This window comes from Gordonibacter massiliensis (ex Traore et al. 2017) (genome assembly GCF_019731765.1).
GTDB classification, from domain to species: Bacteria; Actinomycetota; Coriobacteriia; order Coriobacteriales; family Eggerthellaceae; genus Gordonibacter; species Gordonibacter massiliensis.
On record NZ_JAASIO010000004.1, the window covers coordinates 139743 to 197413 of the forward strand.

The 57671-nt window shown below is 53.6% G+C and carries 40 protein-coding genes; 31 read left to right on the forward strand and 9 right to left on the reverse strand.

The annotated features are described in order from the left end of the window. From HCH03_RS06635 to HCH03_RS06690, 12 genes are all read left to right on the forward strand, one after another. Positions 1-947 (forward strand): glucosaminidase domain-containing protein (locus HCH03_RS06635; protein ID WP_221688849.1); only part of this gene is annotated, 947 nt, incomplete at its 5' end. Positions 948-1240: 293 nt separating this feature from the next. Next, the gene (gene rfbF, locus HCH03_RS06640) at positions 1241-2014 is read left to right on the forward strand and encodes a glucose-1-phosphate cytidylyltransferase (RefSeq protein ID WP_221688850.1); all 774 of its coding nucleotides are present in this window, start codon (positions 1241-1243) and stop codon (positions 2012-2014) included. A gap of 6 nt (positions 2015-2020) precedes the next feature. Next, on the forward strand, positions 2021-3073 hold the full coding sequence (rfbG, locus tag HCH03_RS06645) for a CDP-glucose 4,6-dehydratase (protein WP_281421083.1): 1053 nt from the start codon (positions 2021-2023) through the stop codon (positions 3071-3073). Then, a complete protein-coding gene (gene rfbH, locus HCH03_RS06650) occupies positions 3073-4413 on the forward strand; it encodes a lipopolysaccharide biosynthesis protein RfbH (protein WP_221688852.1) in 1341 nt (446 codons plus the stop codon). The genes rfbG and rfbH overlap by 1 nt, the downstream gene beginning before the upstream one ends. A 20-nt stretch (positions 4414-4433) precedes the next feature. Further along, positions 4434-5048 carry an NAD-dependent epimerase/dehydratase family protein gene (locus HCH03_RS06655; protein WP_221688853.1) on the forward strand — a complete coding sequence of 205 codons (615 nt, stop codon included), beginning with the start codon at positions 4434-4436 and terminating at the stop codon, positions 5046-5048. A 320-nt stretch (positions 5049-5368) separates the two neighbouring features. Then, positions 5369-6304 carry a glycosyltransferase family 2 protein gene (locus HCH03_RS06660; RefSeq protein ID WP_221688854.1) on the forward strand — a complete coding sequence of 312 codons (936 nt, stop codon included), beginning with the start codon at positions 5369-5371 and terminating at the stop codon, positions 6302-6304. An 8-nt stretch (positions 6305-6312) separates the two neighbouring features. Then, positions 6313-6738, forward strand: coding sequence for a GtrA family protein (locus tag HCH03_RS06665; protein WP_221688855.1), 426 nt, complete (start codon positions 6313-6315; stop codon positions 6736-6738). 10 nt (positions 6739-6748) lie between these two features. Next, positions 6749-8449: a thiamine pyrophosphate-binding protein gene (locus tag HCH03_RS16785; protein WP_221688856.1), complete on the forward strand. Its 1701-nt coding sequence runs from the start codon at positions 6749-6751 to the stop codon at positions 8447-8449. A 408-nt stretch (positions 8450-8857) separates the two neighbouring features. Further along, positions 8858-11023, forward strand: a complete 2166-nt coding sequence (locus tag HCH03_RS06675; protein ID WP_221688857.1) for a DUF7657 domain-containing protein — start codon at positions 8858-8860, stop codon at positions 11021-11023. 240 nt (positions 11024-11263) lie between these two features. Beyond that, positions 11264-11632, forward strand: a complete 369-nt coding sequence (locus tag HCH03_RS06680) for a transporter (RefSeq protein ID WP_221688858.1) — start codon at positions 11264-11266, stop codon at positions 11630-11632. Next, complete coding sequence (locus HCH03_RS06685; protein WP_221688859.1) at positions 11629-11982, forward strand: SMR family transporter; 354 nt, start codon at positions 11629-11631, stop codon at positions 11980-11982. Before HCH03_RS06680 ends, HCH03_RS06685 begins: the two co-directional genes overlap by 4 nt. Before the next feature lie 13 nt (positions 11983-11995). Beyond that, on the forward strand, positions 11996-13459 hold the full coding sequence (locus HCH03_RS06690) for a lipopolysaccharide biosynthesis protein (protein WP_221688860.1): 1464 nt from the start codon (positions 11996-11998) through the stop codon (positions 13457-13459). Between the two features lie 29 nt (positions 13460-13488). Here the strand turns inward: HCH03_RS06690 and HCH03_RS06695 are convergent, their stop codons facing one another. Further along, complete coding sequence (locus HCH03_RS06695; RefSeq protein ID WP_246599802.1) at positions 13489-14787, reverse strand: glycosyltransferase family 2 protein; 1299 nt, start codon at positions 14785-14787, stop codon at positions 13489-13491. Between HCH03_RS06695 and HCH03_RS06700 the strand changes: the two genes are divergently transcribed. Further along, positions 14683-15555, forward strand: a complete 873-nt coding sequence (locus HCH03_RS06700) for a glycosyltransferase family 2 protein (RefSeq protein ID WP_246599804.1) — start codon at positions 14683-14685, stop codon at positions 15553-15555. The two genes, HCH03_RS06695 and HCH03_RS06700, sit on opposite strands and share 105 nt — an antisense overlap. A gap of 13 nt (positions 15556-15568) precedes the next feature. On the opposite strand, the gene HCH03_RS06705 is transcribed toward HCH03_RS06700, so the two are convergent. Then, on the reverse strand, positions 15569-17662 hold the full coding sequence (locus HCH03_RS06705) for a DUF6541 family protein (protein WP_221688863.1): 2094 nt from the start codon (positions 17660-17662) through the stop codon (positions 15569-15571). Positions 17663-17852: 190 nt separating this feature from the next. On the opposite strand from HCH03_RS06705, the gene HCH03_RS06710 reads away from it, so the two are divergent. Both HCH03_RS06710 and HCH03_RS06715 read left to right on the forward strand, forming a co-directional pair. After that, positions 17853-18773 (forward strand): glycosyltransferase family 2 protein, encoded by a 921-nt coding sequence (locus HCH03_RS06710; RefSeq protein WP_221688864.1) that lies wholly within the window; start codon positions 17853-17855, stop codon positions 18771-18773. Between the two features lie 9 nt (positions 18774-18782). Continuing rightward, complete coding sequence (locus HCH03_RS06715; protein ID WP_221688865.1) at positions 18783-19967, forward strand: ATP-grasp domain-containing protein; 1185 nt, start codon at positions 18783-18785, stop codon at positions 19965-19967. Between the two features lie 41 nt (positions 19968-20008). Here the strand turns inward: HCH03_RS06715 and HCH03_RS06720 are convergent, their stop codons facing one another. Together HCH03_RS06720 and HCH03_RS06725 are read right to left on the reverse strand one after the other, a co-directional pair. Continuing rightward, positions 20009-21154, reverse strand: a complete 1146-nt coding sequence (locus HCH03_RS06720; protein ID WP_221688866.1) for a sugar-transfer associated ATP-grasp domain-containing protein — start codon at positions 21152-21154, stop codon at positions 20009-20011. Positions 21155-21198: 44 nt separating this feature from the next. Beyond that, positions 21199-23658: a YfhO family protein gene (locus HCH03_RS06725; RefSeq protein WP_221688867.1), complete on the reverse strand. Its 2460-nt coding sequence runs from the start codon at positions 23656-23658 to the stop codon at positions 21199-21201. A 199-nt stretch (positions 23659-23857) separates the two neighbouring features. Between HCH03_RS06725 and HCH03_RS06730 the strand changes: the two genes are divergently transcribed. From HCH03_RS06730 to HCH03_RS06770, 9 genes are all read left to right on the forward strand, one after another. Continuing rightward, positions 23858-24931 carry a DegT/DnrJ/EryC1/StrS family aminotransferase gene (locus HCH03_RS06730; protein ID WP_281421090.1) on the forward strand — a complete coding sequence of 358 codons (1074 nt, stop codon included), beginning with the start codon at positions 23858-23860 and terminating at the stop codon, positions 24929-24931. Positions 24932-24963: 32 nt separating this feature from the next. After that, on the forward strand, positions 24964-25929 hold the full coding sequence (locus tag HCH03_RS06735; RefSeq protein WP_221688869.1) for a glycosyltransferase family 2 protein: 966 nt from the start codon (positions 24964-24966) through the stop codon (positions 25927-25929). A gap of 180 nt (positions 25930-26109) precedes the next feature. Further along, on the forward strand, positions 26110-28104 hold the full coding sequence (locus tag HCH03_RS06740) for an NlpC/P60 family protein (RefSeq protein WP_221688870.1): 1995 nt from the start codon (positions 26110-26112) through the stop codon (positions 28102-28104). 274 nt (positions 28105-28378) lie between these two features. Then, positions 28379-30676, forward strand: coding sequence for a L,D-transpeptidase family protein (locus HCH03_RS06745; protein WP_221688871.1), 2298 nt, complete (start codon positions 28379-28381; stop codon positions 30674-30676). Positions 30677-30717: 41 nt separating this feature from the next. Then, a complete protein-coding gene (locus HCH03_RS06750; protein ID WP_221688872.1) occupies positions 30718-33537 on the forward strand; it encodes a L,D-transpeptidase family protein in 2820 nt (939 codons plus the stop codon). Positions 33538-33637: 100 nt separating this feature from the next. Next, the gene (locus tag HCH03_RS06755) at positions 33638-34609 is read left to right on the forward strand and encodes an ATP-grasp domain-containing protein (RefSeq protein WP_221688873.1); all 972 of its coding nucleotides are present in this window, start codon (positions 33638-33640) and stop codon (positions 34607-34609) included. Positions 34610-34618: 9 nt separating this feature from the next. Continuing rightward, positions 34619-35980 (forward strand): sodium/glutamate symporter, encoded by a 1362-nt coding sequence (locus HCH03_RS06760; RefSeq protein WP_221688874.1) that lies wholly within the window; start codon positions 34619-34621, stop codon positions 35978-35980. Between the two features lie 33 nt (positions 35981-36013). Continuing rightward, complete coding sequence (gene rffA / locus HCH03_RS06765) at positions 36014-37144, forward strand: dTDP-4-amino-4,6-dideoxygalactose transaminase (RefSeq protein ID WP_221688875.1); 1131 nt, start codon at positions 36014-36016, stop codon at positions 37142-37144. Next, the gene (locus HCH03_RS06770; RefSeq protein WP_221688876.1) at positions 37141-40557 is read left to right on the forward strand and encodes a CotH kinase family protein; all 3417 of its coding nucleotides are present in this window, start codon (positions 37141-37143) and stop codon (positions 40555-40557) included. The genes rffA and HCH03_RS06770 overlap by 4 nt, the downstream gene beginning before the upstream one ends. A 141-nt stretch (positions 40558-40698) precedes the next feature. Here HCH03_RS06770 and HCH03_RS06775 read toward each other — a convergent pair whose 3' ends face one another. Next, positions 40699-41685 (reverse strand): glycosyltransferase family 2 protein, encoded by a 987-nt coding sequence (locus HCH03_RS06775; RefSeq protein WP_221688877.1) that lies wholly within the window; start codon positions 41683-41685, stop codon positions 40699-40701. Further along, complete coding sequence (locus tag HCH03_RS06780) at positions 41682-43403, reverse strand: glycosyltransferase family 39 protein (protein ID WP_221688878.1); 1722 nt, start codon at positions 43401-43403, stop codon at positions 41682-41684. The genes HCH03_RS06775 and HCH03_RS06780 overlap by 4 nt, the downstream gene beginning before the upstream one ends. Positions 43404-43616: 213 nt before the next feature. On the opposite strand from HCH03_RS06780, the gene HCH03_RS06785 reads away from it, so the two are divergent. Then, positions 43617-45884 carry a glycosyltransferase gene (locus tag HCH03_RS06785; RefSeq protein ID WP_221688879.1) on the forward strand — a complete coding sequence of 756 codons (2268 nt, stop codon included), beginning with the start codon at positions 43617-43619 and terminating at the stop codon, positions 45882-45884. 21 nt (positions 45885-45905) lie between these two features. Here the strand turns inward: HCH03_RS06785 and HCH03_RS06790 are convergent, their stop codons facing one another. Then, positions 45906-47399 (reverse strand): glycosyltransferase, encoded by a 1494-nt coding sequence (locus HCH03_RS06790; protein WP_221688880.1) that lies wholly within the window; start codon positions 47397-47399, stop codon positions 45906-45908. Between the two features lie 283 nt (positions 47400-47682). Here HCH03_RS06790 and HCH03_RS06795 point away from each other — a divergent pair, with 283 nt between their 5' ends. From HCH03_RS06795 to HCH03_RS06820, 6 genes are all read left to right on the forward strand, one after another. Continuing rightward, positions 47683-50115 carry a glycosyltransferase family 2 protein gene (locus HCH03_RS06795; RefSeq protein WP_221688881.1) on the forward strand — a complete coding sequence of 811 codons (2433 nt, stop codon included), beginning with the start codon at positions 47683-47685 and terminating at the stop codon, positions 50113-50115. A 75-nt stretch (positions 50116-50190) separates the two neighbouring features. Then, positions 50191-51099 carry a glucose-1-phosphate thymidylyltransferase RfbA gene (gene rfbA / locus HCH03_RS06800; protein ID WP_221688882.1) on the forward strand — a complete coding sequence of 303 codons (909 nt, stop codon included), beginning with the start codon at positions 50191-50193 and terminating at the stop codon, positions 51097-51099. Beyond that, positions 51096-52001, forward strand: coding sequence for a dTDP-4-dehydrorhamnose reductase (rfbD, locus tag HCH03_RS06805; RefSeq protein WP_221688883.1), 906 nt, complete (start codon positions 51096-51098; stop codon positions 51999-52001). The genes rfbA and rfbD overlap by 4 nt, the downstream gene beginning before the upstream one ends. 1 nt (position 52002) lies before the next feature. Next, positions 52003-53022 (forward strand): dTDP-glucose 4,6-dehydratase, encoded by a 1020-nt coding sequence (rfbB, locus tag HCH03_RS06810; protein ID WP_221688884.1) that lies wholly within the window; start codon positions 52003-52005, stop codon positions 53020-53022. A gap of 12 nt (positions 53023-53034) precedes the next feature. Beyond that, complete coding sequence (gene rfbC / locus HCH03_RS06815; protein ID WP_221688885.1) at positions 53035-53622, forward strand: dTDP-4-dehydrorhamnose 3,5-epimerase; 588 nt, start codon at positions 53035-53037, stop codon at positions 53620-53622. A 28-nt stretch (positions 53623-53650) separates the two neighbouring features. Further along, positions 53651-56053 carry a glycosyltransferase gene (locus HCH03_RS06820; protein WP_221688886.1) on the forward strand — a complete coding sequence of 801 codons (2403 nt, stop codon included), beginning with the start codon at positions 53651-53653 and terminating at the stop codon, positions 56051-56053. Here the strand turns inward: HCH03_RS06820 and HCH03_RS06825 are convergent. Both HCH03_RS06825 and HCH03_RS06830 read right to left on the reverse strand, forming a co-directional pair. Continuing rightward, positions 56050-56817 (reverse strand): ABC transporter ATP-binding protein, encoded by a 768-nt coding sequence (locus HCH03_RS06825; RefSeq protein ID WP_221688887.1) that lies wholly within the window; start codon positions 56815-56817, stop codon positions 56050-56052. The genes HCH03_RS06820 and HCH03_RS06825 overlap by 4 nt on opposite strands. Positions 56818-56827: 10 nt before the next feature. Continuing rightward, positions 56828-57655: an ABC transporter permease gene (locus HCH03_RS06830; protein ID WP_221688888.1), complete on the reverse strand. Its 828-nt coding sequence runs from the start codon at positions 57653-57655 to the stop codon at positions 56828-56830. Between the last annotated feature and the right edge of the window lie 16 nt (positions 57656-57671).

Sequence of the window (57671 nt, forward strand, 5' to 3'; positions counted from 1 at the left end):
CCTGGAGGCCGTACTACCTGCACTACCTCGAGCACGGCTCGAAGGAGGGCAGGCACGGCACGGGCTGCGGCGAGATGGCCGGGCTCGTCACTGCGCGGGGCGGCGTGGACTACTCGCCGGTCTACGACGGCGCGTACTACCGCGACCGCAACCCCGACGTGGCCGCCTGGGCCTCCGTGAAGGTGGGCGCAGTCACGGCCCTCGACGACGCGCGGCTGCTGGAGCACTTCGCCTCCTGCGGCATGGACGAGCCCCGCCAGGGCTCGGCGGCGTTCGACGCGATCTCCTACTACAACGAGTACCCCGACCTCCGGCGCGCCTTCGGCACCTCGTCCTGGAGGCCGTACTACCTGCACTACCTCGAGCACGGCTCGAAGGAGGGCAGGCACGGCACGGGCTGCGGCGAGATGGTTGTCGATGACCACTCCTCTATTATGGGACCAAGTCAAACCTCGGTCGCGCAGATGGTGAGCCGTTTCAACGCGGTTGAGCAACCGTATCCCGCTAACGTGTACGCGCAGTATGGAGCTAGCAGTATTGAGCAATTTTGCACGATACTGCTCGAAGAGGCGAACGTTGAAGGAGTGCGTGCCGAGGTTGTGTTTGCTCAGGCAATGCATGAGACCGGCTGGCTTCAGTTCGGCAACGATGTGGATGTTCATCAATGCAACTTTGCTGGGATCGGGGCGACTGGCGGCGGCGAACCCGGAAACAGCTTTAACGACTGGGGTTCGAACTCGGTAAGAAAAGGGCTGCGGGCTCAAGTGCAACATTTGAAAGCTTATGCTTCAACCGATGCATTGGTGCAGGCTTGCGTAGACCCTCGTTTTGGACTCGTGGTTCGCGGATGCGCTCCGACAGTAGAGGATCTTGGTGGGAAATGGGCGGTCGGCTCGGGATATGGCGAGGCTTTGCTCAAGGGAATGAGCGCGCTTCTTCGATCATAGAAGCTTTTGCCGTGTCCGCTTTCAGCGTATGGGCCAGGCGTTGATTCGATATTGCGTGCGGCTGGTAGAGTCTTGCTGATCGATTTCAAGTGTGCAGGTCGAACGCGTCGTGAGGCTTTAAGATTCAATAGGCGGAATGCAGCATTTCATCCGTGATTTTAGTAAAGTGTTTCGTATTGGATTCTCTTGGAAGTGAGGGCATCGTCTCATCGAGTGATTCACCAAGATGATGGTTTACGATCGACTTAGATAGGCGACTATCCGATTTTTTCGCTGGTAGATAAGAGGAGTAGATGAAAGTAGTTATACTTGCAGGTGGTTTCGGGACGCGTATTTCCGAAGAAAGCCACTTGAAGCCGAAGCCGATGATCGAGATAGGTGGCTATCCGATCCTATGGCATATAATGAAATATTACACGTCCTTTGGATTCAACGAGTTTGTGATATGTGCCGGCTACAAACAACAGGTCATCAAAGAATACTTTGCCAATTATTATTTGCATCATGCAGATATAACCTTTGACTTTTCTTCGGGCGGGGAAGTAATCGTGCATGACGAGACGTCTGAGCCGTGGAAGGTAACGGTTGTCGACACGGGTTTGAACACGATGACGGGCGGACGCATTAAGCGCATCCAGCCTTATGTCGATAACGAGGCGTTTATGCTTACTTACGGCGATGGCGTGTCGAATGTCAATTTGGATGCGCTTCTGGCCGCGCACAGATCGCACGGTACCATAGCGACGATAACTGCCGTTGGCGTGACGCAACGTTTCGGGGTTCTTGACATAGATAAGAATGGCCTCATCAGTTCTTTTAGGGAGAAGAAGGATACTGATGGGGCTCTGATAAACGGCGGCTATATGGTGCTTGATCCGGGAGTTTTCGACTACATTGAAGGCGATCAGACGGTTTTTGAGCAAGGTCCTCTGGAAAGCCTTGCGGCCGAAAACCAACTCTCCGCCTATGTGCATGATGGATTCTGGCAATGCATGGACACGCAGCGTGACAAGATGAATCTTGAGGCTCTCTGGCAGAACCGTAAAGCGCCTTGGAGAGTGTGGTAGTTTCATATGGATCTAACGTCTTACAGAGGGCGGCGCGTTCTCGTGACGGGTATAACGGGTTTTAAGGGTTCATGGTTGTGCTGCGTGCTGCAGAACCTTGGTGCTGAAGTGGCGGGATATGCGCTTGCTCCCGCCACGAAGCCTGCGCTGTACGACCTTCTTAGTTTGGCGGATTCGTCGAACACTACCATCGCGGACATTCGTGACTTGGATACCCTTCAATCAGCGTTCAAGCGGTTTCAGCCTGAGGTCGTGCTGCATCTTGCTGCGCAACCCATCGTTCGGGATAGTTATAAAGATCCTGTGTATACCTATGAAACGAATGTGATGGGCACGGTCAACGTATGCGAATGCGTGCGTCGAAGCGAATCGGTTGTCTCGTTTTTGAACGTAACGACCGATAAAGTGTATTTGAATCGAGAAAACGAGAACCTTGCCTATCAAGAGGACGATCCCTTGGACGGATACGACCCCTATTCGAATTCGAAGTCTTGTTCCGAGCTCGTGACGCACAGCTATGCTCAAAGCTTTTTAAGGAAAGCCGGTGTGGCTGTTTCGACGGCTCGTGCGGGCAACGTCATAGGTGGAGGAGATTTTTCAAACGACAGGATCATGAGCGACTGTGTTCGTTCTGTTGCCGCAGAGAAGCCGATCATCGTGCGCAATCCAACGTCCACGAGACCGTATCAGCATGTTTTGGAGCCTCTGCTCGCATATTTGATGATAGCTCAGAAGCAGACGGAGGATATCTCGTACGCGGGCTACTACAACGTCGGCCCTGACGAGTGTGACTGCGTCGATACAGGCTCGCTGGTTGATCTTTTCTGCTCGACTTGGGGAGGAGCCGACTGGCGTATCGAAGCGGACGGGGGGCCACACGAGGCGAGTTTTCTCAAGCTTGACAACGGCAAACTCAAGCGGACGTTTGGCTGGAGTCCCTGCTGGCACATTGACGATGCGGTTTACAAAACTGTGGAATGGACGAAGGCATGGTTGGCGGGAGAAGATGTGCGACGGGTTGTTGACCGGCAGATCGACGATTATTTGAAAGGGTTCTGATGTTTGAGGGCATGAGCGAGCGGGAAGCAAGATCAATTATTCTCAAGCAAGTTGAGGAGTACTGCGATCTTTACCACAATCAAGTTAAGCCATTCTTTCCCGGCGATAGAATTACCTACGCATCGCGCGTTTACGATAGCGATGAGATGGTCAAGCTTGTCGATTCCTCTTTGGATTTCTGGCTGACGGCTGGTCGCTATGCGGAGCAGTTCGAAGCGGATTTCGCGTCTTTTCTTGGTGTGAGCTACTGCTCTCTCACCAATTCCGGATCAAGTGCGAATTTGCTCGCCTTCATGGCACTTACCGCCTCTGAGCTCGGCGACCGTGCCATCAAGCGTGGGGACGAGGTTATCACGGTTGCGGCAGGGTTTCCGACCACCGTTGCGCCGCTCATTCAGTTCGGCGCCGTTCCTGTATTTGTCGATGTGACTATACCCCAGTACAATATCGACGTCTCCATGCTGGAAAATGCGCTCTCGGATAAGACCAAGGCCGTCATGGTTGCCCATACGCTCGGCAATCCCTTTAATCTGCATGCGGTGAAGAAATTTTGCGACGAGCATGAGCTCTGGCTTGTAGAGGACAATTGCGACGCGCTGGGCTCGCGTTATAAATACAAAGGCGTTTGGCGCTATACGGGAACCATAGGCGACATCGGTACTTCGAGCTTCTATCCTCCCCATCATATGACAATGGGCGAAGGCGGGGCAGTATATACGAACAGCGCAAAGCTTGACAAGTTGGTGAGGTCGTTCCGGGATTGGGGACGCGATTGCTCGTGCCCTTCAGGGAAAGATAATTGCTGTGGGCACCGTTTCGACGGCCAGTACGGACTGCTACCCAGAGGTTACGATCACAAATACACATATTCGCACTTTGGGTACAATTTGAAAGTCAGCGATATGCAGGCTGCGATTGGGTGCGCTCAGTTGAAAAAACTTGAATCGTTCGTCGAACAACGCAAGCGCAACTTCGCTCGTTTGCATGATCGGCTAAGCGGTCTGACCGAAAAGCTGGTTTTGCCGGAGGCCACTCCGTTTTCCGATCCGAGCTGGTTTGGCTTTCTTGTCACATGCAAAGACGGAGTTGAGCGTGTGGAAGTGGTCGAACGCATAGAGGAAGCAGGCGTGCAAACACGCGCCCTCTTCGCTGGAAACATCATAAAGCATCCTTGTTTCGACGAGATGCGCGAAAAAGGAGAGGGCTATCGCGTTGTGGGGGAGTTGCCGGTGACGGATAAGATCATGGAGAAGAGTTTCTGGGTTGGCGTTTATCCGGGCATGACCAATGAGAAAATCGATTACGTGGCCGACGTCATTTGCAAGGCAGTCGCGAAATAAGGCATTTCAGCTAGAGAGGCATGGTGGGCGCAATAAAGGCTGTGGTGACAGGTGCGACCGGTTTGCTGGGACAGGCTCTCGTTAAGACCCTCTTAGCAGAGGGGACGGAGGTTCATGCGATTGCTCGTCCGGGATCTTTTCGGAACAGACGACTCACGGGGGAGCCGTCTGTTCTTGTTCACGAAGTGGATTTGTCTGATCTGCGCTCTGCAGTCGATAAGCTGCCCAACGACGTCGACGTGTTCTTTCATCTTGCATGGGCGGGAACGGCACCGGCTTGGCGCAACGATGCTCGATTGCAGGAGTCCAATATCGCCTGTACGCTCGATGCGGTGGAGCTGGCTCGAGCGGTGGGATGTCGGGTGTTCGTGGGCGCGGGCTCCCAGGCGGAGTACGGCAGGGTCGAAGGATTGGTATCGCCCGATGCCCCTTGTAAGCCCGAGACGGCCTATGGCGTGGCGAAGCTTTGTGCCGGCCAGATGAGCAGGCTTCTTTGCAATGAATACGACATTCGGCATTCATGGGCTCGGATATTGAGCCTCTACGGACCTTACGACGCTTCCACTACCATGATGAGTTGTCTGATTGCGACGCTCCTTTCCGGAAGGGCTATGGAATTAACCCGCTGCGAATAGGTTTGGGACTATTTGTACGCAGACGATGCCGGCAGGGCTCTAAGCCTGATCGCAAAAAAGGGACGCAATGGATCGGTATACTGCATTGGGAGCGGAGAAGGCCGAGCGTTACGAGAGTATGTGAACATGGCCCGTGCGATAGTGAACCCGAGCGTGCCGTTGAATTTCGGTGCGCGTGGTTACGCAGCCAATCAGGTTATGAATCTGCGTGCTGACATTACGAGTCTGCGGAATGATACCGGATTCGAGCCTTCGATCTCGTTTGAGGATGGGGTTCGTCAGACGGCTGCTTGGATGATGAAGCAAGAAGGCGAGTGCGAGTGAAGACGATATCGGTTCTTATACCCTGCTACAATGAAATCGACAATGTCGGGCCCATGGCCTGTGCGGTCACGCATGAGTTCGAGGAACATTTATCGAACTACGAATATGAAATCATTTTTATTGACAATCATTCAACAGATGGGACGCGCGATAAACTTCGCGTGTTGTGCGCCGACGATAAACATATCAAAGCCATTCTCAATGCTAAGAATTTCGGTCAGTTCAACTCTCCTTACTACGGGCTCTGTCAGACGAAAGGCGACTGCACCATTTTGCTGTGCTGTGACTTCCAAGATCCGGTGAGCATGCTGCCACGTTTTGTCGAGGAGTGGGAGGCCGGATATCAGATCGTTTGTGGAATCAAAGCTACGAGCAAGGAGAACCGTATCGTCAGAGGATTTCGTACCCTTTATTACAGGCTTATTCGCAAAATGAGCGATGTTGAGCAGATCGAGCACTTCACGGGGTTCGGTTTGTACGACAGGGCTTTTGTGCAATTATTGCACGAGCTCGATGATCCGACTCCATTTTTGCGAGGCATCGTTGCGGAACTCGGATCTAAGAGGAAGGATATTATCTACGAACAGGAAAAGCGAAGGGCTGGCAAAACACATAATAATTTTTACACGCTCTACGACGCGGCAATGCTTAGCTTCACTTCTTACACCAAGATAGGGATGAGGCTGGCGACTATCATAGGATTCGCTTGCGCGGCGGTTAGTCTCCTTGCTGCGTTCGTGTACCTTGTTCTTAAACTCTGCTTTTGGGATATGTTTCCAGCGGGGTCGATTCCGGTGCTGCTTGCCGTCCTTGTGTTTGGTTCGCTGTTGTTGTTTTTTGTTGGCTTGCTGGGCGAATACGTTATGAACATCAATACCCGTGTCATGAACCGCCCTCTTGTCGTCGAAGATGAGCGGCTGAACTGGGAGTAGTTTTCATTATGCAAGAACAGCAAGAGGAGCAGCCTTCGGGAGGCCCGAGTGTATCTATGGCCCAATTTATTAAATTCGGACTAGTCGGTGTAAGCAATACCCTCGTATTCCTTGCAATCTATTACCTTGTGCTTTTCCTTCAGGAAGATTGGTATCTCTTTGGCAACGCGTTGGGTTGGGCTGTCAGCGTGCTCAATGCTTTCTTCTGGGGCGATAGAGTCGTGTTCAAGAACTCGAAAAGGGGCAGGGTAGAGCAACTGAAAAAGCTGGGAAAATCGTACATCACGTATGGGGCGACGTTTCTTTTGTCCACTGTCTTGCTCTATTTCGAAATAGGTTGGTGGGATATCTCGTCTGTCGTTGCGCCCCTTATCAATTTGCTGGTGACGATACCGCTTAATTTTTTTATCAACAAGTATTGGACTTTTAAATAGGAGCGACACTGTGAAGGCAACAAAGTTTATTGTCAAGTACCTAGAGTCGCGTGGGGTGACGGATGTGTTCGGATACCCTGGCGGTATGGTCACCCATCTGATCGATAGCCTTGACAGCGCCGATTCTGACATAGCGGTTCATACTAACTATCACGAGCAGGCATCCGCATTTGCCGCCTGCGCGTATGCGCAAGTGTCCGGCATGCCGGGCGTCGCGTTCGCAACCAGCGGTCCTGGGGCAACTAATCTGTTGACCGGTGTATGCAACGCCTTCTTCGATTCTATTCCTGTTTTGTTCATAACGGGGCAAGTGAACACATTCGAGCAGAAAGGTTCCTTCGATATAAGACAGCGGGGTTTCCAAGAAACCGACATTGTGTCCATGTGCACCGACGTGACGAAGATGGCTCTTCGGATCGAATCCCCCGAGGAGCTTCCTGAGGTTCTTGAGAGGGCTTTCGAAGTGATGCAGGAGGGAAGGCCCGGCCCTGTTCTACTCGATATCCCTATGGACGTTCAAAGAGGAGAGGTCGACGCTTCCGTCGCTGTGCCACAACCTAAGAGAATCGTGTCGCCCTGCGTCGACGTGTCGGTTTTCATAGAACGGCTGCGTTCGGCGCGCCGTCCTTGTGTCGTATGCGGCATGGGCGCACGCATTTCTAATGCAGAGGAGAAACTCCTTCGCTTTCTTGAGGCGACGGGGCTTCCTGTCGTGACCACGATGCCCGCTATTGATTGCGTGGCGAGCTATCGCCGCAAATACGGTTTTATTGGTGCCTATGGTTCGCGGTCGGCCAACTTCATCGTGGCAAAAGCCGATCTTGTTCTTTCGCTAGGCGCTCGTTTGGATATAAGGCAGGTTGGCGTGGCTCGAGGTGATTTCGCCCCGCAGGCGCACATTGTTAGAGTTGACGTGGATCGGGGGGAGATAGAATACAAAGTGCATTCCGACGAGACGCCGTACTGTCTCGACGTTGGAATTTTTCTCGACAGCTGCCTTGCCGAGAACGATGCTATTCCGCAGGTTGATTCGGATTGGATTAACGTGTGTGACACCATACAAGAGAAGCTTCTTGAGGTTGATGGTGATCTTCCGCGGAAAATCATGCGAGAAATAAGCCGAGTTGTGCCAGAGGGGGCTGTTGTTACAACAGACGTGGGTCAGAACCAGGTTTGGGTTGCCCAGTCTTTCGTGGTGAAAGGCGGCCAGCGCGTTATTTTCTCGAGCGGTCATGGTGCTATGGGGTACAGCATCCCTGCCGCCATTGGCGCGTATTACGCAACAGGTAGGCCGGTTCTGTGCATTACCGGTGACGGTGGCATGCAAATGAACATCCAAGAACTCGCTTACATTGCGCGTGAGAATCTACCGATAACCATATGCGTGCTGAACAATCACGCTTTGGGTATGATCAGGCATTTTCAAGAGATGTATTTCGATTCAAAATTCTACGAGACGGTTACGGGCAAAGGATGGGGAGATCCGGATTTTACTGCTATCGCCAAAGCGTACGGTCTCTCGGCGAAAACAATTGTCGCCGACCCTGATTTTTCGTTCGAGCCGTACTTTGAAAATCCTGGTCCGCAATTATTAAATATTCACATAAACGAGCCGACATATGTTGTTCCAAAACTGGAATTTGGAAAGCCCAATCAAGACCAAGAGCCTTTATTATGTCGAGAGCTTTATCGCTATCTAATGAATTTATGAATACGGGGATGTGGTTAGCTTGCTCCTTTATGGACAAGCTCTTTGAAGATATTTTCCTTACTTGCGAGCGCTACTTTTTAACTGAGTGAAGAAGTTCACGAGTGCTACCTGCGATGTGATGGTTGACCTGGGCCTAGCTACTAGGTGCCCATTTTCGAACCAGAGCCAGCCACTACGCCCGAAGTCTTATATATGCTTCAATCAGTATATGCCCGAAATGTGCTTGTTTCTTTGCGACAAACATCACGGAACATCTTGGAAGTTGCGCATATCCTCTGCCCCGCAAGAAAGGTGTGCAACGGGAGCAACCAAATGGTGTAAGATGCGGTAATGAGCCGCAGCGGAAGGCCCAGATATGCTCGTCTGGGTGATTCATGCTATCTGACGTATTTCTCGGGGAGTATCTTCATGCGCAACCGTCGTCCGGATGTTTTTTTGGAAAATGTATACCTATGTATTCAGGCAATTTTGGCTTCCTTATCTTGCGTCGGATTGTTGTTGCTGTATCGCGCATTAACGTTAAGCGAAAAGAACTCTGAAACCTTTGCGTCGAGCATTTTCACCTCCCTGGAATCATACCGCGCAATTTTCTTGATCGTTTTTTTTGTTGGAGCGATATCCTTTTATTTTTGCTTTCGCAACAAGGATCTGCTGTGCAAATGCTTATATAGATGGCGTTGGCCGGTGGCCTTGTTTTTGCTGATAGTGCTAGTTGTTTTGAACGTTTCAGGGTCTTCTATAGGATGCTGGGTGGATTATCTTCCAAATGGAGACAACCCGGGATTGCTCTTGGGAACTGCAAGACCGGTTCGTTCGGATGAATTTCTCATTGCTACTCCGCAAAATTTTTCTCAACTTGCTAACCCTGAAAGCTGGTTGCAATACTATTCCACGGTGGCTCGTGGATCAATGACTGATATGAATATTTTCTACGCGGCTCCCATGTGGGATTTCGCTCAACTGTTCAGGCCGTTTCAATGGGGTTACTTATTTCTTGGAGCAGAGCGGGGGTTGTCTTTTTGGTGGTGCAGCAGACTAATTCTCCTCTTCATGGTTTCGTTCGAGATCGGCATGCTTCTGTCGAAGAAGAACAAGCATCTAGCCGTTGCTTACGCGTTTCTCGTAACGTTTTCTCCTGCTGTGCAATGGTGGTATGGATCCGGCAGCATCACCGATTGCATCGTGTATGGGCAAATCATAGTATTATTGGCGTGGAGCTACTGCAAAAGTAGGTCTTACAAAACACGCTCTTTACTCATATTCCCTCTGATCATATGTGCTGGATCTTTTATTATGACCTTTTATCCCGCTTGGCTTGTAGGCTTTGGCTATCTTGTTTTAGTTGCCCTCGTTGTTGTCGTGGTCTATTGGCGTCGGTCGGCTCTATTTCGTCCAAAGCTCGATATTCCGATCTTGGGTGTCGGTTTGCTTCTCTTGGCGCTTTCGATAATGTTTGTTTTAGTGAAGTCTTCCGATACAGTTTTATCGTTGTTCACTTCGGCTCAAGGTACAAGGGAATTAGGAAAAGGCGAGCTTGAGAATTTGACGCGGCTGTTCTTTTACCCTTTTAGCATATTTTTTCCATTTACCCAAGATGGAATAGCCCCAAACGTGTGTGAGGTTAGCGGTTTTTACAATTTCTTTCCGCTAGGTTTAATTATGTCTATATATGTCATGGTTAAACAGAAGAAAGTAGATATTCCCGCAATTCTTTTTCTAGTGGTTATTTTGTTATTTACCTTGTACTACATCGTTCCATTGCCGGATTGGTTGCAGTCGATTTCTCTGCTCAGGTTTACAACGATTACGCGTACCACTTCTTTTTTGGGTTTTGCCAATTTATTGCTCTTAATTAGGGCGATCGTATTATGCGCGAATGGCAAGGCAAAAGTGCGTTTTGCGTATCTGTCCATCGTAGCGCTAGTGCTAACAATTTGGATTATTGCGATGGCGTCGTTGTCGCAGCCGGATTACACTAAACTCGGGTTTGCTTTGGTTTCGGCGATCTTCTTATTTGTTGGCATCGTATTTATTGCTGAAAAGAAAAGCAGGCAATTTGCAGTTTTTTGCATCGTTGTGTCAATGTTGGGCGGTTTTTTGGTAAATCCAATCCAAATTGGTACGGCAATCATCTACGAGAACGATTTAGAAAAAATGATAAATAAAGTTGCGAGCGAACATCCTGAATCCAAATGGGTCGTCGAAACTGAAGGCTCATTTGCCGTAGTCCCTCAGCTTGCCATCATGGCTGGTGCGCCTACTATAAACTCTGTCAATACTTATCCGAATGCTGACCTGTGGAGCAAAATAGATCCCGATCAAGAATATCGCGAGATTTGGAACAGATATGCCATTGTGGGAGTTGATTTAATAGACGGAGAGACTAATTTTGAACTGAAAGCAACAGATCTGTTTGATGCTAATATAAACATTAACGATTTGAGTCTTATAGACGTGTCGTACGTTCTATCGCGAGACGATCCAAATGAAATATCGGGAGTCGTTGATGTCTTTAAACCCATTGATACATATGAGGGATGGACGATATGGGAAAGAGAAAATAAATATGAGTAGTCAGGTCATGTGCTATCGTGCGTTAGGTAGTCGGATGGTCTGAAATATTATCTCGATGTTTGTGTTACGTGTTGGTCGTTTTTTCGTATTGCATGTTCGTCAAGGCAGTGGATATGCTAGGCGATGTTGCTGCTTTCTTGCGGATTAGGGTTTGTGCAAGTTGTAGAAGCGCACTGTGTGTGGGAGAAGGTGAAACTTCAAGTGACAGGCCCCAACCGGGACAAGCTCAAGGTGCTTCTCGTGCTTCATCTACTGTTGGTTCTCTTTTCGTTCAGCGGCATCATGAGTAAGCTGGCGGCCGGCTACGACTTCATGAGCCTGGGGTTCGTCCTGTGCTACGGGGGCATGCTGTGCCTGCTGGGCGTGTACGCCATCGGGTGGCAGCAGGTCATCAAGCGCCTGCCGCTCACCACGGCATACGCGAACCGTGCGATCACGGTGGTGTGGGGTCTCGTCTGGGGGGCTCTGCTCTTCAACGAAAGCATCACCGCGCCCAAGGTCGTCGGCGCGTTGGTGGTGCTTGCGGGCGTGGTGCTGTATGCGACGGCGGGCGACGACGAGCACGGCGATTCTGTTTACGTGCAAACTGACGGCGGCGAGGGCGTATGAGCGAATCCGTGGTACTGTACGCGCTCATCGCGTTGTTCGGGGTGTTCGTGAGCGCGATATCGCAGGTGATGTTGAAGAAATCGGCGCTTAAAACGCACGATTCGCATCTTCGCGAGTACCTCAACCCGCTCGTGGTGTTCGCCTACGCGCTGTTCGTGGCGTCGACGCTGCTCTCCACGCTGGCATTCAGGGTCATCCCGCTTTCCATGGGCCCCATCCTCGATGCGACGGGCTACGTTTACGTCACGGCGTTCGGCGTGCTGCTGTTCCGCGAGCGTTTGAACAGGCGGAAAGTGCTGGCGCTCGTTCTCATCCTTGCCGGCATCGCGATCTACTCGTTCGGTGTTTAGGCGGCGAGGGGCCATGACCGGGAGCGACCTGAAATCGTCGACCATCAAATCGTTGTTCTGGAAGCTGTTTGAGCAGGGTGGCGCCGCTGTCATCACGCTCGTCGTCCAGATCGTCTTGGCGCGTATTCTGGCTCCCGACGAGTTCGGCATGTTGGCCATCATGCTCGTGTTCGTGAACGTGGGCAATGTCATCGTGCAGTCCGGTTTGAACACGGCGGTCATCCAGGCTCCGGACGTCACCGAGCGCGACTATTCCACGGCCTTCTGGATGAGCCTTGCCATCTCGGTGGCGCTGTACGCCGTCGTTTTCCTCGTCGCGCCCCTGATCTCGGGGTTCTACAGCATGCCCGCCGCCGTGGAACCGCTGCGCGTGCTGGTGCTCGTGCTAATTGTGAACTCGTACAACTCCATCCAAGAGGCCATCGTTGCGAGGAATTTCGAATTCCAGAAAACGTTTCGCGCCACGGTGACGGCCGGCATGGTTTCCGGGGCTGCTGGCATCGTCATCGCGCTCGTCGGCGGCGGCATATGGGCTCTTGTGGTTCAACAGCTGTTGTACCAGCTTTGCAAATGCTTCGTGCTCGCGTTTCAAATACCTTGGAAGCCCCGGCTCGTGTTCGACCGCAGCCGCGCGGTTGTCCTGTTCCGGTTCGGGTGGAAGCTCCTTGTCTCCGGTTTGATGGACCAGGGATACCAAAGCCTTTCCGACCTCATCATCGGCAAGATGTTCAACAGCGCCGACCTGGGCTTCGTCTCCCAAGGCAAGAGGTATCCCCAGGCGCTCGGCGTAATGCTCGACGGTGCCATTCAGCCCGTCATGCTCTCTGCGGTGGCGCATGTCCAAGAGCAGAAGGACCAAGTGAAGCGCTTGGCCCGACGCGCGCTCAAAACGAGCACCTTCCTCATCGTGCCGTCCATGGCGCTGTTCGCGATTCTGGCCGAGCCGCTGGTCGTTTTGCTTCTGGGCGAGAAGTGGCTTCCCTGTGTGCCGTTTTTGCAGATGTACTGCTTCATCTACGCTCTGCAGCCCATCCACACCACGAACCTGCAGGTGTTGAACGGGGTCGGGCGCAGCGATCTGTTCCTGAAGTTGGAGGTTGTCAAGAAAGTCATAGGGCTCGGCGTCATGTGCTTCGCGGCGTTCGTGCTTCGCGACCTGTATGCGATAGTCGGCGGGTACATGCTGGTGGGCGTGGTGTGCACCTTCGTGAACGCCGCTCCGAACAAGAAGGTCATCGGTTATTCGTATTGGGAGCAGGTTCGCGACATCTGCCCGGCGTTCGCCCTGTCGCTGGCGGCGGGGGCCGTCGTCTTCCCCCTCGGTTTGCTCGCGCTGCCGGGAATCGCTATCATTGCGCTGCAGGCGTTCGCGATGCTGGCGGCATACGCGCTGCTTGCCAAGCTGTTCCATGTGGAGCAGCTGTCATACCTTCTCAACACTTTGCGAGAGGTCAAGGCGCGCCGCACTGGTAAATGATGGGAGCGGGTTCAACGAGCCGCAACCCCTCACCACTTAATGTCCACGTGGAGTTTCTCGATGGCAAAACGATAGGTCGCTAGAAACGGCTTCATGAGATGCATCTTGTAGACGCCTTGGGCGATGAGCAGTTTTGAGTAGGCAGAACCCTTTTTCGCGTAGGCGAGGTTGATATAGGGGGATGCCTTCCAAGAGGGGAAGTGCTCGTTCAGATATTCGGTGGTTTCCGCTACGGCTTGTCCGAGATCGGCGTCGGAATTGCACGACAGCCTGAAGCTCATCGAAACGCCGAGGTGCAGGAAGGCTATCGCATCGAGTTCCTGGAGCAACTCCTCGCTCGCGTCGCTGTTCTCGAAATGTCGGCGTACTTCCAGAAGGGCGCGTTTCACGCTGTCGATCTGCTCCGGCGTCACGGAGTTGATCATCGAGCCGTTGCGAATCATATAATGGTAAGGCGCGGTTCCCGTAAACGCCACGGCGTCGACCGCGGACAGGTACGCGAGCTGCGTCAACGTCACGTCTTCGAGGATCGTGGGCGGTTCTTCAAGACGGTGCATGCGCATGAGCAACGTGCGGCGAAACGCCTTGTTCCACGCGGCAGGGTTCACCTCCACCAGGCGGCCAGGGTCTTCCGAGGGTTTGAAGGGTGCCCTCTCCTCGTCCATCTCGCGGGAAGTGACCTTGCCGGTTCCCTCTTCCTCGCGCTCGAACCCGCATATTACGATATCGGCTTGATGCCGGACGGCAGTGGCGTAAAGCTCCTCGGCGAACGTGGGCGCAACGTAATCGTCGCTGTCGAGGTATGCAACGTACTCGCCGTTCGCGACGTCGGTTCCGCTCCAGCGTGCGTTCCACAGGCCGCCGTTTTGCTTGTCGACAATACGAAAAAGGCCGGGATGCCTTTTCGCGTAGTCGCCCATGATGGCGAGGCAGGTGTCGGGCGAGCCGTCGTTCACGCAGATCGCCTCGATGCCGTCGAGCGTTTGCGCGACGAGCGAGTCGAGGCAGCGGGGAAGGTATTGCGCGGTGTTGTAGCAGGGGACCACGATGCTGAGTTTGGGCTGAACGGCTGGGGGCTCGTCGAATAGCTTGGGAGACTCCATGGAGGTATGGCCTTTCGAGTTGCGACTGCGTGTACTATGGTTTCCATAGTACCGCGAGTGCCGAACGAAAAACACGGAGGTTGGCGTATGAATGCTGAAAACCCCAGCATCGCCGTAGCCATGTCTACCTACAACGGGGAGTCCCATCTTGAACAGCAGCTCGATAGCGTGTTGGGGCAAGATGTCGGAAACCTTTCCGTGTACGTTCGCGACGACGGCTCCCAAGATGGCACGCTTGCGCTACTGGAGTCTTACGAGCGTCAGGGAAGCATTCATCTCCTTCGCGGTGAGAATGTGGGCGTTGTCGCCTCTTTCCTCGCCGCCATCGCCGCCGTGCCATGCGATGTCGAATTCATCGCCCTGTGCGACCAGGACGACGAATGGCACGTGGACAAACTGAGCCGCGCCCTGAGCGTGCTGGGCCAGAAGGACAACTCCGTACCGCAACTCTACTGTAGCGAGTACCGGTTCTGCGATGCGGACATGAACCCTACGGGCAGATCGCACCTCAATCGCATAGGGGTCTCGTTCCCCACCATGCTGTACGAGAACATGGTTTCCGGGAACACCATGGTGATGAACCGGGCTCTTGCAAATCGTGTGAACGAAGCGGGGCGCGAGGGAGTGTATTGCCACGACTGGTGGATAGCCCTTGTCGCGACCGCGCTGGGTGAGCTGACGTTCGACGACTTCGTTTCGCTGGAGTACCGCCGAACGGGGTCGAACGCGAGTCCCACAGGGTCGGGAGGCCTGTCGCTTTTGCGCTATCGCCTTCGCACCTTCTTCGAGAAGGGCGAGTTGACGAACGTGGCGCGCCAACTGGAGCGTCTGTATCGACTCTATGCGGACGAGATGCCGTCAGAGCGTCGCGCGCTGCTCGAGCGCGCTTTGACGGGAGGCAGGCTTTCCAAGGCGTTCGTGCCGGTGCGCTTGCGCCAGAAGCCGATCGAAGAGGCTGCGCTCAGACTGCTGCTCGTCCTGGGAAGGCTCTAGCGGTGGCGCAGGATCAGGCTCTTTGCGCGTCGATTTCGTAGAGGCGCATGTCACCTTGCTGGCGGACGCAGGTGAAACCAGGGGTGTCGTTTGTAATGGAGGATATACCCGCAAACTCAGAAGGATCGTAATCATCTCTCAGATTGATGAAAGACGAGTCGGAACCGGCTTGGCTCAACACGAGCACGTACTGCGCCCCGATGACACGGACGGCGTCCCGCACAGTGGCATCCGTGGAATAATCGTCAAGGCGCGTGCGAATGAGCTCGCTCTGGGGCGTCTCGTTATCGCAGCCGAATCCCACGAAATTACGGTAATACACCCGAATCCCGTCCACGCCGTAGGCGAGGAAGCTGCCGTCCATGGGATCGTTTATAACAACGGCGTCTTTGGGAACGACGTTGTTAACTTCGTCGAGGAAGAGCCGTTCTTGTTCGCTGAGGGGAGCGTCGGCAGTGTACGTCGCTTGGAAAACGGCGCGATAATCTCCGAACGCCGTGTGTATGTTGGTCGGCGGCACCCAATCTTTGCTCTTGCTCTGTTCAAGTTGTTCGGAGGTCAGCTGCATATGCATTCCGGGTAGATTGAACGCCGGCGCGAAGTTGAAGGCGAGAAACAAGCAGACGACCACGGCGGCAACTTTGCGCACATGCGTTTGCTTCTGTCGCTTGGCGTTGTACGTGTTGACAAGGGAAAGCGCAACCTCGTGCAACCAGGCGAGCCCAAGGGCGGCAAGCGGCGTGGCGACGATAACCGCCATGGCGGCGAGGCGCATAGGATCGGTGTACCAAAATCCGGCGACAAGCTGCTTGAACTCGTCCGATCGCACAGCGCTTTCCAGGCAGATGAAGCAGGTGAGAAGATACGAGATGGCTAGCCAGCGCAGAGACGGGTCGTGCAATGCCCGCACGAACCCGATCACTACAAGCGCCCCCAATAGGAGTTGCGCAGCGATCTCGTAGAAGAATCCCATGGTGTAAGTCTGCGTGAGGATGTTAACGATCTCCTGCATTCTGCCGGCGTATGGAGGCCATATGTGGGTCACAGTGTCTTGCATGAAGGGAAGCTTGAAGCAGAGAAGCCAAACGGCCGCACAGAACACTATGAATACCAGGCACACAAGCAAAGAGCGCCCGTTGCCGAAGCGCTTGCCTTTGCATGTGTTCCAGATGCGATGAGTGCAATAGGGGACGAGTATTACAGCACAGGTGAACAAGGTGTTGGGATGCAGCAGCGCTTGCCCCATGAGCGCGATGAGCAGAAGAGCGGAGAGGCGAACGCGTTGCGCGGCGCTGCTCTTCTCTCTCGTCAGCATTATGAACAACGCCATAACGGCGGGAACGGTGGCGAAGCCTGCAAGGTTGGGATAAACGGGACCGAAGACGAAAAGGGCCCAAGGGAACGCGACGAAGGCAAGGGCAACGAAACATCCGAAGATTACCGTACGCTTTTGATGCGGGAAAACGGCATGCAAAAACACGAGTGTCGAAAGAGGGTACGCCATGCAACCGAAAACGAACATGGAGGCATTGATCGCCAAGGACCCGCTGAAGTTCGTGAGGGAAACCGCAAGCGCGCAAAGCACATGCCATGCAGCCGGGTAGAATCCTGCATTGCGAACCGGATCGATCATTTGGTCGGCTGGCGACAGATACGAGCTTACGCCCAGGGAGGAAAACCTGCCGGCATCGGCGAATGCCTGGATTAGGTTGAGATGCTGGGTAACATCGTAAGCCTGGAAGAGCGAATCGGGACGTGGAAGTTGGTGGATGAATAGATAGGCGCCTAGCGCGACTCCGACGGCGAGGAATGCCACAGGGAGCCACCAAGCCATGTCGGGAAGAGAGACGGTCCGGATCCTGTTTCGAGCAACGACGAAGGCGAAGATGGGGATGATAATGATCGGAGCAAGCACCAAAAGGGGCGAGGCGACGACGTTGGCGAAAGCGAGCAGCTGGCCCATAATGCAGATGAGCGAAATGCTGAGGATGGGTGCGAGGCAAGCGGACCAGACGCGAGGCATGCCGAAAGATCGCGCGGTGAAATACCCGGGAAGAAGAAGCATCGCGCACAAAATCAGCGCGATGGCGGCGAACTCAAACCACATGGTCAAAACAACCTTTCTTGCGACCGATAATGCTGCTCAGGCACCACCTATGATATACGATATTTTATACTGCATGGCGCAGACGTGATATGAATTGGCGCAAAGACATCGCCCTTGCCTTATACTGGTGATGCGGCGATCTTCTCTATGGGGAGTCGCACAACAAACACCTTTTTGAAAACGGGGAGCTATGCTTGTTTCTATTGTAATCCCCTGCTACAACTCTGAGCAGGGTATTCGAGATGTTGTCGAGCAGACGATGAAGGTATTCGAAAACCTTTCCAATTACGAGTACGAGTTCGTGCTCGTGGATGATTGCTCGCCGGACGGCACCTATCCGGAGATATGCCGCCTTGCCCAAGACTATCCATGCGTGCATGGCGTTTCGCTGATGCGCAACTTCGGCCAACACAACGGTATTATGTGCGGGCTTAACCATGCTTCGGGTGATTTGATCATGGGTATGGACGACGATCTTCAAACCCATCCATCGCAGATCCCGATCATCCTCGAGAAGATGGAGGAGGGCTACGATGTTGTGTACGGTGTGTACCAATCATCTGCGAATGGCGCTTTGAAGAACTTCACGAGTTGGCTTAACCGGGTGTCCGCCCAGAAGCTTCTCGGCAGGCCGAAAGATGTGCAGACCAGCAACTACTGGATTATAACCAAGCAGCTCAAAGATGAAGTCATCAAGTATCGTAACTACAATCCGTACGTCGAAGCTTTGTTCGGTCGTATGACGAATCGCATAGGCAATGTGATGGTGGAGCATCACGAACGCGAGCGGGGTTCGTCAAACTACACGCTTGCGAAACTCGTAAAGCTATGGTTGGCCTATTTCAACTACACGGTTCTCCCGCTTCGATTCGCTTCAGCCGTCGGCATCGTTGTCGCCGCCATTGGTTTTCTGTACGGCATTGGCATCATTGTCTACAAACTGATCGTGCCCGACGTGCTGGTCGGGTGGCCGTCGCTCATTTGCGTGCTGCTTTTCTTCTTCGGCCTTATTTTGCTCGTGTTGGGCATCATCGGCGAGTACTTGGGCGATTTGGTGCTTTCGGCGAACAGCACGCCTCAGTACGTCGAACGCGACAAAGTGAATCTGTAGGAGGATTCGATGGCAAAAGTGATGGTGCTCGGTGCCGGCGTATATCAAGTGCCCCTGATCCGTTCGGTGCAGAGTTTGGGACATCGGGCGATTGTGGTGAGTCGAGCGGGTGACTATCCAGGTTTCGCCATCGCCGATGCGGTCTATGAGATCGATACGACCGATACCGAAGGCATTCTCGCTGCCGCACGCATGGAGGGCGTCGACGGGATCACTACGACAGGCACCGACGTTGCCGTTCCCGCCCTTGGCGCAGTCTGCGATGCTTTGGGGCTGAGGGGTATTTCCGCTTCGGCAGCCGCTCGTGTCACGGATAAATCCGTCATGAAGCGCGCTTTTGTCGATGGAGGGATATCCACGTCAGCATTCGAGGTTGTTTATTCCGGGCGTCAGGCGCGCGATGCTGCGGAAAGGCTTGGATATCCAGTCATGATCAAGGCGTGCGACGTATCGGGGAGCAGGGGCATTACGAAGACGTCATCGGCGCATGAAGTCGCTGCTGCGTACCGTGAGGCTGAACGTGTGACGCGTGCCGATCGCGTTGTCGTCGAGAAGTACGTTGAAGGCGTCGACGTAGGGTTCGAGGCCTTCATTTCGAATGGCGATCTGCAGTTCTGCCTCACGCACGATAAATTTGTTTGCGAGGTGCAGGGCATTGCCGTGTCTGTCGGACATGCGTTTCCCTTCAGTGGCGACGCGGAGTTTCAAACTGCAGTTGAGAGCGAGGTTCGCAAGATCGTCGCCGCGACAGGTGTTGACAACAGCGCCATAGATGGGGATTTGCGTCTTTCCTCAGACGGCAGCATCTCGGTTATTGAGGTGGGCGGTCGTTGCGGAGCCACGTGCATACCCGAACTTATATCTATGAGCATCGGAATCGATTTTTACAGGCAGATCGTTCTGAACTCACTCGGCGAGAACGTAACGTTCTCTTTTTCTGAAGTGCGTCCGAGCATGGCCAAGTTGTTATTCGACGAACGAGGAGGGATTGTTAAGGCCGTCGACGGTGCAAGACTTCAGCATCTGCGGGAGGCACATGCAGCTCAAATCGAATTGGACGTGCAAATTGGTGACGTCGTACGACCGATGCACGACGGCACCGATCGCTATGGGCAGGTCATCATGGCAACGAACGATGTCGATGCATTCGACGCCGTTCTCTCCGAGGTTGCAGGTTGTGTCACGATCGAATAAGGCGATCCTGCAGACGCGTGTGCTGAGAAAGCGAGATCGCTCTAGCGAATAACGCCATTCCTGCGTCGCTTGCCGGCTTCGTCGAGAGCGTCGATTTCCGCCAGCTTCGCCCGGTAATAGGATGCTGCCGTCTTGTCTTCCATGATAGGCGAGTACAGCTGCAGGTACTTGATGCCAGAGTGCGAGTTTATCTCCATGATTTTGGGGCCTTTGTCGGTTAGACAGGCGTCGAATCCCAAGTATTCGCAAGCTCCCACTTTCAAAGATATGCGGCGGATCATCTCGAGCAATTTATCCCAATGAGGGATGGTTCCTTCGACGAGAACCCCGCTCGTGGGGTGACGGGGCGAGTCGACCACGCGGTTGATGAAGACCAGCTTCCCCTTATCGTATGCCCCGGTTTCGAGGTTTACGCGAACGTTGAAGTCGGAGATGTCCGCTTCCGATGGGATGCGGTAATTCGATCCATTGCCGCTTTCGCCGTCTTCGATCGCGAAACGCAAGTACGCTAAGACCGGAACGGGATCCGCGCCCGTCGGATTGAGCACGAGTATGCGGAGTGTGTGGATGAGCGGATTGATGGCGGCAAGGCTCGCTTCCGGCTTGATGAACTCGGTGAACACGTAATTCGGATGCTGCTCGACAAACGCTCTGATACCCGCTTCCTCGGTTCGCTCACCGTCAATGGAAAAGCCTTCGCGATACGCCAGTTTGTGAAAACCCGTCGCTTCGGTGCCGTTGCAGGGTTTGCAGGCGAACGTTCCTTCCCGGCGAAGCGTCTCGATCAATCCCTCGATCCCTGGTGCATACAAGCTATCGGCAAGGGGCAGCACGCCATGCGGTTTGCTGTAGTAGAAATAGGCGGGGAGGTACGAGGCAAGATCGGAGTCCTGCATGAGCGCGTGAAGCGTGAGCTTGTCGTTGATCCAGATGCGCTGCCAATCGTTCAACGGCCAGAGCTTCCAATAATCGTAATCCGAAAGATAGCTCTCGAGATTGTCGTCATCAAGGCCATACGCGCAGGCAGACTCGGCGAGAAAACCGTGCTCGTGCGCCCATGCCAGGTAGTCGGGGTCGAACAGATTGCTTGAGCGCTCTCGTTCAAGCAACATAAGATACTCGCGAGCGAATCGCTCGGTAAAACCGTCCGCTAGGAGGTCCTCTAAGTTTACTGCCTGTTTGTTCATGGTTGCTCCCGGGCTATTTCACGTGGCGTGATTTCAACGAATTATCAGTATACCTTACGGGTGCGTTTTCCGAAGTGCAAACAGATGAGCACCGTGGCAAGTGCGCCTACGACGCTCATCGCTAGGCCCGGTTTGACCCCGGATACGGAATAGCGAGCCTCGATCACATGTGATCCCGCGTCAAGCTGGAAACCGATGAAACCGAGGTTCGCTCGAAACGTCTGGGCATCTCGGCCGTCGATCGTTATCTCCCACCCGGCAGTATGGGGGATGGAAAGGCATGCGATCGTGTCGACGTCGGCGGTCACGCTACCGCGCACCTCCGAGCTCCCGGACAACGCAAGCTCAGAGGTCACCTGTGCATTCGGCACCAGATTCTTACCCGCGTCTGCGGCGATTTCGTCGGGCAGAATGATTGCTTGACTGAGCAGAGCCCGTCGATCTTCAACAGAGTCGAGGCTCATCGCCTCGCTTTCGGCTGCAACGCGCGTGGCTCCCGACAAAAGGGGAGCTGCTGAATCGTTGCGGTATACGTGCACTTCGCCGCAGGTGGTCAGAAGCTTGAGGGAGTCGTTCTCGATCGGGGTTTTCGACAGCAGGTATTTTGCTCCGAGACGGCTGACGAGCGAGAAACCGTCCTCGTCGTTCGCATAGCTCTGGTAGGCGCCTCCTCCCATGAGAGCGCTTGGCCAGAAAGCGCGGTAGAAGTCGATGACCTCTCCGTCGGTTGTGGAGTTGTACGAGTTGATTCCGTTGTACCCCTCAACCAGCGAGTCGTTGAAAGCGCACCAATCCGTATAGGTTTTCTCTACGCGGTACAACGATCCGTCGATCTGCTCAAGATAGGCGAGGGCCACTTCGGTGTCGGACGAGATCGAATTTGGAGAAGCGTCGGGAAAGTCGCTCTCCGTGCAAGTCTGACGGTTGTTGGTTACGAAGAAGCCGTCGGCGATGACGGGTGCGAGTACAAGCACCATGGCGACGAGCGTCAAGAACGTGCGCGCTCTCTTCGGCCATCGTACAAAAAGAAGGACAACGAAAGCGCACGAGCAGAGCAGGCAGAAGAGGCAGATGATACGGCCGTCGACGGTGTGCACGAGCGACCATGCAACGATGGTGACGGTGAGGACGCCGGATACCAGCAGGGGGAGGCGGGCTACCCGGCATACCTGAACGCGTTTCTCCCAGCCGACCGAGAAGGCGAGGCAGAGGGGGACTGCAAGCACGAAGGAGCTGCGGTATTTCGGTGCGACAAAAGCGTTGAGCAGGGCGGGGAGGAAGCTGTTCACGCAATACGCGACGACGATGACCGCGGCGATGGTTATGAGTATCTTATCGCGGCGGGACGTTTCGGTAGCCGCCCAGTGGAAGAACTGCCCAAGTAGAACGATCGAGCAGGTCCCGAGGCCGAGCGAGATGAATTCGTAGCAGTTCACATAGGGAAACGATTCTGTTGCGGGAATGAGATCGAGGGGAAGATCTCCTCCGCTTGTGATGAGGCTGTTTCCGAGCAAACGGCTGGCGATGCCGGGAAGCCAATTCGTAGGCACGAAGTCGACGAGGTAGGTCGCCGTTCGCGCGAGTAGGGACGGCTGGCTTGTCGACGAGACGCGCCCTGTTTCCGAGAAAAGATACAGGACGTAGGGAACAAGCGCAATTCCCGCAAGAAGAACGCCGCAAAGCACGGGTGCAAGCAACCTGCCCGTTCCAGCTGCCACTTGTCGTGCAGGATGGGGCCCGTCGGCCTGATGAATCAAGCGGAGCAACATGTAGAGAGCCGCTGACACCAGCATCATGAAGCCGCAGTAAGGGCTCCATCCCACGCAAATCGCCGTGACCAGAACGACGCTGACGAAGCGGGGCGCAGTGCGGCGCTCTGCCAAAAGCTCCAGAACCAAAATGAGTGCGACGAAGGCCACGCTCACGCTTCCGAGCCAGTAGTGCTGTCCCCAAAGCATTAGGTAACCGCCGAATGCGTAGACGACGGAGCCGAGAATGCGTGCGAGCGGTGTTTCGCAGAAACGCGTGGCCAGCCGATTGAAAAGAATGCCGGAAAGGACGACCTTCAAGGCTTGCACGATCACGAGCGCGAGGCCGAGCTTCGCGTTGCCAAACAACAACCCAAGCGGCACCAGCATCAGGTTGAACGGATCGAGCAGCCAAGATTGATAGCTCAGGGCGGAGGTGCCAAGCCCGTAATCGAAGTTCCATGCACCGAAAGAGCCGTCGCGAATGCTGTTCAAGAGATCGAGATAGAAGGGGACGTATTGGTCTATGGTGTCGAGCCCCGTGTCTAGATAGGCGAAATAAGCTCCTTGCGTGAAGAATCTTCCGTATATCGCCAATATTCCCACTGCTAGGGCGAGAACAAGGACCAAAAGCTCTCCGCGCGACGGGTTGGTGCGTTTTTCCGTGAGAGCCGGCATCATCTTGCTCGCAAGCGCGAGCAGCGCAAGCGCACCGAGAGCGCAGACGAGGAGATGGTGATAATCGGACCAGTTCAAAAGGACTCCCAGGAATACGTGATCGAAAGAACGTTCAGCTCATGTGCCACTATCTTAGACAAATAGTGATGAGAGTCGCCTGCGGTTCACAAAAGGGATAAAATACAGGTTTGCAATCAGGCAGCTTTTCGGGTGCTTTCGAAGACGAGACAGGAGCTCAGATATGTCCAGAACGCCCATCTGGGTCACGCGTTCATCCATGCCCCCCTTTGACGAATACGTTGAGGAGATCCGAGCGCTTTGGGAGAGCCGCTTTCTCACCAACATGGGTGTTGAACATCTTCAACTCGAGGAGGCTTTGAAGTCGTTCCTGCAGGTGGATGATATCGCCCTGTTCGTGAACGGGCACAATGCGCTCGAATGCGTGCTGGAAGCCATGGGTTTGCGCGGCAAGGTCATCACCACGCCTTACAGCTTCGCGTCGACCACGCATGCCATCGTGCGCAAAGGGCTTACTCCGGTATTCGCCGACATCAAACCCGACGACTACACGCTTGACCCGGAGCGGATCGAGGAGCTTGTCGACGACGACACGTGCGCCATCATGCCCGTGCATGTGTATGGAAATCTGTGCGATGTGGACTCCATCCAGCAGATCGCAGACGAGCACGGGCTCAAGGTTATCTACGACGCGGCGCATGCGTTCGGCGTGCGGCGCGGCGACGTTTCGGCTGCCTCGTACGGGGACGCGTCGATGTTTTCCTTCCATGCCACGAAAGTATTCAACACCATCGAAGGCGGTGCCGTGTGCTTCCGCGATCCTGCGTTGCGGGAGTTGCTCAACCAGTGGAAGAACTTCGGTATCACGGGCACCGAAAGCGTGGAATACGTGGGCGGCAACGCCAAGATGAACGAATTCTGCGCCGCCATGGGCATCTGCAACTTGCGGCATCTTGACGAGGAGATATCCAAGCGCAAAGTTGTTGCGGAGCGCTACTGGGAGCGTTTGGGGGAGTTGCCGGGCATTGCTTTGTGCAAGCCGCAGCCGGGGATCAAACCAAACTATGCCTATTTGCCGGTGGTGTTCGAAGATGCTTTCGGAGCCTCGCGCGATGAGGTGTATGCGGCGCTCATGGCGGCCGATATTCATCCTCGCAAGTACTTCTACCCCCTCATCAGCGATTACCAATGCTATGAGGGACGCTTCGACTCTTCGGCGACGCCTGTGGCGCAGCATGTGGCCCAATGCGTTCTCACGCTTCCGATGTATGCGGATCTGGCACTCGAAGACGTCGATCTCGTTTGCGACATCATCGCGGACGCGCGGCGATAGCTGCGCCCAGCAAGGATGTGAAAGGGGAGGCATTGGAAGAAAAACCTCTTGTGTCCATTGTCGTATCGGTGTACAACCATGCGCGCTATATCGAGGAGTGCCTGCGCGGCATCGCGGCCCAAACGGTCGACTTTCCCATCGAGGTGCTTGTGGCAGACGACTGCTCGCCAGACGGTACGGCCGACGTTCTTCGGGCACTCGAACCCGAGCTCCCCAACACATTCACGCTTATCCTGCGCGAACAGAACCTGGGCGCGGTGAAAAACGGCGAGGATCTTTACGCCCGCGCTACAGGAAAGTATCTGGTGGATCTTGAGGGCGATGATTTCTGGACTTACGAGGGGAAGCTGCAGGCTCAGGTTGAATTTTTGGAAGGGAACCCCGAATACTCCGCCGTGTACACGCGCTGCACCGTGGTGGGGGCGGACTCGAAGCCGAACGGCGAAGAATACCCTCAATGTTCACACGACGAGTATACGTTCAAAGACTACTTCTACAGCTGTCTGCCCGGCCAAAGCGGCACGCTCGTGTGCCGTAGAGAGCAGTACGTATCCATGCGCGAAGAGTTCATGGGTATGAGGACATACGAGTTCTATCCCGGGGATCGCAGGAACGCTTTTTTGTTCCTCGTCGCGGGCAAGGTGCGCTGCATCCAAGAGAACTGGTCCGCCTACCGCCATGTAACAAGCGGCGGAAGCAGCTACAGCTCAACGGTCGCATTGGATGACGCCTATGCGCTCAATGAGGTGCGGTTCGGCGAGACGCTCGTCGCATACGCCCAGCTTCGCGGGGACGAAGAGGCCGTTAAAGCAGCCAAGAAGACGTACTATCGGACCTACTTGAAATGGGCGTGCGACGGGCGCAGCTCCCTCAAGCTTGGCGCATGCCTGCGCGAGCTCATGGGCGAGCGGAATCGGCTGTCCTATCTGGCATCCCCGGTGCAGTGGTATGCGGTGCTGGGTACTCGGATGTTGATGGGGAAGCCGGTTGACCTGTAGCGCTCAACGAATTTTCTCAAGGTGCCATTCGATGTCGGTTCGACTAAATTACCGTCCTGCGTAGATAGAAGCCCGCGTGACCTTTTAATGCTCTTTCGGCTTGCCGTATTCACGCAATCAAGCAAGCGGTCTTATCATGCATGGGAAAAAGTGACGTTTCGCGAAAGGGTGTTTGAGGGTATGCAAACTATAGGGGAGAGTGCGAGAAAGGCGGCGTTCGGCTTTGTGGCGGCTGCTGCTATGGTGGCGTGCGCTCTCTGCTTCGTGCCGGATTCAGCTTTCGCTTCGGATAGGGATGATAAAGCAATTTCGCTGTCGGCAGGTGCTTTGTCGTCGGGCGTGGAGCTCGCTGCCGACGGAGACGCGCTCCTGGAGGAAGCGAACGGCGAGGCCGTCGTCGAAGACGATGCGAGCAACGACGATAGCAAGTCCTCCGCAGGAGATGAAAGCGACTCGGAGGAAACGGTGCCCTTCGAAGAGGCCACCGTCGAGAACGGCGACCTGGACGTTGTCGAGCCTCCAGCCGAGGACGTGAAAAACACGCTTCCGGCCATCGAGCCTACGAGTGCGCTTGACGAGAGCAAGCTCCTTGGGGCCGAGCCCGCCCCGACGAAACCTGTAATCGACGGCTGGCGCGAAGAGGACGGTCTCACCTACTACTACGAGGGTGGCGAGCGGCGCACCGGTTGGCTCGTGACCGACACGTACAAAGATTACGGCCTGCAGCGTTATTTTCTGGGAACCGATCACGCACTCGTCTTCGATCGCTTGATCTCAGAGGCCGATGCGGGTTGGTGGGCTTACGCGACCAAGTTCGGCTACGTGGTTCGCGGTCGCTACGTGGCGCCCGACGGAAAGGTGTACCTGGCGAACAACGACGGCCGTCTGGAGGATGAGGGCTGGCTGGTGACCGGTGACTACGACAACGGCGTGCTCCAGCGCTACTATATCGACAGGGACGCCCATGCGGCATTGACCGGTTCCTTCACCGTCGGCAAAGACGCCTACTGTGGACTCGAGGGCGTCGGCTACGTGCTTCGCGGTGCCGCCATGACCGACGCCGGCCTGCGTTATGCCGACAACGATGGCGTTCTCGTTGCAAGCGGCTGGTTGGTGACCGAAGGTTTTGGACGCGGCATGCAGCGCTACTGGTTCGACAGCTATTCGCCCGTATTCAATCGGTTGGTCTCAGAGGCCGAGGCTGGCTGGTGGGCTTTCGCGACCGAGTTCGGTCATGTCGTTCGCGGTCGTTACGTGGCGCCCGATGGGAGGGTATACCTGGCGAACAACGACGGCCGCTTGGAGGACACCGGTTGGCTGGTCACGAATTCCTACGACGGTTCGTTCCAGCGCTACTACATTGATGATGATACTCATGCGACAAGGATCGGCTTCTTTTCTCAGGACGGAAACGACTACTACGGACTTGCTGCGATGGGGTACGTTCTGCGCGGATTAATGCAATACAGTCAAATCGGCGTCTTGATGGCAAACAACGATGGGGTAATGCCGAATCGGGAGGGATGGCTTGTATCCGATGAGTACGAGGGGGTCTTGGAGCGCTACCGCGTCGACCATTGCTGCGATGGCTATTTAGGTGCTCATGTCGGCTTGTTTTCCATTGACGGGTCAACATACATCGGTCTTGCCAAGGTGGGGCATGTGCTCCGCAACGATTACGATTATTCGAACGGGCATTGGTATGAGTCCGACAATGACGGCGTGTGCCTGAACGTGGACAACCGCTTCAGCCGAATCGAAGCCTGTATCAGCTGGATCGTGGGCATTGCCAACGACGATAGCCATGGTTATGACCAGGTGTATCGATGGGGCGAGCGGGGGGATTACGATTGTTCGAGCCTTGTGATCTCTTCGCTCGACGCAGCAGGATACGAAACGGGATGGGCAACGTATACTGGCAACATGCGCGGCGCTCTGACTACGTATGGGTGGACTTGGCTGAACATGGGCTCGGGCCTCAAACGTGGTGATATCTTGCTCAACGAGCGAGACCATACAGCAATTTATCTCGGTGATGGCATGCTGGTTCAGGCTTCCGGAAACGAGCAGGGTGGAATAACTGGCGGAAAGCCTGGCGATCAAACCGGTCGTGAGATTTGGTCTTGTGCATATTACGATTATCCTTGGAATGGCATATTGCGGTATATTTGCTAAGCTGTCGCAGTGTTGGTTTCGACAGCAATTTGACCGATGTCCGCCCTTGGCTTCCTAGACCAAGGGCGGACATCCTCTTTCTTCCTTTACCCAATGATTGACGATGGGTTGTAGGTTGGCACGCCGCTGCGGAAAGACTTGCGGGCGTGTTTTCTGGCGCGTCTGGCGCTGTGATATGGCTATCTCCCGTATATTCTTTCAAAAGCGCCTCTATTCCGTAATGCACACGTATAATGATAGTATCTGTTTGAATTGCCGGGATGTGAGGAAGTTCATGAGCATTCATACCAAGAGGGGTTCGTTCGTTGCAGCATATCTGTTCATGGCGCTGGGGTTCTTTGCTGCGTCTGCGGCGATATTGATCGTCGTTCTAACCGGTCTTTTCAGTGGCGCGCCCAAAGCATTTGCTGCCGAAAGCGATGCGAACGCGGCTTCTGTCTACGAAGATGTTCGCCTCAGCCCCGGGTGGCACGATGTCGCCGGCGGAGAAGTCGTCTACGTTGATCCGGATGGGAGTTACCATGTTGGATGGCTTGTGACGAACAGGGGCCAGGGCGAGGGGTTGCAGCGGTATTGGTTTGACCAGGATGGCACGTTGTCCAAAGGAGAGCTCATCAACGCAGGAAAAGACGGGTGGGCTTACGCCACACCCTCTGGAGCCGTGGTTCGCGGCAAGTACGACAACGGTCGAGGGCGCGTGTATCTGGCCAACAACGACGGCAGGCTTGCGGACGGTGCGGGCTGGATCGTCACGGGGAATTACGACGGTGGAATCCTTCAGCGTTACTATATCGACTCGAATGACCATGCCGCTTGCAGCGGTTACTTCAGTGTTGACGGCGAGAGCTATTTCGGCTTGGGTGGTCAAGGCTATGTGTTGAGGGGTGCGGGCTGGGGCGTGCGCGGCGATCAACTATTAGCTGACAACGATGGCGTTCTCGCCGTCTCGAAGTGGGTAGTAGCCGACGTTTTCGGACAAGGTCTCCAGCGATACTGGTTTGACAGCGCTGGCGCCATGGCGAAGGGCCGCTTGGTGGATCCCTCTGAAGGTTCGGGCTACTGGGCTTATGCGACCGATCAGGGTTCTATTCTTCGAGGAACTTCTTCTGAGGGCGAAGTGAAGCGTTTTGCCGACAATGACGGCAGAATTTCTGACGGTTGGCTTGTGACGGGGGCCTTTACTGGCGGCGCATTGGAACGCTATTGGCAAGAGGGTGGGCAGATAGCGGTGGGTCGGCTTATCGATGCGGGTGGTGGCTGGTGGGCATACGCCAGTACGTCCGGTGCTGTGGTGCGCGGCAGATTAGCGGTTGATGGCAAAGTCTATCTTGCCAACAACGATGGCAGACTGGAGAATACCGGTTGGCTCGTGACCGATGCCTACGGCCAAGGTCTCCAGCGCTATTATATTGATACAGTCGAGCATGCGGCTATCGTGGGTTTTGCGGATAGCGACTATGCGTCTTACACCACTTCCGGCGGATACGTTTTGCGTGGGAAGATGAATACCGACAATGGTGTGCTCGTCGCGGACAACGACGGCGCCCTTATCGAGAACGGGCGGAGTGAAGGATGGTGCGTCACCGACGCCTACGACGGAGGACCTCAACGCTACTACCTCCAGGATGTGGGTGGCCGCCTATACGCCAAGACCGATTTTTTCCAGGCAGAATCTGATATCGACGGAAAGGTGAAATGGTTCTATGCTGCCCCGGAGAATGCATACGTCGTCCGTGGTAAAACCGTTCATCCTTCCGGTGTGCTCGTCGCGGACAACGACGGCGTCCTTATCGAGAACCAACATGGGCAGGGGTGGTGCGTGACCGACGTCTACGACGGAGGACCTCAACGCTACTACCTCCAGGACGTGGGCGGCCATCTGTACGCGAAGACGGGTCTTTTTTCCGCTCGATTGCACTCAGGCGCAGAGGAGAAGCAGTTCTACGGTCTCGATAACGCGGGATATGTCGCACGCAATAGCGAGGTGGTCGTTGAAGGCTCTGTCTATTCAACCGACAACGACGGCGTCCTGACCTGGCTTCGTTATTCTTCTCAAACGAGGGATCCAACCCTTGCGACCGTTTCGTGGGCCAACGACTACGGCTATCTTGACAAGACAAAGGCTCTGGCATCGCAGTACGGGAGCTCTACCAATTGGTTTATTGCGGTGGACGACAAGCTCTGCCGCGTGGTCGTTTTGCAACGCAGCGGCTCTTCGTGGAACGTGGCGAAGACTTGGAACTGCAACGGCGGAAGAAACGCGTACCGTTGGATCGGCGATCACGAGATTGTGCACCGTAGTATATGCAACTGGGATGATTCGTACTTCGGCAAAGGGTACAACGACTGGTCAACCTGCTTTATCGAGTCGTACAGCTCCGACAGCCAAGGGCATCTGCGCTACGTGCCGGGCAAGGGTTATGAGGACTGCGCGTCCTTCCATTCAACTGGTTATACGTGGACGGGTTGGGACAATGCCGGATGCATTGGTTTGATTTGGGATAACGCAAAGTGGATTTATGATAACATTCCAAATGGAACTAATATGTGCCTGTTCAATCCGCGCATATAGTCTTTCCTGGTTGGATCGTTTGCAGCAAATAGGAGAAGAGCATGGAACTGAGAGCCTGTAACCACGCAATCGTTGCGGGGCTATTCGCATCGCTTGCTTTTGCCGCCGCGCTTGCAGTGGCCCCTGATATCGCGTTGGCGGAGGAGTCACAATCGGCTTTGCCTCGCACTGCGTCCGAACCTTTCATGGAGGAAGATGAGGTATTGGGGGATATTGGGTCGGTTCCCGGTTCGTTGGATTCCGTCGAAAACGGTCTTGCTGGGGGTTCCGTTGATGTCGATGGCAAGCCTTCCGAGATGTCCCAAGAGCCTGAGGCCGGGAATGCTGACGGTGCAAAGCCCGATACGGACGACGCGGACGGCACGGACGAAGCAGATGGCACCGACGATACGGAGAACCCCGACGATACGGAGAGCGGGGGTCCATCGCCGGTTCCGGGCGGAGTGCTCGCGCCCGAATTGGGGCCGAGCGACGTCCTCGGCGCAGGCGAAGAAGAGGGAAAGCTCTCCGGTGCCGACAACCTCGAAACGGCTAACGGCATCTCCAACGCTCCCGTTCTCGGCTGGGGCACCAACGCCGCTGGCGAAATCGTGTACGTGGACTCCGTGAGGGAGGACGGTAGCGCGGTTTACCGCACGGGTTGGCTCGTCGACAGCGGGCGCGGACAGGGTCTTCAGCGTTATTGGTTCAGCTCCACCGGTGCTCTCGTCGTCGGTCGGCTCATCGACGCGGGCGGCGGCTGGTGGGCCTACGCCCGCCCGGACGGCTACGTGGTGCGCGGCCGGTGGACGGATCCGGCGACGTGCTACGTCTACCTGGCCGACAACGACGGCAGGCTGGAGAGGGTCGGCTGGATCGTGTCGGACGCCTACGGCCAGGGCCTCCAGCGCTACTGGATAGACCCCGACGCGCACGCGGCCGTGCCGGGCCGCTCCGAGGACGGGTACGCGCACTACACGACGCCGGAGGGCTACGTCGCCCGCGGCGCGGTGGACGCGGGCGACGGCGAGGCGCGCTTCGCCGACAACGACGGCAGGCTCGCGGTCTCGGGATGGGTCGCCACCGACGCCTTCGGCCAGGGCTTCCAGCGCTACTGGTTCGACGCGGACGGGGCCATGGCCAAGGGGCGCCTGGTGGACCCCTCCGAGGGCGCCGGGTATTGGGCCTACGCCCGCCCCGAGGGCCTCGTGGTGCGCGGCAAGTACGACGACGGCGCGGGCCGCGTCTACCTGGCCGGCAACGACGGGCGCCTCGCCGAGGGCTCGGGCTGGATCGTCACCGGCGCCTACGACGGCGGCGTCCTGCAGCGCTACTTCCTGGACGGCGCGGCCCACGCGGCCAGAAGCGGCTACTTCAGCGACGGCGGCGGCAACTACTTCGGCGTGGGCGGCCAGGGCTACGTGCTGCGCGGGGTGGGCCGCGGCGTGCGGGACGACTGGCTGGTGGCCGACAACGACGGCAGGCTGGCCTCCAGCCGCTGGGTGGTGACCGACGCCTTCGGCCACGGCCTGCAGCGCTACTGGTTCGGCGCGGACGGCGCCATGGCCAAGGGCCGCCTCGTCTCGATAGACGAGGGTGCCGGCTGGTGGGCCTACGCACAGGCGAATGGCGTTATTTTGCGTGGCAAGCGAGTTGCAAGCAACATGGTCTATCTCGCTAACAACGACGGTCAGTTCGTTGTGGGTTCCGGTTGGATCGTTACGGGGAGCTACGACGGCGGCGTGTTGCAGCGCTACTGGATCGAGCAATCCACCATAGGCTTTTCGTTTGCGAAAGTCGGCTTTTTCCAGGCCCTTTCCCAGAGCGGGAAAGTATGCTGGTTCTACGGCGATGCCTCGCAAGGTTATGTTTTGCGTGGAAAGAAGACCACTAATTACGGAGTTCTTCCTGCAACTAACGAAGGCGTTCTCATTGAGTCGAACCGCGGCGAGGGCATGCAAGTGACTCGCGATTACGACGGCGATTATCAGCGCTATTTCCTCGTAAAAGCGAAAGACGGTCACCTTTATGCGAAAGTCGGTCATTTCTACGACGAGGTAGAGAATAAGCATTATTACGGGATACCCGGTCAGGGCTATCTGCTTCGAGGCAAGATGCTTTATGGTGCGGGCATGCTAATCGCCGACAACGCCGCGGTCATGGCTTGGACCGAGGATTGGATTGTAACCGACATATATGATGGCGAATTGCAGCGCTACCGCATCGACGGTTCTCCTGGAGATGGCCTCAAAGGCGCTCACCTCGGGTATTTCATACTTGACGGCACCCAATACTATGGTCGTGAGGATCAAGGTTATGTGGTTCGTGGGCTGTACCTCGCCCCTACGGGTGCCATGTGGTCCGCTGACGGCGACGGCAAGATGACCTATACGTTTCTGTCCGATGTTGGCCGGAAAGCGTGGGGCCGTTCCATGAACATCAGCAGCCGCACGAAGTATATGGTAACAATAGATGCCGACAACTGCCATGTTATTGTCTTCGAAGGCTCAGCTGGCAACTGGGTTCCCCTTTACGATTGGCTGGCTGGTACGGGGCTTCCCCAATACAATAACGGTCAAGGCACGGTACGCGGCTTATATGAGATTGCCGGCGATGGCGCTTGCTACAACTGGTCGGACTGGAATAGCGGAAAAGACTACTACAAGGGCGGTTATCGCGTCGAATACTATCCCAAGGACGATATTTACTTCTTTGCTGGTTTCGTTCTTGATCTTGGTTTTCATTCTACTATCCCCAGCATGGGCTCGGCCGAAAGCCAGCTTGGAAAGAAAGTATCCCACGGTTGTATTCGCCTAGAGATTGAAAATGCGAAGTGGATTTACTACAACTGTTTACCCGGTACCAGGGTGTACAGCTTTTAATGCAACTGTGGGCCAGCGATTAATGGAGAAGCGAGCAGGCTGTTCGTAGGTGGTCGGACAGCCTGCAACTATGTTTATGGAAACTGATAATGGAGGGCATATGGCAACCGTTCTTGTTACGTCGCTTGGCTCGGTCGCGGCCGACATCATCATCAAGAGCCTGAAGCGCTTGGGGCATAAGGTTGTCGGCTGCGACATCTATCCCAAAGAATGGGTGCCGGATGCTTTCAACGTTGATATTTTCTATCGCGCCCCGCTCGCTTCGGAGGCGGCGGCGTATCTTGACTTCGTTGAAGAGGTGTGCGAAAGGGAGAATGTTGCCTATGTCATGCCTCTTACGGATGTGGAGGTCGACGTGCTTAACGCCAATCGTCGACGCTACGAGAGCAGGGGTATATGCTTCTGCATGTCTCCCAAGGAAACGCTTGAGACGTGCCGCAACAAGAAGCTTTTGAAGGAGTTTATCGATGAGAACTGTGTTGGCATCAAAACGATACCCACCGTGCTTCTTGTTGAGTGCGAGACCTCACCTTGGGAATACCCTGTTATTGTCAAGCCGTATGACGGGCGCAGCAGCATCGGCTTGCGCCGGGTCCATGACGATTTGGAGTGGGCGGCGCTTGCCAACATTCCGGATCCCGAACGATACATCGTGCAGCCGAACATACCGGGTCCTATCGTGATGTCCGAGCTGGTACGCCAGCCCGAGTCGGGCAAAGTGGTGGTGGTCGTGCGCGAGGAGCTTCTAGAGACTTTGAACTTCTGCGCCTTGGCGGTTCGCATGTATCGCGACGAGGAGCTGGAAGAGCGGAGCAGAGAGCTCGCGAATGCGCTCGGTATCGTAGGCAGCGTGAATTTCGAGTGGATATTGGACGATGCGGGGGAGTACCATTTTGTCGAGTGCAACCCGCGATTCTCAGCAGGAGCCGAGTTCACCTGCATGGCGGGATACGACCTTATCACCAACCATTTCGCTTGTTTTGCGGGCGGGGAGGTTGAAGATTTTCATTACCGTCGGGAGATGGTCATTTCGAGGAAGTACGAAGAGTTTCTGACCAAGGTCGAGGGCTAGGGGTCTTTCATGCAGCTCACGGATTTTCTATTCGATTTTTGCATCATGTCGGCCCTTTTGCTGGTGGCGAAGGTCATTCGAGCCAAAGTCGGTTTTCTCCAGAGGTTGTATATCCCTTCAGCGCTTATTGCGGGATTCCTCGGGCTGTTTCTAGGCAAGCAGTTCTTGAACATCGTGCCGTTTTCGACGGCTATTTCGGATTATGCCGGCGTGCTGATCGTGGTGGTATTCGGATCGATGTATTTGGGCACGAAACGAAAAACCTCTGTCGGCGGCATGGTCAAGAGGGTGGGAGACTCGTTCTTTGTGAACGGCGCGGCCGAGATCGCTCAATTCGGCATCTTCATTTTACTGGGCTGCACATTGCTTCCGCTGGTGTTCCCTGGAATTAACGATGCGTTCGGTCTTATGCTGCCCTGTGGCTTTGCCGGAGGGCATGGTACTGCGGCGGCTGTCGGCAGCGTGTTGTCGGAAGCTGGCTGGGACGATGGCGTGACCGTGGGGCAGACGTTCGCGACCATCGGCCTTTTGGGGGGCATCGTATTCGGCGTGGTTTTGCTGAACATCGGGGCACGTCGTGGTTACACGCGAGTAGTGAAAGGTGCCGCCGATCTGCCGGAGGAGATGCTCAGCGGTCTCAATCCGGAAGACAAGCGGGGCTCTATCGGCTCCGACACGGTCAATTCGATCTCGATGGATTCGCTTACGTGGCATGTGGTGCTTGTCCTTATCTCGACAGGCGCCGGGTATTTGCTGAATGCTTTTCTAAAGATTGTCATTCCTCAGGTTGCCTTTCCCACGTACGGTCTGGCAATACTCTGCGGTATCGTTTTGCAGTGGGCTCTCCGCTTGGTTAAGCTCGACGAGTATGTGGATCGCAAGACCATTACGCATATCTGCAGCTGTGCTACCGACTACTTGGTCGCTTTCGGCGTCGCTTCTATCAGCGTGAGCATCGTTATGAAGTATGCGGCTCCCATTATCTTTCTTGCGGCACTGGGTTTTGCAGGTGCGTTCCTCTGGCAATTCTTGGTGTGCTCTCGCTTTCTCCGCAACTTCTGGTTCGAGCGCGGTCTTTTCATATTCGGTCAGAGCACAGGCGTGTTGGCCACAGGCGTTCTTTTGCTTCGCGTTTCCGATCCTAATTTCAAATCAGGGGTTCTGGCCGATTTCGGTTTGGTTTGGCTTTTCTTCTCTATCGTTGACGCGCTTCTTGTTGCCTTTTCTCCTACGTTCGTGCTGGCTGGATATGGCATTCCCTATGCGATATGCATCACACTGGCGGCTGTCGTGTTCTTGCTGCTGAGTTGGAAGATGTTCGGCGTACGTAAGTTCAACAAGGCCGGAGGCCTTGAAACCGTCAAAGAATAGCCGACATGCCGTCAGCATTCTTGGGAGCAAGGCATGATTGATTTCAACATACCACCCTACGTGGGTACCGAGATGGACTTCGTGCGTGAGGCGGCAGAGGTTAACCGCAAGATCTGCGGCGACGGTCCGTTCTCGCGCAAGTGCCACGCATGGATGGAAGAGCGCTTCAACGCCGAGAAGGTGCTGCTTACCACCAGCGGTACGGCGGCACTTGAAATGGCGGCGGTGCTATGCGACCTGAAACCTGGAGATGAAGTTATTCTTCCTAGTTTCACCTTCTCGTCTACTGCAACGGCATTCCAGGCTACTGGCGCCACGTTGGTTTTCGTGGACATTCGTCCGGATACCATGAATATCGACGAGCGAGTTGTCGAAGACGCGATCACCGAGCGAACGCGGGTTATTGTTCCCGTCCATTACGCAGGGGTCTCTTGCGAAATGGACACCATTATCGCCATCGCACGCCAACATAGCCTCATGGTGGTGGAGGATGCTGCGCAGGGTGTCATGAGCACCTACAAAGGGCGTGCCTTGGGGACCATCGGGGCGTTCGGATGCTATTCGTTTCACGAGACGAAGAACTATTCAATGGGCGAGGGAGGCGCCATCGTGATAAACGATCCCTCTTTCATCGACAGGGCTGAAATCATTCGCGAGAAGGGTACAAACCGCCAGCGGTTCTTCCGAGGTCAGGTCGACAAGTACACATGGGTCGATCGTGGCAGCTCGTATCTTCAGAGCGATTTGAACGCCGCATACCTGTGGGCGCAGCTGGAGCAAGCGATTCGTATCAACGACGATCGTCTTGAAACATGGCGATTCTATTACGACGCGTTAAGTCCTCTTGCCGAAGCTGGTCGCATTGACCTACCGATAGTACCGAGCGACTGTGCGCACAACGCGCACATGTTCTATCTCAAATGCGCCGATCTTGCCGAGCGTACGGCGCTCATCTCTTTTTTGAAAGAGCGCGGCATCATGGCAGTGTTTCATTATGTGCCGTTGCACAGTTCGCCAGCAGGGCGGGCATTCGGACGCTTTCACGGGGAGGATCGCTATACCACCAACGAGAGTAATCGGCTGGTGCGCTTGCCGTTGTACTATAATATGGCTCAAAAGGACAGGGGGGCGGTCGTTTCCGCAGTGAGGAGATTTTTTGCATGAACTGCGATAACGTGAATTGCCATGAGAGGGTTGAAGCGATACCTAGGCGAATGTCGCTGAGTTTAGCTGCGGCGATTGCCTCGCTTTGTTTCGCAGCTTTGACCTTGATACCGACGGAGGCGCGCGCTGAGGTTGCGGTTACTGATCAGAGCGAGGTTGTAGTTGCTGTCGAGGAAGGATCTTCGGCAATCGAAAACGCTCCTGAGGGCACCGCCGATTCTTCGGGTCAACTTGCTTCAGGCGAGCAAGATGAATCCTCCGACATCCTGGAAACTGTGGAGCCGAACGCCGGATTGGATGATGGCCCCTCCGGGGAAGAGGGGCCTGCCTCGTCAAACGACAATGAGGTCGATCATCCCAACGGCGATGAAGTGACCGATGCTTCCGATATGGAGAATCCCGATGCTTCGAAGGAGCCCTTGTTTGGCGATGAGGCTTCGCTCGGCGATGATGAAAGCAAAGGAAGCGTGTCCGATGAGCCATCTCCTGTACCGAACCCAAGTATCGGTCATTGGGAGGTTCGCGATGTTGGTGACGGCGCGGGCTTGCAGCGCTACTGGATTGACGCTGACGGGAACATCGCCATCGGCCGATTTATCAGCCCAGACGAAGGAGCCGGTTATTGGGCTTACGCCATGTCCGACGGGCGTGTTCTGCGCGGTAAGCTCGATGGCGGGGCGGGGTACGTGTACCTCGCCGATAACGATGGTCGCTTGGCTTCTGGCTCCGGGTGGGTTGTCACGGACGTCTACGATATTGAGTTGCAGCGATATTACCTCGATGAAATCGCGCACGGCGCCCTTTCCGGCTACTTCACCGTAGACGGCGACAACTACTTCGGTCTGGGAGGCCAAGGTTACGTGCTGCGCGGCGTTGGACGAGGCGTTCGGGACGATTGGCTCGTCGCGGACAACGACGGGAAGCTCGCCGCCAGCCGTTGGGTGGTGACCGACGCCTTTGGCCAGGGCCTCCAGCGCTATTGGTTCGACTCGAAGGGGTCCATGGCGAAGGACCGCCTGGTGGATCCTGCCGAGGGTGCCGGATATTGGGCCTATGCCAAGTCGGATGGCATGGTGCTGCGCGGCAAGATGGACGCGGGCGCCGGATTCGTGTACCTAGCCGACAACGACGGGCGTTTGGCCTCCCTTGATGGGTGGCTTGTGACGGGCCTGTACGATGGTGGCGTTCTTCAGCGTTACTTCATAAGTGAAGCCGTGCACGCTGCCCTCTCTAGCTACTTCACCGTAGACGGCGACAACTACTTCGGTCTGGGAGGCCAAGGCTACGTGCTGCGCGGCGTTGGACGAGGCGTTCGGGACGATTGGCTCGTCGCGGACAACGACGGGAAGCTCGCCGCCGGCCGTTGGGTGGTGACCGACGCCTTTGGCCAGGGCCTCCAGCGCTATTGGTTCGACTCGAAGGGGTCCATGGCGAAGGACCGCCTGGTGGATCCTTCCGAGGGTGCCGGGTATTGGGCTTATGCGCGTTCTGATGGCTATGTGGTGCGCGGAAAGTATACCTGCGTAAACGGTGCAGTATATCTTGCCAATAACGACGGCGGTCTTGAAAAACCGGGCTGGCTTGTGAGCGCATCGTATGATAACGGCATTTGGCAGCGGTATTGGATTGACGACGTCACTCGTGCATGCAAAAGCGGCTTGTTTACCGTGGGCGTTGAGGGCTATTACGGCATGCCTGAAGTCGGATACGTTCTTCGTGGATCGCTGACGGTGGGGGCCGATACGTACCGCGCCGATAACGACGGAATGCTTGTCCTCTCCTTTAAAACCATAGCGGACGCTCATGGGGGAGGCGCTGATATCGTAAGTACGTTTGTCGGCGATACCCCCTACCTTTTCCTGCCAGCGCATGCGAGTCTCTCGAGCGTGCCGTTGATGTTCGCTCCTTTTGCAGGTGGGAATAGCTTGCTGCTTTCGCTTGATGGCGCGTATGCCTTTGAAATGTACGAAAGCGGGTCGCCGCTCGACCTGATTGGCCTTGGCGTCCACGACAGCATTCGAACCCTTTTTTTCAAGTCGGCTGAGGGTTCGAAAGTGCGAACTTTGGCCATTATGATATCTGCTGATCTGGGGGCAATGTATTTGGTAAGCTCTGATCCCGTTAACCAAGGTCGTTTCTATGTCGACGGCAGCCCTGATCACACAGCGAAAGCAACTGGCAGTATGCTTTTTGTGAAACCCGATGGCAGCGTAGTGTACAACGGCGAACTAACGCAGATCAAGGGCCGTGGTAATACAACGTGGCGTGTCGGTGATAAAAAACCCTATCAAATCAAGTTAGATAAAAAAACAGATTTGATGGAGACTGGGGAAAAATCAAATAAGGCGAAAACATGGGTCCTCCTCGCGAATGCGAATGACGTTACGCTTCTGCGCAATATGGTTGCTCTCGAACTTGCGCAAGCACTTGGTTTGAAGGAGACTCCAGAATGTAGGTTTGTTGATCTCTACTACGATGGCGAGTATCGGGGCAATTATCTTCTATGTGAGAAGGTTGAGATCAATGGAGGCCGAGTGGATATAACTAAGCTCGAGGATGATATCGAGGACGCTAATCCCGGTGTTGATCTTGGCGAGCTTCCGCTTGCTCGGGGGCAGAACAAATATGGCAATCCCTTCCAGTATGTTCAGGGTGTGAAGGAGCCTGCGGATATCACTGGAGGGTATCTTCTTGAGCTTGACGGTGCCTACTATTCCTCCGAGCGTTGCTGGTTCGGCACCTCGGCGGGCTATTTTGTTGTGAAGGGCCCCGAGAATCTTTCTCTTATCCAGATGCTTTACATTAGCGAGCTTATGCAGGAGGCAATCAATTCTTGCAACGCTTCAGGCACGAATGCTCAAACGGGGCTTGCAGTAGAGGATTATATCGATGTTGACTCTTTTGCGAAAATGTATCTGCTCAATGAATTTTCGAAAAATATCGACTGGTCGGCTTCTTCGACCTATTTCTATCTTCCATCTATAGTGGATTTGGCAAAAGGCTATAAACACGTGTTTTACGCAGGCCCGGCATGGGATTTTGATTCTGCATTCGGCATACGCAACGATGCGCCTACTGCACAAGACCCAGAGGGTTTATGGTATTCCGTTGGATCATCCATATGGTATCTGACTAGCTATGATATCGAGTATTCTGCGAAGCAAATTCTCTCTTCTACGCTTTTGCCTCTTGTTCAAGGAGGTCTTTTGGGGGAATCGGGAGCTCTTCAATCGATTGATTCGCTCGTAGATATGCTCGCGGCATCACAGGCGATGAATCATATGTTATGGGAGTACGCATCTTTCGGGAATTGCTTAGATCCGTATCCGACCTATGAGCAAAATATTGTTTATCTGAAAAACTGGATTGCCGCTCGTGTCCATTGGTTTGCAACAAGTGGTTGGGCGGCGTGAGTGATTCATCCGGGTATCGTTTTCCTTGGTGGTAATTGCTGACTTACTCCCCGTGGGCCATGTCTCACGGGGAAAAGCTGCTCGTCCAAGCAGCTTTTGGTTGCTCCACGCACTCCGAATGCGAGCTACTCCCGAACCGTATCAAAAATTTCTCTTCTCATTAGTTCGGTCCTGTAAGCTTGATTCGGCGACGACAAACAACGGTCTGCGTTTGACTTCGATATATGTTTTTGCCAAATACTGCCCGATAACGCCCAGGCATAGAAGCTGGATACCTCCCACAAGCAAAACGACACAGATGAGCGAGGGCCATCCGGCAACCGGATCGCCGAACAAAGCAGCTCTAACCACTACGAATACAATCGTCAGTAGAGCAATCATGCAGAATAGCAGACCTAGAACAGATGCCATGCTTAAGGGCACTGTAGAGAAGGCTGCTATTCCATCGACGGCGTACAGTATTAGGGACCAGAAACTCCAGCTCGAGTTTCCTTCAGTGCGTTCGATGTTTTCGTACGATATCCACTCTGTCTTAAAACCTACCCAGCTAAATATTCCCTTTGAGAACCTGTTGCGCTCAGACAATTCCAATATGGCATCAACCATTTTCCGGTTCATCAGCCTGTAGTCTCGTGCCCCATCGACTATTTCAGTTTGGGAAATAGCGTTGATCACGCGATAGAACAACTTCGAAAAAAAAGATCGGATAGGAGGCTCGCCTTTTCTGCTGTATCTTCGGGTTGCCACATTGTCGCAGCTTCCAGATGAAACCGTTTCATACATGCGAAAAAGAAGCGATGGGGGATCCTGCATATCTGCATCCATTACGGCGACATAATCCCCTTTGGCAGATGCCAATCCGGCATACATCGCCGCTTCTTTCCCAAAGTTGCGAGACAGGGAGATGTAGTTCACGAGAACGCTTCTGTTCGAAGATGCCTGCTCCTGCATAACCTGCAAGGTGGAATCCGTCGATCCGTCATCAACGAGGAGAACGTCAAGGGAAACATTATGCGCTTTGAATTTGCTTTCTGACTCTTCTTCTAAAGCGTTTAGAAAAAGAGGAATGTTGTCGGCCTCGTTGCGACAAGGGACAACGATCGAAAGCGAAACCTCTGAAACACTCATGCGGTCGTACCTCCATATAAACGATATGCGGCGGAGATATCTCCTCGATACAATTCTTCATGGTCCTTTTTTCCGGAAACAACATGCATCTCATCGAGCACCGCATTCTCATCTTTCGCGTCAGGATACGACGCAATGAATACGATCACGTCGTCCTTTTGCCCATGTCTTTTCAGGTAATCTATCGTGGTGCTGGCAGCTGTGGCTTCGTCTATAAAAAGGACATCATCAAAATGGGCAAGCTCGAACAAGTTGAGCGTGGCAGGTGGATTCACATTGTCTGTCACATAGATGCATGGGGAATCCTTGAAGGGAGAAATCGCTTCTTTTGACCGAGCACATTCGAGATTAAGCCATGATGGCGCGATGGATAATGTGCTGGCAAAAGACGTTAAAATTACTAGTAGGCATATAGAATTTTGGAAAGAGTCCGAATGGGTTATTTTCTTTGACATAGGTGGAGTCGTGGGTGCGGGAGAAGATGTTTTTTCGCTCGCTTTTCTCTCAAAGGCTTCTAAGGCTGCAAACAGAAAGACTACGGCGGTTGTGGAAAGAAGTGGAACCAAGTGATAAATGTAACGAGGCGAGTCATAGGGTGACGTAATTGCTATGGCGATGCAAGCTATCAATGCGGGGAGCAAGACCAAAACAGCAACGTTAAGCCCTGGAAGCCTTTCTTTTGTTTTAGCCTTTTGTGTTAAGGCACCGACAAGGACCGAGACGAAAGCGAGCATACCCACTGCCATGACAGCAGGCGCTTGCGCGATCATTTCTTTCAACAAAGATTTGACTCTGTATAACATGGACATAGGATCGGTTGCGTTTGAGGCGACGGTGCTCCCTGAAACTATGTCGGAGCCAAACAAATGGGTAAAGCAGGCGGGCCAAGCTAAAACAAAAAGGCCTACGCCCCCAAAAGCAAAAATCGAAAACGTTAGAACGTCCTTCCAGCGTTTCTTCCAAAGACAATACAGAACATAAAAAGCAGACAAGATGAAGGTGTAGAACACGAAGAAATACTGCGTCATCAATCCAGTAAGAATCAGAAAGCTGAGAAGAGGGTAATGCCAACGTTTTGGGGCGACAAGCATTTTTGCGACAAGAAGCGCTAAAGCGACTGTAAGAAAAGTCAAGAGCATATACATACGGATGAGCAGAACAGTCGAAAGACCAATGGGGCTTAATCCGTATAGCGCTACTGCGACCGCAGAGAGCAGTCTATTGCCAAAAAGGAAGTTAGACAATGCGTAAACGAGAAACAATGTTGCAGCGAAAAAAATGAGATTTACGGCAAGTCCCATCCATTTGCTGTAAATACCAGGAAAAAAAGAAGAGACCGTATGCAATGCAAAATAAAACAGGGGAGGGTGGACATCTTGAGTTTGGTTGTAATAAACGGAGTCGTATGCAAAAGAATCCCAACCGGATCTATCGACCATGATATAGGAGTTCATCTGCTCTTTTGTCATTACTTTGCCGATTAGATCGCCGTCAGCGACGGATTTCAAAAAAGGTTCATAGTAGCTATTCGACAGCCCATATGAGTAAATTTCATCAAGCGAAAGACCTGCTTTTTCGGAGCAGTAAATGAACGCCGAATAGGCAATAAGAACGGATACGAAGACGAGACAAATAATGCCTGAATTGCCGCCGCTAAGGCCTTCTCTATTAGAAGAACTAGCAAATCGCTTCAACGATACCTCCGAAGCAGGGTCCATTTGGTTGTGCTCTTTATAATACTTTATATCATGGAACAAGAAAGAAGAATGCGAGCTAATTTGGCATGCGATCTTATTTTAGAACGAGGTTGCATGATTGGCTGACGGGCGATGACGTCTCATATTTTTGCTGAAAGCATTGAGAATGGGCGAGTCCTTTCGGTTAAAATAAAAATATCTGGAATTGTTTGTCGTAATATGAAGGGAAACAGGATGGGTCGCTTTCGCGAGCTGGCGGGAAATGCGAAATATATATACAAAGAAGAAGGCCCTAAGGTTTTCATCGACAAACTCGGTTATCACATACGTGCCCGAAGGCACGAGAAAAGCGATCCTCGAGATTTCTATTCTGATGTGCTGTTCGTCAACGGATGCGCCTATTCGGTTCCGCACCCTATTCGCTATCGGGTCGATCACCAGCTTGAACAGCTTAATGCATGTGGCGTGACGGTGAGGAAGGTCGATGAATGGAATTTGACGAACGACTGGTTGCGAACTGCTCGGGTCTTCATCATTTATCGCTGCCCGTACAACGATCGCATTGGAGAGTTCATCGCGCTCGCAAAGAAGCTCAATAAGACGGTGTTGTACGATATCGACGATCTGGTCATCGATACGAAATACACCGACCAGATCAAGTATCTTGACACAATGAGCGTCGAGGAGCGGGCTAGCTACGATGCGGGTGTGGAGGCAATGCAAAAGACCATGCTGCTCTGCGACGGCGTTATTACGACAACGCGCGGCATGGCCGACGAGCTCGCCCATTACATGCCCGTAGTTTACGTGAACCGAAACATCGCCTCCGAGGAAATGGTCTATTTGTCGGAAAGGGCTATCCGCGAGCGAGACACGCTGCCTTTTTTAAGCGAAGAGCAGGTTGACTCTGAAGAAATGCGCCAATGGCGCAATGCGAGGAAGTTGAGCGAAAGCCGTGATGCCTCAAAGGTTCGCATCGGGTATTTCAGCGGCAGCATTACGCATAATGACGATTTCGCTTACGTTCTTCCCGCTATCGTGAGGTTGATGGAAGAACACCCCCAAGTTGAATTGCATATTGCCGGGGAGCTTTCAGTGCCGGAAGAGCTGGAATGCTTTAGAAACAGGGTGGTTGCCGCTCCTTTTATGCCTTGGGAGCGACTCCCGAGGCTTATTGCCGGTATGGACATCAACATTGCTCCGCTCATCGACAACGTTTTCAATCGTGCAAAGTCGGAAAACAAATGGTTGGAAGCTGCTTTGGTCAAGGTTCCCACCGTTGCCAGTAACGTTGGAGCGTTCGCCGATGTGGTTGAAGACGGAGTGACGGGTATTCTGTGCGATTCGTCCGACCAGTGGTACGTGTCGCTCAAGGCGCTTGTCGAAGATGCGGCATTGCGCAAGAAAATAGGGCAGGCGGCATACGACGACTGCATTTCTTCGAAGACGACGGTTACAGCGGGAGCGGGACTTGCAATGTTCATCCGTGACGTTCAAGCCCCGAATATCGCGTTCGCCGTTCCATCTTTTGTGATCAGCGGAGGTAATCTCGTCACGTTCAAGCATGCGAAATTAATGCATGACCGCGGATACGACGTTACGTTTCTCGATGCTGTCGGCGACGATAGCTGGCTTAAAGTCGACTCGCTAGATCTACCCGTGATGAGCCGCTGCGGGCATTATGGAAGTGTAGAGGGATGCCCGATTTCTGGTTACTTCGACAAATTGGTTGCAACATTCTGGGAGACTGCGCTTTTCGTCGAACGATATCATCTGGCAGGTGAGAAATACTACCTCGTGCAAAACCAAGAACAGGGTTTTTATGAGCCGCTCGATTATCGTCGCTCCGGCGCGGCTGCGACCTATTACGCAGATCTATCGTATGTGACAATTTCTCGCTGGTGCCAAGATTGGCTTCGGACAAAATATGGAAAAACGGCGCGGTTTGCGCGAAACGGATTGGATCTCACTGTCTTTCGGCCTGCAGAGCGAGATTATTCGGGGAGAATTCGCATTCTTGTAGAAGGCGATTGCAGTGTTGAATACAAGAATATCGATGAGAGTTTCAGGATCATCGACCTGCTCGATCCTGAGCGCTTTGAGATATGGTATCTCTCCTATAAGGGGGAGCCGAAGCCCTACTACCGAGTAGACAGGTTCTTGCATGCGGTTCCCCACGACCAAGTTGCTTACGTTTACCAGCAATGCCACATTTTGCTGAAAACCAGTATTCTGGAGAGTTTCTCATACCCCCCCTTGGAGATGATGGCGACAGGAGGGGTGTCCGTTGTTCTTTCTAATCCGGGAAACGCTGAATATTTGCGCGACGGGGAAAACTGCCTTCTGTTCGGTCAAGGCGAAGAAGAGCGTGCGGCGCGACTTATTCAATCGATCACGGACGACGAGGAGTTGCGGGGAAAGCTGGTAGCGGGGGGCTTTGAAACCGCTGCCTCGCGTGATTGGGCTAAGCTCGAGGAAGAGATCGTCGGGCTCTACGAATAAGACGCCAAGGCATCGCTGCCTTTAGCTTTCTGACGCGAAAGCCGGATTTGCTTCGAACGGATTATCCCAGTCTTCAATGCTCTTGCCGGCAAGGGCCGTCAGCACTTCTGAGGGAATGGGCGAAAGCTTTGCCGCTGCAAGTGCCTCGCAGGCGTTTTCGATTTCGAAGCGCATTGCGTCGCCATAGTAGCGGGACAACGCAAGTTCGCGCGCGGCATTCCCCATCTCGTTGGTAGCGTCCCGATTATCGTATAACGTCCGGAATGCGGCAAGCCATTCACTGCGATTACGGCAGATCATTCCCGTGACGTTCGTTTCGACTGCCTCTAGGTAGGCAACTGTTGGAGAAGCGCAAGCAGGTGTGCCCACTACGCCTGCTTCGAACACCTTTAAGGCGCTTTTGCAATTCGTAAATTCATCTTCGAGAAGCGGGGCAAGAACAACATCAACGGCAGCTTGCAGGTATTGCAAAGTGACATAGTCCACACGTGGCAAGACCACTACTTTTTCCTGCTTCATTAGTGAGTGGAGTTCATCACTCAAGGTTAACTGGCCGCCGAGCACCAAGCGCGCCTCATTGTTTTCGAGCAGAAACTCAATGAGCGCATCATGAACGAGCGCGAAGTCGTCTTGATGGCTTGACGTGCCACTGAAATATCCGATATCGAAGTGTTTCTTCCGCGTTTTGGGCGTTGCGCTTTTGGATATGGCTTGGGCAATGGCGATTTGCTCGTCGTTGAGGGAGGCATGAACCACATAAGCCGGTTTCCTCTCTTGGCTCTCGAGGATTTTAGCGAAGTACGAAACCGGTGCGAAAAAACAATCGGCAAGCAGCGATGCAAGATGAAAACGAGCCGTAGCCCCTCGCCAAAAATCCTGCTCGAACGAATCTGCCGGATTGTTTGCCATAAGTTTAACTATGTGCGGAGCGGTTGATGCCCCAAGCGCGTTGTCGTCCATTATATAAGCGAGAGGCACCATATGCTGTTTCGCTGTTTCGGCGAGTGTGAGAAGCTCCGGTCGTATACGGCATCGAATCAGCGCTATGGCATTCGCTGAGGCGATGATATCTGCCGCGTCAGCCAGCTCGTCGACGAATAGGTATATGCCGTTCCAGGTGCTTGATCGGTTCAAGTGTTGAGCGACGTTGTAACCAAAGTATCGAAACGTAGCAGAGTCGCCACATGCTCGTTCGTAAACAAGGATCAGGTTCCTTTCCCCCTGTCGGAGCGCGCGCTGCATCGAGGCGATTCTTTCCGAGAGAGGTGAGCTGTTCCAAGGTTCCGGGTCGAAGGCGATATTGGATGGAGCGAATCCCCGTTCTTGAAGATATGAATTCACCCATGCATCTTTTTGCTGCTGGTTTGCGGGGATTATGTTTTCGATTGTGCGGAATGCACCGTGCGGTTGTTCGGATGCGATGATTTGGGAGGATGTTTGCTGTTTTCTAAAAGAGCTTTTTTCGAAGAGCTTTCGCGCTTTTTGTGCGAGAGAACCGAGACTCGTGCGAAACATATTTTCGCTCCTTTTTCGTCGACTCAAACCGCGCAGAGTCGTGTGCAAGTTGATTATCGATTATGATACCCGATCATCTTAATCCGCGGGCGCCCTTTTCTGTTGAGCCTGTGAGCAAATTGGTGTGACCAGCGCAGACGCGCTAAACTACTATTCAGTGTTAATTTGGATGGACGATGATGGTGCTGGGGCAAAGGATCCAAGATTCGTTTGTCTGTGCTGATAGGCAGTTTTGCCGTCAATCTCGCACCGTGTTTTTGATAGAAAGGGCCCTGGCGTAAGAATGAAGATCGAGATTAATGAAATGTTCCGAGGCGACGGCAAAGCGTACGTCCGGCTTTCTGTGGGCGAGCTTGGCAAGGGAAATACCCTTACGGCACATGGCGTATCTTCGCAAGGGTTTGATTTTCCTATTGAAATATATGAATTTTTCCCTGACTCAAATGAAGTAAGTCGTTCGTATGTGGTTGAGCTCCCAATTCTGACGTTGGATCAGATCGTGATCGTGGTTTCCGAGATCACATCGAACGGGGAGGAGCTGTCAAGCTTCGAATTCCCCCTCTCTTCTTCCGCGCTAAAATGGAAGTCTCGGGCAAATTATCTCGCCAATAAAGAGATGTGCGCCAAAATTAAGGATTACGGTCGCGGTGGGTTTTATGAAAAACTTACTATGAACTTTTGGGATTGTATAGCAGATTGCGAGAGTAATATTTTACGCGGAGTGTTATATGAGCCATATTATGAAGATTCCGTTGTTCGCCTAGAATGCATGACGACGGAACTCAAGCCTATTGAAAGCAATGTTGTCTTCTTGCACAATGCAAAATCGGGTATTGCCACATTCGACGATGTGTTTATGCGAGAAATACAGTTTTCCTTGCGTCTTCCCAAAGATGAACGCGACTTGGTTTTCATTTTGCGCGACGAATTCCATCCTTCCTGCGACAGCTTCGAAGCGATCGAGGGTTGGCGATTCGACTCGCTACTTGAGGCCACAAGGAACATAATGCTCGACGCGGCAAATGATCCGTCTTACCCCGAATGGTTTTCGAATCATAAGATAGATCGTGCTGAATACCGTGAGCAACGCAAGACGTCCTTTTCTTGCCAGCCGCGATTCAGCATCATTGTTCCTTTGTATAATACCCCCCTCGGCTTCTTTGAGGATATGATCGCCTCGGTTCGCGGGCAAAGCTATGAAACATGGGAGCTGATTCTTGTCAACGCGAGTCTTGAAAACAAAAAGTTGTCCGACGCGGTCGAGCGAGCGGTATCGGAGGATTCTCGAATAACAAATGTTACGCTGCCGTCGAATCTCGGCATTTCGGAAAACACAAATGCCGGCTTGCGGATTGCGTCGGGGGATTTCGTTTGCTTCCTTGACCACGATGATGTCCTCGAGGTTGACACGCTCTTCGAATACGCCCGCGCGTTGAACAAGCATGATGATATTGACTTGATATATTGCGATGAGGATAAATTACTTCCAGGAGGAGAGGTAGGGCAGCCGTTCTTCAAGCCAGATTTCAGTCCGGATTTACTCCGGAGCCTAAATTATATTTGTCATTTTCTTGCGATTCGTAAAAATGTTCTCGAAGCGCTAGAGCCCAATACGTCGGAGTTCGATGGCGCTCAAGACTACAATATGACCCTTCAGGCTACCGAGCGCGCCCGACGAATTCATCATGTTCCTCGGGTTTTGTATCATTGGAGAATTAATCCAGGATCCACAGCGGAAAACGCGAACAATAAAGCGTATGCTGTCAATGCCGGTATCAAGGCTCTTGAAAACCATTTGACCAGAATGGGCATACGCGCATCAGTGTCCGAAGCGAAACGTCCTACAACTTATCGTGTCGAATACGAGGTGCCCGAGGATAATCCGCTTGTTTCCATTGTTATCCCAAATAAGGATGAATCCGATGTGCTAGATACATGTTTAAAATCAATCATCGAAAAAACGACCTACGATAACTATGAAATCGTGTTAGTTGAAAACAACAGCACTGATCAGAAGACCTTTTCGTATTATGCTCGATTAGGGGATAGGTTTGGAAATAAGGTAAGAGTCGAACATTGGTTGGAAGAATTCAATTTCTCGAAACTCATGAACTTTGGTGCTTCGAAGGCCAGAGGAGACTATTTGTTATTGCTTAATAACGACACCGAGATAATCACGCCAAATTGGCTGGAAATATTGGTAGGTTTGTGCTCGCGCGAAGACGTGGGTGCGGTAGGTGTTCGGCTGTTCTTTATGGACGAAACAGTTCAACACGCAGGAATATGCGTCGACGCGCCCGGTGTTGCAGGACATATCGGACGCGGCTTGCCCAGGGGGAACGCCGGTTATTTTAACCTGGGTGACGTCACGCAGAACTTCAGTGCGGTAACGGCGGCCTGCATGATGACGAAACGACGCGTATTTGACGAGGTGGGCGGTTTCGACGAGGAGTTGGCAGTCGCCTTCAATGACGTCGACTACTGCTTCAAGTTAAGAGAAGCGAATTATCTTATCGTGTATACGCCAGAAGTCGAGTTGTTCCATTACGAGTCGCTCTCTCGCGGTTTGGAGGATTCACCCGAGAAGCAGATGCGCTTCCTTAAAGAGGTGTCCCGCATGAGGTATCGCTGGTCGAACTACTTCGTTTGCGGGGATCCGTATCTCAACAAGAATTTGTGCCAAAGCGGCCCAGGGTGCCTCTTTTATCACTTGTGATTCAAGCAGTTAAGTTTTGTACGGTTGTCTTCTATGCTTTAAAATGTTCAAGTAGGTCGAACCGAAAGGATTGCAGTGAAGGGCATAATACTTGCAGGTGGGTCGGGCACGCGGCTATACCCGCTGACAACCGTCACGAGCAAACAGCTCTTGCCGGTGTACGATAAGCCGATGATCTACTACCCGCTCTCGGTACTGATGATGGCGGGGATTCGAGATATCCTCATCATTTCGACGCCCACGGACTTGCCGAATTTTGAGCGCTTGCTGGGCGATGGATCTCAGTACGGTATCGTACTTTCCTATGCTGAGCAGCCCTCGCCCGACGGGCTGGCGCAAGCATTCATCATCGGCGAGAAGTTCATTGCAGGCGAACCTTGTGCACTGGTGCTGGGTGATAACATCTTTTATGGTAATGGCTTGGGCCGTCATTTGCGCGGGGCGGTTGCGCGCGCTGAAAGTTCCGGTGGTGCTACGGTTTTCGGCTATCATGTGGACGATCCGGCACGCTTTGGCGTGGTCGAATTCGATGAGGATTTCAATGCAGTGTCCATTGAGGAAAAACCGGAGCACCCCAAGAGCAACTATGCGGTCACGGGGTTGTACTTTTATGATTCTCGTGTCTGCGAACTGGCAAAGCGGGTTACGCCGTCCGCGCGCGGCGAACTGGAGATAACGACGCTCAACCAGATGTATTTGCAGGACGGCAGCCTCAATGTGGTCACGCTCGGCCGCGGCTACGCTTGGCTCGACACCGGTACCATGGAGAGCTTGTTCGAAGCATCCGAGTTTGTTCGGGCGGTTGAGCGCAGCCAAGGTCTGTCGGTCTCGGTGTTGGAGGAAATCGCTTTCGAAAACGACTGGATATCTCGAGAGACGTTGTTGGCGGCGGCTGCGCGCTATGGAAAATCAGTTTACGGCCAGCATTTGCGCAAGGTTGCGGAAGGGAAGATCGTCCCTGGCGAGGAGCGCGACGAACGATGAAGATACTAATTACCGGCGGTAAAGGGCAGCTAGGCAACGAACTGCGGCGTTGCCTAAAAACCATGAAGGCCGAGATAGGTTCCATTCCTGAAGAGTATGTAGGCGCGCAGGTTGATTGCATTGACTACGATGCTCTGGACATATCCGATCCGCACGCCGTGCATGCATGGTTTGCCGAGTGCGGTCCCTACGATCTGGTGATTAATGGCGCTGCTGTTACGAACGTCGACGGATGCGAGCGCGACGAGGCCAGTGCTTTGCATGTGAATGCATTTGGTCCGGAAAACTTGGCGCGCGAATGCGAGCGTTGCGGCGCGAAGCTAGTGCAAGTTTCCACCGATTACGTTTTCGCGGGCGATGATCCCAACTTGCGGGTTGAGGATGATCCCGTGCGCCCGATCTCGGCTTATGGGCGTACGAAGTGGGCGGGTGAGGTGCTTGCCGTTGCAGCGTGCAGCCGCACGTTCGTGGTACGCACGGCGTGGCTCTATGGATACGTGGGCAAGAACTTCGTGAAGACCATGCTACGCCTGGCACATGAAAACGGCAATATCTCGGTCGTATCCGACCAGATGGGAAACCCCACTAATGCGAACGATCTCGCTTATGAGATCTTGAAGCTCGCCGCGACCGAGACTTACGGCACTTACCATTGCACCAATGAAGGTACCTGCAGCTGGTTCGACTTTGCTTCCGCTGCGGTGGACTTGGCGGGACTCGCTTGCGAGAAGGAACCGCTTACCAGCGCAGAGTACAAAGCACGCTTCCCGCAGAGCGCTGATCGCCCTGCCTACTCCAGTTTGCGCAACCTGCATTTGGAGGAGACGATAGGGAATGAGATGCGACCTTGGCGAGAGGCTTTGGAAATGTATATGACGAACTTACAAGAATTGGGGGACTGACGTGGCCGAATCTTTTACGCCTGAACGCGTTGTCGTTACTGGTGGAGCTGGGTTCATCGGCTCGAACTTCGTGCATTGGGTGATGGAGAATCAGCCGGGCGTGCATGTGACGGTGCTTGATGCACTTACCTATGCGGGAAATCTTGAGAACTTGAAAGGCATTCCAGATGATCGCATGACGTTCGTGCATGGTGACGTTTGCGATACCGAGTTGGTCGACCGCCTGCTCTCAGAAAACGATGCTTGCGTTCATTTTGCCGCTGAAAGTCACAACGATAACTCCATCGTCGATCCGGCGCCGTTCGTACGCACCAACGTACAGGGCACGTATACCTTGCTTGAGGCCGCTCGCAAATATGATGTGCGTTTTCATCATATTTCTACTGACGAAGTGTACGGCGATCTAGCGCTCGACGATCCGACGCGCTTTACCGAGGAGACCCCTTATCACCCATCAAGTCCTTATAGCTCCACCAAGGCGAGTTCCGATATGCTTGTTCGCGCGTGGACACGTACATATGGTATACGCGCCACGATATCGAACTGTTCGAATAACTATGGACCTTACCAGCATATCGAGAAGTTCATTCCGCGTCAGATCACGAATATTCTCTGCGGCTTGAGTCCCAAGCTCTATGGAGATGGATTGAACGTCCGCGATTGGATACACACCGAGGATCACAGCTCGGCAGTATGGAGGATTCTCACCTGCGGGCGGGTGGGGGAAACCTACCTTATTGGCGCCGATGGCGAGAAGAACAACATCGACGTGCTGCGTGCCATTTTGGAAGGCATGGGTAAAGAGCCGGATGATTTCGTTTGGGTTCGCGATCGTCCCGGCCACGACCGACGCTATGCTATCGACTCCTCCAAGCTCTGTCACGAGCTGGGTTGGAAACCCAAGCATATCGATTTCGCGCAAGGCCTGGCAGCGACAATCCGTTGGTACCAGGACAATGAAGCATGGTGGAGCCCTCTGAAAAAGGCTACCGAGGCGAAATACGCCAAGCAGGGACAATAGGGAGAGTGTGAAATGGCCAAAGGAGACCAGGTCAAAAGCGGTAATTTCACCTTCACAAAAACCTCTATCGAGGGTGTTGCTGTGGTTGATGTGCGGACATACGGCGACGAGCGCGGCTATTTTATGGAGACATACAAGAAAACCGACTTTGCGGTAGGCGGGATCGATGTCGATTTTGTTCAGGATAATCAATCCTCGAGTACGAAAGGCGTGCTGCGCGGGCTGCATTTTCAGATAAATCATCCTCAGAGCAAGCTCGTGCGCGTGGTTTCAGGCGAGGTTTTCGACGTTGCGGTTGACCTACGGGCAGGCAGCCCTACTTATGGTGCTTGGGAGGGGGTGGTTCTCTCGGCCGAGAACCGCCGCCAGTTTTTCATTCCGCGTGGATTTGCGCACGGTTTTCTGGTTCTATCCGACACGGCCGAGTTCTGCTACAAGTGTGATGACGAGTATCATCCAAACGACGAGGGCGGTCTCAGATGGAATGATCCTTCCATCGATATAGAATGGCCGTCGCTGCAGGGAGATGCGTCGTTCGACGAGTCGAAGATCGTGCTGAGCGACAAGGACAAGGTTCAGCCGTTGCTCGTTGATCTTTAGAAAGTTTGGAGCTAAGGCGAACAATCACATGCGAATCAAAACAATCGGCATGCTTCGAGGGTCGGCGAAAGGGTACGTTGTCTTTCGCGTGACAGATGTTCCCTCTGCCGGCCTCGAGGGTTTCTATGCGCGGGTTCGGACCTCTGACAATGGGGAGCTGCCGTGCGCCGAGTATGTGCTCCGAGATGGTGCTTGCAGAGACGAAGCGAGGGTCGTCGTGACGTTCCCGCTTTTCGAGAGCGCCTCGATCCACATCTTCTTTTCAACTGTAGACGAAAAGGGTAACGCGGTTGAGCTTGGGAATATCGGTGTTTCAAGGCTCATGCTCAAATGGTGTTCACGTGGCATGCGTCGTGTCAACCCCGGATTGTGCGAACGAGTTCTACGAGTCGAGGCGGAAAGCATTGAGGAGAAGCGCAATCGGGTTGAGATCGTACAGGTGTTCGATTGTGACGAGGGTCTTGTATACCGTGCGTGGATTCAGGGTGGGGGCCAAGATGCGCTCGATATAATTTTACGCGACGGTAGGGGAAAGCTTCTTCCATCAAGTGTTCAAGTTATCGAGGAGGGTGAGGAGGGCTCCGAGCGGCGATGTTGTGTTATTTCCTTCTTGGTGGGCAAAACGCTCAAGGTGTTCAGCGTCGAATTTCCCGGTTGCGGTTTCGATGCAATCGATGCACCCAAGTCTAACGAGCTCGCGGGCGTGCGGGATGGCATGATGATTAATCCGGCGATCGACGAGCGCTATTCCGAAAAGGTGGGATCGGTCGCGGACGAATGGGTGCATTGCCGTGAAACGAACGCAGAGCCCATGAAAAAAAAGGTGTCCTTCAGCATCATAGTCCCTCTGTATCGCACTCCCGGGCAATACCTTAAGGAAATGGTCGACTCGGTGGTGGGGCAAAGTTACGACGCTTGGGAGCTTGTTCTGGTGAACGCAAGCCCCGAATGCGACGACATCGACCAGGTTCTAGGGGAATACCGCGACCCTCGGATACGAGTGGTTAAGCTGGAATGCAATCTCGGCATTTCCGGCAACACCAATGCCGGTATTGCTGTCGCTTCTGGCGATTATCTGGCGTTCCTCGATCATGACGACATACTGGCCCCTTCGCTTCTGTTCGAATATGCCCGTGAGATTGCGAAAGACCCTAGGGTGGATATTCTGTACTGCGATGAGGACAGCTTTTCTTTGAGAGCGGGTCCTAGGTTTTCTCCCTTGTTCAAGCCGGATCTCAATAGAGCTTTGCTGTATTCCCATAATTACGTCGTACATTGCCTCGCTGTGAGCAAAAGGGTTCTGGAAAAAGTCGAACTTTCGTCAAGTGCGGTCGACGGAGCTCAAGACTACGATCTTACGCTCAAGGCGCTCGACTATGCGGAGGTGTGCAAGCATGTACCCAAGGTGCTCTATCATTGGCGGGTTCATGCCGGGTCGACCAATGGCGGATCGGTAGAAAGCAAGCCTTATGTGATACAGGCAGGTAAGCGAGCGCTGTCATGTGGGTTTGAGCGACGAAGGGTCATCGCGAATGTCAAGCCTTCGAGAATCTCCTGCGTCTATCGCATTGATATGGGCAATTGCGAGCACGGCACGCTTGCTTTAGTTCTGGTGTATAGCGATAGTTTACAAGCGGAGCGATTCTTGCATTCGATGAAGAAAGAGCTTGCGGAAGCGGATAGCTTGATTATCGTGGGTAAAGGGGCCGAGCTCCTCGCTTTCCGCGAGGACGGAACGATACCTTTCGAATCCGTCCGAGCGGTTGAATGGGGCGAGCCCTATGATTATGCGTCTATGGTGAACAAGGCTCTGGAAAGCGTTACTGAGGAGTACGTGTGGATCTGCCGGGATGGTATCCGCAGTGTGGGAGAGTCTCATATAGGCAATCTGATCGGTTGGCTTGCTCAAGGAGAGGCGGGCATTGTTGCTCCTAAGCTCGTGTACCCAGACGGGCTCGTTCAACACGCGGGGCTTTGCATTGAAAGCGACGGTTCGATCGGCTATCTAAATCAAAATTTTACGACTTCTATGGGGGGTGGGTATTTGGGTATTGCCGAGTGCTGCTGCGCGTATAGCGCGGTGGCACCCGATAGCTTTCTGTGCAAGCGAAAAACTCTCTTCGAGGTGGGCGGTTTGAAGCGTTATGGATCCAATGTTGTGGCTTCTGTCGTGGATCTATGCTTCAAGGTCAGAAGTAAGGGCGGGCACGTGGTGGTGCTGCCTGAATCCATTCTCAAAAACTACACTCACGTTATCAGAGCTGATGAGAAGGAGGACTCTCTTTCATCTAAGAACGCTGAAATCATTCGTTTGTGGCGAATATGGGGCGACGAGTATCGCTGTGACGTGTTGCGTAATCCCAACGTATGCATTGATCACGCGTACTTTCAGCTAGGAGAAGCTTACTTTGATCCAAATGAGGCAAGCTAACCGCCGTAGTTGCTGTAAGCCTCGCATACGTCATCTACGGAACCTATCATTTTCATTTTGCTTTTTTCGATCCAAAGGACACGATTGCAAAGACGCTCTATTTGTTCGGTTGAATGCGACACGATGAGAACCGTGGTGCCGTGCTCGATCATTGCGTTGATTCGATCTTCGCATTTTTTCTGAAAGAGGAAGTCGCCCACGGAAAGCACTTCGTCAACGATAAGCAAATCTGGCTCAGTCACTGTGGCGATGGCGAAGGCGATGCGGGCAACCATGCCCGAAGAGTAGTTCTTAAGGGGCATTTGCATGAAGTCACGCAGCTCGGCGAAATCAATGATCTCATCAAGGTGCTCATCGATGAATTTTCGCGAGTGACCCAGTAGGGCTCCGTTGAGATAAATGTTTTCGCGTGCGGTCAGCTCAGAATCGAAGCCGGCTCCAAGCTCGATTAACGGCGAAATTGACCCCTGTACGGTACAAGATCCCATCGTGGGCTGTAATACGCCCGCAATCATTTTCAAAAGTGTTGACTTGCCGGAGCCGTTGGTGCCTACCAAGCCGAATACGTCGCCTTTGTTTACGGTGAAACTGACGTCATCAACGGCAATAAATTCCTTGAACATAAGTTCGCGTCGGGCGATCTTAATAAAATACTCCTTCAAGCTTTGCATTTTTTCGTTGGCGATGTTAAACACCATCGAGGCGTTTTTGACAATTACCACAGGTTCGTCAGCTTGGGTGATGTTGTCGGTGGGTATAGTCATGTCGATTGCCTCACACGTAGAGGATGAACTTCTTTTCGAGCTTTTTAAACACCAAAAAACCTACCGTAAAGGTAACAGCTGCAAATACGGCGCAGAGGCCAAGCTCTGTGCTTAGGGGCAGATCGGACGGTAATGGAATGCCGGTGACCATTTGCCTGAACGCTGAAACAAAATGATACATGGGGTTGAACTGGACGAGGGTGTATACCCAACCTAAGCCGTTGCCGGCTAATGCATCATAGGGCCAAAAGATGGGAGTGAAATAAAACCATACGGTCATGAGCACACCCCATAGGTGCATGACGTCTCGAAAAAAAACAGATAGGGATGACAAGAGGTATCCGACGCCGAGCGTAAAAACAGTTAGGAGCAATACGAGCACGGGTGCAGCCAGCGTTTTCCAACTCGGTATCATGCCAAAAAACACGAGTACCGCCGCAACGGCAATGAGTGAGAAGAAAAAATTTACAACGGTGAACAAAACCTTTTCAGTAGGGAAGACCATTTTAGCGACGCGGACTTTTTTGATAAGCGGTGCGGCTTCAATAATAGAACCCATGGCTCCGTTTGTGCCGTCTTGAAAAATGGAGAAAATGGTTTGTCCGAGAATCAGGTAAACGGCAAAAGGATACATGTCGAACTGGAATCGGAAAATGTTGCTGAAGATGAGAACCATAACTATCATCATGAGCAGAGGATTTAACATACTCCACGCTACGCCTAAAACGGAACGACGGTACTTTAGTTTGAAGTCCTTCGATATCAAATTCATCAAAAGATATAAGTTGTTTTGGTTTTTTTTGCGTTGCTTAGGTTTCGAAGCCGTAAGGCCCTGCATGCGTATTCCCTTCATG

What these genes read in the sequence shown, in the direction of transcription:
- rfbF (WP_221688850.1), top strand. Translation starts at nt 1,241, where the DNA reads ATGAAAGTAGTTATACTTGCAGGTGGTTTCGGGACGCGTATTTCCGAA.
- HCH03_RS06750 (WP_221688872.1), top strand. Translation starts at nt 30,718, where the DNA reads ATGGAACTGAGAGCCTGTAACCACGCAATCGTTGCGGGGCTATTCGCA.
- HCH03_RS06715 (WP_221688865.1), top strand. Translation starts at nt 18,783, where the DNA reads ATGGCAAAAGTGATGGTGCTCGGTGCCGGCGTATATCAAGTGCCCCTG.
- HCH03_RS06820 (WP_221688886.1), top strand. Translation starts at nt 53,651, where the DNA reads ATGCGAATCAAAACAATCGGCATGCTTCGAGGGTCGGCGAAAGGGTAC.
- HCH03_RS06730 (WP_281421090.1), top strand. Translation starts at nt 23,858, where the DNA reads ATGCCCCCCTTTGACGAATACGTTGAGGAGATCCGAGCGCTTTGGGAG.
- HCH03_RS06770 (WP_221688876.1), top strand. Translation starts at nt 37,141, where the DNA reads ATGAACTGCGATAACGTGAATTGCCATGAGAGGGTTGAAGCGATACCT.
- HCH03_RS06685 (WP_221688859.1), top strand. Translation starts at nt 11,629, where the DNA reads ATGAGCGAATCCGTGGTACTGTACGCGCTCATCGCGTTGTTCGGGGTG.
- HCH03_RS06710 (WP_221688864.1), top strand. Translation starts at nt 17,853, where the DNA reads ATGCTTGTTTCTATTGTAATCCCCTGCTACAACTCTGAGCAGGGTATT.
- HCH03_RS06825 (WP_221688887.1), bottom strand. Translation starts at nt 56,817, where the DNA reads ATGACTATACCCACCGACAACATCACCCAAGCTGACGAACCTGTGGTA.
- HCH03_RS06830 (WP_221688888.1), bottom strand. Translation starts at nt 57,655, where the DNA reads ATGCAGGGCCTTACGGCTTCGAAACCTAAGCAACGCAAAAAAAACCAA.
- rfbD (WP_221688883.1), top strand. Translation starts at nt 51,096, where the DNA reads ATGAAGATACTAATTACCGGCGGTAAAGGGCAGCTAGGCAACGAACTG.
- rfbC (WP_221688885.1), top strand. Translation starts at nt 53,035, where the DNA reads ATGGCCAAAGGAGACCAGGTCAAAAGCGGTAATTTCACCTTCACAAAA.
- HCH03_RS06655 (WP_221688853.1), top strand. Translation starts at nt 4,434, where the DNA reads ATGGTGGGCGCAATAAAGGCTGTGGTGACAGGTGCGACCGGTTTGCTG.
- HCH03_RS06705 (WP_221688863.1), bottom strand. Translation starts at nt 17,662, where the DNA reads ATGTGGTTTGAGTTCGCCGCCATCGCGCTGATTTTGTGCGCGATGCTT.
- HCH03_RS06790 (WP_221688880.1), bottom strand. Translation starts at nt 47,399, where the DNA reads ATGTTTCGCACGAGTCTCGGTTCTCTCGCACAAAAAGCGCGAAAGCTC.
- HCH03_RS06700 (WP_246599804.1), top strand. Translation starts at nt 14,683, where the DNA reads ATGTCTACCTACAACGGGGAGTCCCATCTTGAACAGCAGCTCGATAGC.
- HCH03_RS06740 (WP_221688870.1), top strand. Translation starts at nt 26,110, where the DNA reads ATGCAAACTATAGGGGAGAGTGCGAGAAAGGCGGCGTTCGGCTTTGTG.
- rffA (WP_221688875.1), top strand. Translation starts at nt 36,014, where the DNA reads ATGATTGATTTCAACATACCACCCTACGTGGGTACCGAGATGGACTTC.
- HCH03_RS06665 (WP_221688855.1), top strand. Translation starts at nt 6,313, where the DNA reads ATGCAAGAACAGCAAGAGGAGCAGCCTTCGGGAGGCCCGAGTGTATCT.
- HCH03_RS06780 (WP_221688878.1), bottom strand. Translation starts at nt 43,403, where the DNA reads ATGGACCCTGCTTCGGAGGTATCGTTGAAGCGATTTGCTAGTTCTTCT.
- HCH03_RS06720 (WP_221688866.1), bottom strand. Translation starts at nt 21,154, where the DNA reads ATGAACAAACAGGCAGTAAACTTAGAGGACCTCCTAGCGGACGGTTTT.
- HCH03_RS06760 (WP_221688874.1), top strand. Translation starts at nt 34,619, where the DNA reads ATGCAGCTCACGGATTTTCTATTCGATTTTTGCATCATGTCGGCCCTT.
- HCH03_RS06775 (WP_221688877.1), bottom strand. Translation starts at nt 41,685, where the DNA reads ATGAGTGTTTCAGAGGTTTCGCTTTCGATCGTTGTCCCTTGTCGCAAC.
- rfbG (WP_281421083.1), top strand. Translation starts at nt 2,021, where the DNA reads ATGGATCTAACGTCTTACAGAGGGCGGCGCGTTCTCGTGACGGGTATA.
- HCH03_RS06795 (WP_221688881.1), top strand. Translation starts at nt 47,683, where the DNA reads ATGAAGATCGAGATTAATGAAATGTTCCGAGGCGACGGCAAAGCGTAC.
- rfbH (WP_221688852.1), top strand. Translation starts at nt 3,073, where the DNA reads ATGTTTGAGGGCATGAGCGAGCGGGAAGCAAGATCAATTATTCTCAAG.
- HCH03_RS06745 (WP_221688871.1), top strand. Translation starts at nt 28,379, where the DNA reads ATGAGCATTCATACCAAGAGGGGTTCGTTCGTTGCAGCATATCTGTTC.
- HCH03_RS06785 (WP_221688879.1), top strand. Translation starts at nt 43,617, where the DNA reads ATGGGTCGCTTTCGCGAGCTGGCGGGAAATGCGAAATATATATACAAA.
- HCH03_RS06690 (WP_221688860.1), top strand. Translation starts at nt 11,996, where the DNA reads ATGACCGGGAGCGACCTGAAATCGTCGACCATCAAATCGTTGTTCTGG.
- HCH03_RS06755 (WP_221688873.1), top strand. Translation starts at nt 33,638, where the DNA reads ATGGCAACCGTTCTTGTTACGTCGCTTGGCTCGGTCGCGGCCGACATC.
- HCH03_RS06675 (WP_221688857.1), top strand. Translation starts at nt 8,858, where the DNA reads ATGCGCAACCGTCGTCCGGATGTTTTTTTGGAAAATGTATACCTATGT.